This window comes from Tepidicaulis marinus (genome assembly GCF_000739695.1).
GTDB lineage: Bacteria > Pseudomonadota > Alphaproteobacteria > Parvibaculales > Parvibaculaceae > Tepidicaulis > Tepidicaulis marinus.
The window spans coordinates 1-57,489 of sequence record NZ_BBIO01000016.1 but is presented as its reverse complement, the minus strand read 5'-3'; the positions used below and the strand labels follow the sequence as shown (position 1 = coordinate 57,489).

Genomic DNA, 57,489 nt, shown 5'->3' with positions numbered 1-57,489 from the left:
GACGGCGTCTTTGAAGACGTGCGCGATTATTTCCGCATCGAGGATGTGCGCGGGCGGCGCTATTGGGTGTTCCGCGCCGGGCTCTATCAGGACCGTGCCCAGAATCATGCTTTGCCGGGCGGCGCGCCCTCCTGGTTCCTGCATGGCTTTTTTGCGTGAGGCTTCATGACTTACGCGGAACTTCAGGTTTTAAGCAATTTCAGTTTCCTGGAAGGGGGCAGCCACGCAGAAGAGCTCGCCGCGCGCGCCGCCGAGCTTGGCCTTTCCGCCATCGGCCTTGCCGACCGCAACACGCTCTCGGGTGTGGTGCGCGCCCATGTGGCGGCGAAAGCGCGCGGCCTCAAGCTGCTGGTCGGCGCGCGGCTCGATCTTGAAGATGGGCCGAGCCTGATTTTCTACCCGAAAGACCGTGCCGCTTACGGCCGCCTTTCCCGGCTTTTAACACTCGGCAAGGGGCGGGCGGAAAAAGGCGCCTGCCATCTTTATCTGGAAGACGTTTACGCCCATGCCGAAGGGCAGGTGATCATCATCCTGCCGCCGCCGGTCTGGGACGATGCCTTCGAGGCGCAGCTTGAAGAAATGGCGGCGCAGCTGTGCGCGCTTCAAGGGGAGCCGGCCTTTCTTGCGCTTTCCTATCTTTACCGGGGCAATGATAAGGCGCGCCTTGCCGCCCTTTCGGCGCTTGGCGCGCGCTGCGGCTTGCGTCTCCTTGCCACGAATGATGTGCTTTATCATGTGCCGGAGCGCCGCCCGCTTGCCGATGTGCTGGCTGCCATCCGGCTCGGCTCAACGGTTGCCAAGGCCGGCTTCCGCCTCGAGGGTAATGCCGAGCGGCATTTGAAAAGCCCTGCCGAAATGGCCCGGCTTTTTAAAGGCTATGAGGAAGCTCTGGCTGCGGCGCAGGAAATTGCCGACCGCTGCACCTTCTCACTCGATGAGCTGCGCTATGAATACCCGGAAGAGCCGGTGCCGGAGGGCAAAGACGCGCAAAGCCATTTGGAGAATCTTGTCGAGGCGGGCGCCCAGCGCATTTACGAAGGCGCGGTGCCGGAGAACGTGTGCGCCGTCCTCAAGCGCGAGCTTGCTCTCATCGCCAAGCGCGACTATGCGCCTTACTTTCTGACCGTGCATGACATTGTCAGCTTTGCGCGTAGTCAGGGCATTTTGTGCCAGGGGCGCGGCTCGGCGGCGAATTCCGCCGTCTGTTACTGTCTCGGCATCACCGCCATCGACCCGGTGGATATGGACCTGCTTTTCGACCGCTTCATCAGCGAAGCGCGCACCGAGCCGCCCGATATCGATGTCGATTTCGAACACGAGCGGCGCGAGGAAGTCATTCAATATATCTACCGGCGCTATGGGCGCATGCGCGCGGGCATTGCCGCGACGGTGATTTCCTACCGCTCCCGCTCCGCCGTGCGCGAGGTAGGCAAAGCCATGGGGCTCAGCGAAGACGTGACGGGCGCGCTGGCCGGCACGGTCTGGGGCTCTTATGGCGGGCAGAGCTTCAAGCCCGAGCGGGTGGCCGAAGCCGGGCTCGATCCAAACGATCCCTATCTGCGCCGCACGCTTGAGCTTGCCCATGAATTGCAGGGCTTTCCCCGCCATCTTTCCCAGCATGTGGGCGGTTTCGTGCTCACGCGCGGCCCGTTATGCGAGAGCGTGCCCATCGGCAATGCGGCGATGGAGGAGCGCACGTTTGTCGAATGGGATAAGGACGATCTCGATGCGCTCGGCATTTTGAAAGTGGATGTGCTGGGGCTCGGTATGCTCACCTGCATCCGCAAATGTTTCGATCTCATCGAAGAGCATTATGGCGAGCGCTGGACGCTGGCGAGCGTTCCGACGGAAGAGCCGGCGGTTTACGACATGATCTGCAAGGCAGATACGGTCGGCGTTTTCCAGATCGAAAGCCGCGCGCAAATGAGCATGTTGCCGCGCCTCAAGCCCCGCACGTTTTACGACCTCGTCATCGAGGTCGCGATCGTGCGGCCCGGCCCCATTCAGGGCAACATGGTCCATCCCTATCTTCGGCGGCGCAGCGGCAAGGAAGAAGTCAAGATAGAAGGCCCGGCTCCCGAGCATGGCGATCCGGAGGAATTGCGCCGGGTGCTCAACAAGACGCTCGGCGTGCCGCTTTTCCAGGAACAGGCGATGAAGATCGCCATTGTGGCGGCGAAGTTTACCTCCGATGAGGCGAATGAGCTGCGCCATGCCATGGCGACGTTCCGCCGGCGCGGCACGATCGGCACCTTGCGGGAGAAATTCATCAGCCGGATGATCGAGCGCGGCTATCCGCCCGATTTTGCGGAGCGCTGTTTCAAGCAAATCGAGGGGTTCGGCGATTACGGCTTTCCGGAAAGCCATGCGGCGAGCTTTGCCAAGCTTGTTTATGTTTCCTCCTGGCTGAAACATTTTTATCCGGAGGTTTTTGCCTGCGGGCTGTTGAATGCGCAGCCCATGGGGTTCTATGCGCCTGCGCAAATCGTCTCTTGCGCGCGTGATCACGGGGTGGAGGTGCGCCCGGTCGATATCAATCACAGCGATTGGGACAATAGGCTCGAGCCTTTGGAAGGCATGCGCCATGCGCTGCGCCTTGGCATGCGGCAGGTAAGCGGGCTCAGCGAGGAACATGCCAGAGCGCTGATTTCCGCGCGCCGGGAAGGCTTTGCGGATCTGCGCGATTTACGCGCTCTTTCCGATGTGCCTGTTGCGGCGCTGGAGAAACTTGCGGCGGCGGATGCCTTCCGTTCCATGGGGCTCGACCGGCGCCAAGCGCTTTGGGAAGTGCGGGCGCTGAAAACCGAAAAGCCGCTGCCGCTTTTCGCCCATGCCAAGACGCGCGACGAGGGCGAGGAAAAGGCCGCCGTGCCGCTGCCGGTCATGGGATTGCCCGAGCATGTGGTGGCCGACTATCAGACCCTGCGCCTCTCGCTGAAAGCGCATCCGCTTTCTTTTTTACGGCCCATTTTGGAGGAGCGGAAAATCCATTCCTCGGTGCGGCTCGAAAAGACGGCGGACGGCAAATATGTCGAAGTGGCGGGCGTCGTTCTGGTGCGCCAGCGCCCCGGCGGCGGCAAGGCGATTTTCGTGACGCTGGAAGATGAGACCGGCATCGTCAATTGCGTGATCTGGGCGCGGGTGTTCGAGCGCTACCGGCGCATCGTTATGGGCGCGCGCATCATGAAAGTGCGCGGGCGTTTGCAAAAGCAGGAAGGCGTCACCCATGTAGTGGCCGAACAGATGGAAGACTGGACGGATCTTCTGGGCGAGCTCATGGGTCCCGACCCGGCGGAAATGCGCCCCATACCCGCCCAAAGCCGGGCGGGCGGGCATCCGCGCAATCAGCGCATCATGCCGGGTTCGCGCGATTTCCATTGACGGCGCGGATGCGCAGCACGGTGTGCGGGTCGCCGTAGTCCTGCCGGGCGATCGTTTCGAGTTTTAAAAACCGGTTATGAACGGCAAGGCAGCCTTCCCAAAGCCGGACCCAGGCCTCATAGGCTTCATGAGGTACATTCTCGCGCCCGCGCATCAGCCGCCAGCCATCGAGGTGTAAAAAGAGCGCGCCGTCTTTTTCTTCCCATGAAAGCTTATCGTCCTGCGCGCCCGCCATGCGCTCCATGAAACGGGCAAAGGCGGCGGGGCTGTCATCTTCTTCCGCCAGGCCCATCAGGCTTTGCAGCTCGCGGTAAAATTGCCGGCCGATCAACGCTGCGGCATGACCTGCAATATCGCGCGCCTCCGCCGGGCCGATCAGGGCGCAGAGCTCATTGAGCCCGGTTTTGATATATTCCATCGCATAATTGCGGTTCGCTTTGATAAGCCGGGCGGGCGGCCAGCTTGTCGCGTCGAGGCCCGGCGCCTTGCCGGGATCGAAAGGCGGGGCGGTCTCCCCCGGCGCAAATTGCAGGCGCTCATCGGGCGCAAGCTCGCGGCCGAATTCCTTGAAATATCCGGCAAGGCCGTATTGGCCCGTCATATCTTCGCTGACGCAGACAAAGCCGAGGCGCGGATTGTTCAATGAGACGCCGTTATGCCCGTACCAGCCTTCCAGGAAGCCGCGGCTCACTTCGACCGGCAAGCCGCAAAGCGCGGTGCCCTGAAACATCCAGCGGGGATGGCAAAAATGCACCCAGGCCTTGGTGTCGCTTTCGGGAATGAATTCGACCTCCACCCCGCCGACGGAGTTCGAGAGATAGTGATATTGCGCGGCGGCCACGGCATCGGGCAGATGGGTGAGGCCCAGCTTGTCGAAGCTCGATTTGAATTTTTCCAGATGCTGGCGGCGGAAGAGGCGGAAGGTCCATTTTCCCGCAACTTCCGCGCCTTTGCGCAACGTCAGATGCAGCATCAGGCCGGTGAACCAGGCATGATAGAGCGTGGCGGCGGCCTTGATCGCCGCTTCCGGCGTTTCGGGCGCGCGCTTTTCGTTCAGAATGCGGGCGAAGGGATTGACTGGCATGGCGTTTCCTTTTTTGCCAGCCTACCCATAATTGCCGCCGGGCAAAATCCCGCAGATGCTTTGCGGGCGCCTTACCAGTTTTCCTTGAAGGGCCGCAGGTCGAGTTCGTGGGTCCAGGCGCTGCGCGGCTGTTCATGTAAAGCCCAGAAAGCCTCGGCAATCGCATCGGGTTCCAGCGCGCCGTCATCGCCCAGCTTGTCGAGATAGGCCTGGAAGCGCGAGCGGGCCATCTCCCCGTTGATCACGCCGTCGATCACGACATGGCCGATATGAAGACCTTGCGGGCCGAACTCGCGCGCCATGGATTGCACCATGTTGCGCAGCGCGGCTTTGGCGGACGCGAAATGCGCGAAATTGGCTTTGCCGCGCAGTGAGCCCGAGGCGCCGGTGAAAAGAATGGAGCCATGCCCGCGCGGCAAAAGGCGGCGCACTGCCTCCTGGCCGACATGAAACCCGCCGAGGCAGCCGACGCGCCAGAACTCTTCGAAGCGTTCCGGCGTCAGCTCCATGAAGGGAATGATGGCGTTATTGCCGGCATTATAAAGAACGGCCTCGAGCTCCCCGAGTTTTTCGGCGGCATCGAAAGCGCGGGCCACCTCGTCGGGGCGCGTCACATCGGCAATGGCCGTTGCCGCCTTGCCGCCGCCTTCGGTAATGCTTTCGGCGGCCTTGTCCAGTTTTTCTTGGGTGCGCCCGGCAAGGAGCACGTTCATGCCTTCCTTTGCGAATTTGCGCGCGAGCGCCGCGCCCAGCCCTTGCACCGCGCCGACGCCGAAAATAATGGCCACTTTCCCGCTCATGCCGTCCTCCCGTTTTGTTCTATCTGGCGTATCCGCCATATCCGGCGGAAATCTTCAGATTGGTTTTCCCATTCCGCGCCGCTGCCCTCTATATAAGAAGCTCTGGCGGATTTTTTCAGTCACGCTTGTTTGATGAGGTTCCATGACACGCAGCGCCCTTGCTCTTATTCATGTCGGGTTCGAAGATGCCGGGCTCCTCGCGCCCGTTTTGGAAGAGCGCGGCATTGCGCTGTCCTATGTAGATGTGCCGATGGGCGGGCTTAAAGGGCTCGATCCTTTGGCGCCCGATCTGCTGCTTGTTCTCGGCGGGCCGATCGGTGTTTACGAGGAAGAGGATTATCCCTGGCTTGCCGAAGAAACCGGTTTCATCAAAGCGCGGCTTGCGGCGCAAAAGCCGGTGCTCGGCATCTGCCTTGGCGCGCAGCTCATGGCCAAAGCGCTCGGCGCGGATGTGCGCCCCGGCCGGAGAAAAGAAATCGGCTGGGCGCCTATCGAGCTGACGGCAGAAGGGGCTGGCTCGCCGCTTTCCCATGTGAGCGGAGAGATAACGCCCGTCCTTCACTGGCACGGCGATATTTGCGATCTGCCGGAAGGGGCGGTGCGGCTCGCCTCGACGCCGCTTTGTCCGGTGCAGGCGTTTTCAATCGGCACTCATGCGCTCGGCCTGCAATTTCATCTGGAAGCCTGCGGCGCCCCGCTCGAGCGCTGGTTCGTCGGGCATACGGGCGAGATCAATGCGACGGAAGGTGTAAGCGTTCAGGGCCTGCGCGCCGACACGGCGAAATATTCGCCCGTGCTCGAACGGCAAGGACGGCTGGCGCTTGGCGCGTTTTTCGATGGCGCGGGGCTTTGAACCCAAGTTTTGAGACTTAAGCCTTAAGGCCGGATCGCCCAGAGGTCGTATTCGTCGGCATGTTCGACACGTACTTGAACGATGTCACCGGGTTTGACGTCCGTGTCCCCGTTCAAAAAGACATTGCCGTCGATTTCCGGCGCATCCGCTTTGGAGCGGGCAATCGCGCCTTCGCCGTCCACCTCATCGACAATGACGTCGATCATGGTGCCGACCTTGCGGGCAAGGCGCTTGGCGCTGATTTCCTGCTGGGTCTGCATGAAGCGTTCCCAGCGCGCCTGTTTCACCTCTTCGGGCACCGCGCCTTCCAGTTCGTTGGCCGCGGCCCCCTCCACGGGCTCATATTTGAAGCAGCCCACCCGGTCGAGTTCGGCTTCCTTCAGCCAATCGCAGAGGAAGTCCACATCTTCTTCCGTCTCGCCCGGAAAGCCGACAATGAAGGTGGAGCGGATGGCGAGGTCGGGGCAGATCTCGCGCCATTTGGCGATCCGGTGCAGCACCTTTTCCTGATTGGCCGGCCGGCGCATGGCTTTGAGCACCTTGGGGCTTGCGTGCTGGAAAGGGATGTCGAGATAGGGAAGGATTTTCCCTTCCGCCATGAGCGGCAGAAGATCGTCCACATGCGGGTAAGGATAGACGTAATGCATCCGCACCCAGATGCCGAGCTCGCCCAGCGCGTCTGCCAGGTCGGTAATATGGGCGCGCCGTTCCTTGCCGCGCCAGCTGCTTGCCGCATAGCCGATATCGAGGCCATAGGCGCTGGTGTCCTGGGAGATCACCATCAGCTCCTTCACCCCCGCTTTGGCAAGGCGCTCGGCTTCGGTGAGCACATGGGCGGCGGGCCGGCTCATGAGATCCCCGCGCAGGCTCGGAATGATGCAGAAGGAGCAGCGGTGGTTGCAGCCTTCGGAAATCTTCAAATAGGCGTAATGGCGCGGGGTGAGCTTGATCCCCTGCTCGGGCACGAGATCGATGAAGGGTTCGGGCGCGGGCGGCACGGCTTCATGCACGGCGGCGACCACGGCTTCATATTGATGCGGGCCGGTAACGGCGAGAACGCCTGGATGCGTATCGCGGATTGAGGCTTCGTCGCCGCCCATGCAGCCCGTCACGATGACGCGGCCGTTTTCGGCCAGCGCCTCGCCGATCGCCGAAAGCGATTCCGCCTTGGCGCTATCGAGAAAGCCGCAGGTGTTGACGATCACGGCGTCGGCCCCGTCATAGGTCGGGGAGACTTCATAGCCTTCGGCGCGCAGGCGCGTGAGAATGCGTTCGGAATCCACCAGCGCTTTCGGGCAGCCGAGGCTCACAATGCCGATCTTCGGGGCGCTCGCCAGGCGGCGCGGGGCGGTGGGGGTCAAGGTCTCGCTCATGGGCGCCTATCTACGCCAAAAGCGCCGTCTGTTCCAGCGGCATAAGGCCTCACGAAAAAGCCGCCCCTCCGGTTTCCGGAAGGAGCGGCGTTTTTGGCGGTTTTCCGGCGCTTTAGGCCGGAAGGTTTAAGCGGCTTTGCGCTGCATCTGATAGCGGATCGGCAGGTGCTTCAGGCCGCTGACGAAATTCGCCTGCACCCAGGAAGGCTCGCCGGCGAGCTCCACATGGTCGAGGCGGGGCAGAAGCTCGCTGAAGAGCGCCTTGATCTCCATGCGCGCCAGATGCATGCCGAGGCACAGATGCGCGCCATGGCCGAAGGCGGCATGTTTGTTGGGCTTGCGCTCGATATCGAAGGTGAAGGGGTTCTCGAAGACGTCCTCGTCCCGGTTCGCGGAGGGATAGCACATCAAAAGAGAGTCGCCCTTTTTGATCTTCTTGCCGCGCAGCTCATAGTCCTGCGTCGCGGTGCGGAAGAAGTGTTTGACCGGCGTCACCCAGCGGATTGCTTCTTCGATGGCGCTGGGCAGGAGGCTGAGATCGGCTTTCAGCTTTGCCATCTGATCCGGGTTCTGCAAAAGCGCCAGAAGAAGGCCTGCCGTCGAAGACGAAGTCGTGTCATGGCCGGCGGTGGCCACGATGATGTAATAGCCCATGGCGTCGATATGGTTGATGGGCTCGCCATGCACCGTGGCATTGGCGATGACGCTGGCCACATCGTCGGTCGGGTTGGCGCGGCGGTCTTCGGTTATCTTCGTGAAGTAGTTGAAGAAGTCGGTGATGACATTGGTGTCGAACATGGCCTGTTTTTCGTCGCGCTGCATGTCCGGATCGGAGGAGCCGAACAGCTCCTGCGTCAGTTTCAGCATCAGCGGCTCATCCTCGCGCGGCACGCCCAGAATGTTCATGATCACGCGCAGCGGGTACCAGACGGCGACGTCGGTGACGAAATCGCATTCCCCGCCAAGCCCTTCCATCTTGTCCACGAATTCCTTGGAAAGGCTGGCAAGCGCGCCGTCCATCTTTTTCAGATTGGGCTGCATGAACCAGGATTGGGTCAACGCGCGCAGCACCCGGTGATCGGGATCGTCCATCTGCACGAGCGAGCGGATGGCGATATGGCTGCCGCCGGTAAATTCCAGCACATCCGCTTCCTGCTGGCGGGTGAGCAGGGTGGTGCGCGGGTCGTTCAGGAAAATGTCGGACTGGCGTTCGATTTCCAGAATGTCGGCATGTTTCGTCACGGCCCAGAAGGGACGGTATTCGTCGGGCTCGGTCCAGTGCACCGGGTCTTCCCGGCGCAGCTCGGCATAGATTTCATGCAGCCGGTTTTCTTTCCCGAAGGTTCTCGGGTCCACCATTTCATTGTCGAGTGCGCGGTCCGCCATTCTTGCATCCTCCCCTGGGCACGATCCGTTCGTCCGGTCTGCGCCGGTATTTGTAACTTGTCACTTGGTCAATAACATGACCGATCCGGCGCTCTTTGCCAAGGGGGTGCGGGGCGGGGGAAATCCCGCGCGTTTCGCGCCCGCCGATGCAAGATGCGACGCGGGCCAAAACTGGCAAGGGGCTTGCGATGCTCTCTCCAAACCCTGCTATGGAGGCCCGAATTGATGAGCATGCTTGACCTATTCTTCGTCGAAGACCTTTCCGAAACCGCAGAAAACCCTGCAAATCCGGGCGCTCCCAAACCCCGCAGCCAGGTCCGGCTCATCGGCCGGGAGCAGGCACGGACTGCCGTCTGGGCACATATTGCCGGGCGCTATGATGTCCGGGCGCTGCCGGCGTCCCATCTGGCCGTTCTTGCCGATCATTTGGCCGCGGCCGAGCTCATTTCCCCGGTCCTTCATGCCGCGCTTCTGCGCGGCGGCGAGCTTTGCGGGACGGGCGCCCATGAGCAGGGGGAAGACGCGCCCGTCGATTGGGTCAAGAGCTGGCAAAAGGCGCTGGAAGAAGGCGGACTGGACATGCGGGACCGCCAGGCGCTGGGCGAGGCGCTTTCCATCGTGCTGCGTCTTGAGGTTATGCGGCTGATGCAGGGCTAAGCACCGGCCTTGCGTTCCTCCGCGTGACCCTCTGGACAGGCCGAAATGCCGGATGGGTGGCGCGGGGGGCGGGTCTGTGCCAGCATCGCACCCGATTCACCGGCAAGAGCCTTCCCGCACCTCGGGCGCGCAGGCGGCGTGCAGGCTCGGCCGGTCGGCGTTGAACGGGTAAGGCGAGGATGCGATGCGGAAAGCCACTGGGGGATTGGCGGCAATTGCTTTTGGTTTGGGGTTTGCCGGGCTTGTGGCCGCGCCGATTGCGCTTGTCGCGCATTTGAAGGAAGGCCTGCCTGAAGCGGTGCGCGAGAAATCCGTCCTTTCTCATGCCCGCGCCTTGCAGCGGCGCATTGTTACGCTCGACAGCCATGTGGATATTCCCCCCGATTACACAAAAGTGCCCGAGCACGATCCCGGCCGCCTGACGGGCATGCAGGTCGATCTGCCCAAGATGCACCGGGGCGGCATGGATGCGGCTTTCTTCATTGTCTATGTGGGCCAGGGCCCGCGCACGCCGGAAGGCTATGAAGCGGCCAAAGACGCCGCGCTTTTGAAATTCACCGCCATCCGCCGCATGGCCGAAGAGCTTTATCCGGATGAAATCGAGCTGGGGGTGCGGGCGCAGGATGTGGCGCGCATTCATGCCAGCGGCAAGAAAGCTGCGCTGATCGGTATCGAGAACGGCTATGTGATCGGCAAGGACATTTCTCTTCTTGAGAAATATTACGATCTCGGCGCCCGCTACATGACGCTCGCCCATATCGGCCATAATGATATTTGCGACAGTTCCATTCCGCTTTCCCATCTTGGGGACGCGGAAATCGAGCATGGCGGGCTCAGCGCCTTCGGGCGCGAAGTGGTGGCCGAGATGAACCGGCTCGGCATGATGGTCGATGTTTCCCATATTTCCCGCGACGCGATGATGGAGGCGCTGCGCGTTTCCGCCGCGCCCGTCATTGCCTCTCATTCGGCGGTCTCGGTGCTCGGCAATCATCCGCGCAATCTTTCCGATGAGCAGATGGAAGCCTTGGCGCGCACCGGCGGGGTGATGCAGGTCGTTGCTTTTTCAGCCTATGTGAAGGTGGATGCGGCGCGCGCCGCCGAAGAGCGCGGGCTGCGCAGCCGTGTTGCGCGGGCTGCGGGGGATGCGCATTTCAGCTATATCAAGCACGGCAAGTTGCCTGCTTTCGTCAATGGCATGAAGGAAATCGGTCAGCGCTATGACCGCGCGAGCCTTGAAGAATTCGTCGATCATATCGACCATGCGGTGAAGGTCATGGGCATCGACCATGTCGGCATTTCCTCGGACTTCGGCGGCGGCGGCGGCGTGAAGGGCTGGGACAATGCGGCCGAAACCGTCAATGTCACCGCCGAGCTTATCCGCCGCGGTTATTCGGATGCGGACATCGAAAAGCTTTGGGGCGGCAATCTGCTGCGTGTTTGGGGCGAGGTGGAAGAAGTTGCCATGCGGCTTGCCGAGCGCCAGGAAGCAGGTGCCGATGCGCAGACGGGCGAGGAGGATTTCTTGCCGGAGGAGGAAAGCATCGCCCCTGCCGAACATGCGCTGGGGCCTAATGGCGGCTGAACAGGTTATTTAACCTCTGCGGCGGCGCGGTTCATCCACGAAGAAAAGCACGAGCAAGAGCGCGGCCGCCTGGCAGGCCATGGCCACGGCAAAAACGCTTTCGAAGGTGCCGCTTGAGGCGAGCACGCCGCCAAAGGCCGGACCTGCGGCCATCATCGCCCAGGTGGCCGAATTCGACACCGCGATGCGCATGGGCAAGTCCTCGCGCGCGCCGAATTCCAGCACCAGATTTTGCGAGGCGATCTGCCAGCCGCCGAAACCCGCGCCCAGCCCGCCAAAGGCAATCGAAACAAGCCAGATCCCTTCAGCGCCGATCAGGAGCAGCGTCGAGGCGACCCAGAGCCCGAGCGAGGCGATAAAGACAAGCCGGTTGCCCGTGCGGTCGGCCAGCGCGCCCCAGGCAAGGTTCGTTGCCGTTTGCGTCAGCAAAAATGCGATGGAAAGAATACCGACAATATAGCCGGACAGGCCGATGCGCTGGCCCGCATAAAGCACGTAAAACGGCACGGCGATGGTGCCGAGGGCGGAAAGCGCGCGGGCGAGAAAGAATTTCGTATAGGCCGGGTCCGCCTTCAGCATGGCGGGCAGCTCTTTCAGGCGGCTGGCGAATTTCGACTGGCTGCGCACCACCGGCGGTTCCGGCTCGCGCACGAAAAGCAGCATCAAGAGCCCGGCGCTCGTCATGGCGAAGGCAACGAGGAAGGTGGCCGAATAGCCATTGCCGAGCGCATTCGTCTCCACGAAATAAGAGCCGCCGAAATAGGCGACCGCCGAAGCCGTAATGCCGGCCAGGAAATTGCGCAGGCCCGTCAGCCGTCCGCGCCGCGCTACCGGAATGACCTTGGAGAGGAGGTAATTGAACATCACCGCCTGCATGCCGTTGAAAAAGCCGAACAGTCCGAGGAACAGCGTTGCGGCGGCGAGGGCGTAGTCGCTTGAAAGAAACAGCCCGCTCAGCGCCAGGCCGAGCACCTGAAGGCGCATCAGCGCGCCGGTGACGAAGCCCACAGGCAGCACGCGCTTGCGGTGCTCGATCAAGGTCGCGCCGAAAACCGAGGACAGCGCGGCGCCGAGATATTGCGCGGCAAGGGCGAGGCCGACGGCGATTTCGGAGCCTGAGAGCAAATAGATATAGGCGGGCACGAAGGTGGGCGCATGGACGAGGCGGAAGCCCGTTTGCCCCAAAAGCCCGTGCACGAGATGGGCGGCGTAATTGCGCGGCAGATCGCGCCAGACCTGCGCTTCATAGGCCGCTTCGGCTTCCTCGAGCGCGGCGGGACTTGCGGCGGCAGGGGGCAAGGAACTCATGGACGGGGCGACTCGCGGATTTGTTATCGGGCGGCAGTCTATGCGTCTTCGTTTGAAAATGCACCCGCCGGTTCATTTGTGTTTCAAGAGATTGGCTGGTGTTTTATGCTGCCGTTCCCTTGCGATCGCGGCCTGGAGGCACAATTTACGTCAGGAGAATGGGGTAATTACCCCATTTTTGCTGGACCGCCGGGCTGGCTCTGTGTCAGGTTTCCGGCACGCATATCGCTCTGTTCCGGTTTCCCCGGTGCCTGAAGGAAAAGCAATAGCGGGCGCTTGAAAAGCGGACAGGCCAGAGCCATCGTAACCAGCCAAATATCAGTCTGAGCTGGGCAAAGCCCAACAAGACCCAGCAGGGACGGCATCACACGGAGGACGAGATGAAGGACTGCCGCAAATTTTATATCAATGGCCAGTGGGTCGATCCCGTAACGGCGAACGATTTCGACGTCATCAACCCGGCGACCGAAGAGCCTTTCGCGAAGATCAGCCTCGGCAGCGCCGCCGATGTGGACAAGGCCGTCGCCGCCGCGAAAGAAGCCTTCAAGACCTATTCGCGCACGACCCGCGAAGAGCGCATGGCGCTGCTTCAGAAGATCATCGAGGTTTATCAGAAGCGTTATGACGATATCGTCACGACGATTTCCGAGGAAATGGGCGCGCCGCTCTGGCTCTCCAAAGCCGCGCAGGCGGCAACCGGCCTTGGCCACCTCGCCAAGACGCTGGAAATCCTCAAAGATTACGAATTCGAAGAAGACCGCGGCGCCACCCGCATCGCCAAAGAGCCGATCGGTGTGTGCGGTTTCATCACGCCGTGGAACTGGCCGGTCAACCAGATCATTTGCAAGGTCGCCCCGGCGCTGGCCGCAGGCTGCACCATGGTGCTGAAACCTTCCGAAGTCGCCCCGCTCAATGCGCATATCCTGGCCGAGATTTTCGATGAAGCCGGTGTGCCGAAAGGCGTCTTCAACCTCGTTGATGGCGACGGTATGGGTGTCGGCGTTCCGCTTTCCTCGCATCCGGATGTGGACATGGTCTCCTTCACCGGTTCCACCCGCGCGGGCATCGCGGTCGCAAAGAACGCAGCCGACACGGTCAAGCGCGTGGCGCAGGAACTGGGCGGCAAGTCGGCCAATGTCATTCTAGAAGATGCCGACCTGCAGAAAGCCGTGTCCGGCGGCGTCATGAGCATGATGACGAATTCGGGCCAGTCCTGTAACGCCCCGAGCCGTATGCTCGTGCCGGCCAGCCGCCACGACGAGGCGGTGGAAATCGCCCGTGCAACCGCCGAGCAGGTCAAGCCCGGCGATCCGACCGCCGAAGGCACGACGATCGGCCCGGTTGTCAGCGAGACCCAGTTCAACAAGATCCAGGATCTCATCCAGAAGGGCATCGACGAAGGTGCGCAGCTTGTGGCTGGCGGCGTCGGCCGTCCGGACGGGCTGAACAAGGGTTACTATGTGCGCCCGACCATCTTCGCCAATGTCACCAACGACATGACGATTGCACGCGAGGAAATCTTCGGCCCGGTTCTCACCATCCTGCCTTACAAGGATGAGGCCGAGGCGATCGAGATTGCCAATGACACGGTCTACGGCCTTTCCGGCTATGTTTCCGGTGAGCCGGAACATGCCCGTAAAGTCGCCGCGCAGCTGCGCACCGGCAATGTGCATATCAATGGCGCAGGTCCCGATTTCGGCGCGCCGTTCGGCGGCTACAAGCAGTCGGGCAATGGCCGCGAATGGGGCGATCACGGGTTCGAGGAGTTCCTCGAAGTCAAAGCCATGCTGGGTTACACGGCGGCCTAAAGCATCGCCTGAGGCATCGGGCAGAGCAAACGAAACGGCCCCCTTTTATAGGGGGCCGTTTTTGTTTGGCGGTGCTTTTTGAAGCCGGTTTAGAGCCCGACAAAAGGTTGCATGGCCCGGGCGATCCAGCCTTTGAATTTCAGCGGGCGGTCGGTCAGCGCCAGGCAGATACATTCCTCGCCTTCATCGATGATGAGGTCGTGGGTGTGGCTGTCATTGGTTTCTTCCACATCGCCCGGCCCGTAGCTGCCGAAAGCATCGTGGAAACTGCCCTTCAGCACCAGTGTCAGTTCCGTGCCCTCATGGGTGTGTTCGGGGATTTTTACCCCGGGCTGGGCGCGCAGCATCCAGAGCGTCTGGCCTTCGCCGTTTTGCCAGAGGCGCACTTTCTTCATGCCGGGGCCAAGGTAAGACCATTTCATCCGGTCGACATCGCCGCCCGCATAGTCCTGCAGCACGGCGGGCATGACGCCGCCGGTTTGGCGCGCCTGTACGCCGTGGGTTTGCTGCTTTTCAGCCGGCGGTTCCATTTGCGCCGTCTCGAGCGCGGCCAGCAGCGAGGCGCGGGCATCGGCCCGCAGCGCGGCCTTCGGGGCGCGCTCAAGAACGGCGGCACCCAGCGTTTCGGCCAGTGCCAGGTCCGCTGCCGCGCCGGGCACGAAAGAAAGGCAGGTGCGTGCGAACACGGCCTCGCCTTCGCTCAAAGTGCCGCTCGCCAATCCCACCAGCCACTCGTCGCCCAAGCGGTGCTTGGGGCCGGTTTCCAGGGTTTTGGGTGGTGCAACGTTCATCTGTGGGACTCCAACACGTCTCGCAATCTGGCAAATGCCAGTCTTATCCTCGATTTGATGGTGCCGAGAGGTACGCCCAGTTCCTCGGCGATTTCACTGTGTGTTTTACCGTCGATAAAGGCCATTTGGATCACTTCTGCTTGTGCCGCAGGCAAATCCGCCATGGCGGCGGCGACACCTTGGGCAAGCTCGCTTTGGCTGATCTCGTCTTCGGCGGTGCCCTCGCTCACCTGCTCGGCTTCCGGGCAAGTGTCGATATCGACCATGACCCGCTCGCGGCGTTTGGCGTCGATGAAACGGTTGCGGGCGATGGTGTAGATCCAGGTGCTGGCCGCCGCTTTTGCCGGGTCGTATTGCTTGGCCTTGCGCCAGACGGTCAGCATCACGTCCTGCACCAGATCGTCCGCCTCGCCGTCCGTGCAGCCTTTCTGGAGGAGGAAATATTTCAGCCTCGGGCCGAAATGGTCGAAAACCTGCAAAAAGGCGCCGCGGTCCGCCTGCGCCGCAATCCGGCTGAGGCAATCGTTGAGCGCGCCGGTATCGAGTTCGCTTGCCTGCATCTTGCTCATGCGCGAAACCTTCGGCCTGCGCCGTGGCGGCGCGGCCAGATGTCCAGAGCCTCCGGCCAAAGGCCAGATGCTTTCGGTGCCGGTCTCGAATGCAAGGTTTGCACGCATGTACCTCGTACGGGAAAGCCGTGTGGACGGATCACCCTAAAGCAAATTGTAGCGATTGCTAAATATGGCCTGGGATGCGGCTTGCCAATGCGGCAGCGGGGCGCATTGATCCGCCCGGCCCGGGGGCGCGTAAGAGGAGGTAATGAATGATGTGAGGAAATTTATGACCCGTCCCCTTGGTTCCGTTACCGGTGTGCCCTTCACCGATATGCCCCCCGCTAAAACACCCTCCCGGAAAATCGCAGTCATCGGCTCGGGCATTTCCGGCCTGTCCGCCGCCTGGCTGCTTTCCAAAGGCCATGAGGTCACGCTCTTCGAAAAGGACACCCGCCTTGGCGGACACGCCAATACGGTCGATCTGGCGCTGGGGCAAGAACATGTGCCGGTCGATACCGGTTTCATCGTCTATAATGAGCTCAACTATCCCAATCTGGTCAAACTTTTCGCGCATCTGGACGTGCCGACGAAGGCCAGCAACATGTCCTTTGCCGCGTCGCTGGAAAACGGCGCCTTCGAATATTCCGGCTCGGGCATCAAAGGGCTCTTCGCCGACCGGCGCAATATGCTGCGCCCGCGCATGTGGCGGATGATCCGGGATATCATGAAGCTTTACCGGGCAGGGCCGCGCCTTTCCGGCGATCTGTCCCTTGCCGAACAGCCGCTGGGCGCCTTCCTTGAAGCCCATGGGTATTCGCGTTCCTTTCAGCGCGATCATCTTTTGCCCATGTGCGCGGCGATCTGGTCCTTGCCGGTCGAGCAGGTGGAACAATATCCCGCCCTTGCCTTTTTGCGCTTCTTTGAAAATCACGGCTTGATGCGGGTCAAGGACCGGCCTCTTTGGCGCACGGTTGCGGGCGGCTCGCGCAGCTACGTCACCGCATTGGCCGGTGACATGCAGGCCGATATCCGGCTCGGTGCGCGGATCGCGCAGGTTCGGCGCGCGGCGGACGGCGTCCTGATTCATATGGAAGAGGGGAGCACGGAACGCTTCGATGAGGTGGTTTTTGCCTGTCATAGCGATCAGGCGCTCGCTCTTCTTGGCGATGCAAGCGGCCAGGAGCGCGCCATACTCGGCGCCTTTCCCTATCAGAAGAATATCGCCTATCTTCATAGCGATACACGCTTCATGCCGGCCAACCGGAAAGTCTGGTCGAGCTGGAACTATATTGGGGGGGAGGGCGAGGCCGTTTGCGTGACTTATTGGATGAACCAATTGCAATCGCTGCCCACCGCCACGCCGGTTCTCGTGACGCTCAATCCGGGCACCGCGCCGCGCGCGGAGCAAGTGTATGGGCGTTTCGAATATGATCACCCGGTTTTCAACCGTCATGCGCTGCGCAATCAGCGCATGCTCTGGCAGCTTCAAGGGGTGCGCAACACCTGGTTCTGCGGGGCTTATTTCGGCGCAGGCTTTCATGAAGACGGGCTGCAGGCGGGCCTTGCGGTGGCCGAGCAGCTTGGCGGCGTGAGGCGGCCGTGGCATCTCGACAATCCCTCAAGCCGGCTCTTGCTGCCGCCTGAAGCTTTGGTACCGCTCCGGCAGGCGGAGGCGGCATGAGCGAGGCATTTTCCAGCGCGCTTTACGATGCCGCGGTCATGCACCGCCGTTTCGTGCCGCGCGCGCATGGATTTTCCTACAAGGTCTTTTACGGGCTTTTCGATCTCGATGAATTGCCCCGCCTCGATAAGGCGCTGCGTTTCTTTTCGCTGGGAAAACGCAATCTTTTCTCCTTCTATCCGCAAGATCACGGGAACGGGCGGGACACGGATCTGCGCGGCTGGGCGGAAAGCGTGCTGCGCGGCTGCGGGCAGAGCGAGGCGCCGGCGCGCATTCTCCTTCTCGCGCATCCGCGCATGTTGGGCTTTGCCTTCAACCCGCTCAGTATTTTTTATTGTTTCGATGGCGCAGGCCGGCTGACCGCATTGCTTTATCAGGTCACGAACACGTTCGGCGAACGCCATGTCTATCCCTGCCTGGTGGAAGAAGGGGGGACGCCGCAGGCCGTTACCCATGAGACGGGCAAGCTTCTATACGTTTCCCCGTTCAATCCGGCGCGCGGCCATTACCGGCTGAAACTTTCCCAGCCGGGGGAGAAGCTGTTTGTCCATATCCGGTATCATCTGGACGGCGCGCTCACCTTGGTGGCCGGGTTGCAGGGGCGGCAAGCGGCGCTTAGCGATGCGGCGCTTCTCAAACGTTTCCTGCGTTTTCCTTTCATGACGTTCAAGGTCGTGGCCGGTATTCACTTCGAGGCGCTGCGCCTATGGCTGAAAAAAGTACCGCTCTGGACGCGTCCCAGCGCGCCGCGCGCCTTTCCCTCTCAGGGGCTTTCATCCGTGACGGTCCATTCCGACACACAGCGCTAAGTCTTTATTTACCATTTCCTTTGCAATCCGCGACAAAGGTTCAGTCTGTAAGAAAATTTTAGAGAGTGACAGCGAGGCTGGATAGGACAGTCTGTCATTGGTCTCGATGACAGGCACCCATTGGCTGAGTGCGCATCTGTGTCGAAGCTCGAAAATCTTATGAATGTTGGCCGGATGAGGCCGGTGAGGGCTGTGCTCTCCCGCTTCCAGGCCCGTTCTGCATATCGCAGGTTTTCCGCTGGCCCTGCGTTACTCGAGGCGTTGCTGGGGGCGCTACCGGGTGCGTTACTGGGGATCAGGCACGGGGCCGCGCAATGACGGGGGCAGGTCACACGCGCCGTGACGGGCGCCTATTTTCCTTGCGCTGGAAGATCCTGGCGCCGCTGGCGGTTCTGGGCATATGCGCGGTAACGGCACTGCTGGTTGCCGCAGCTTTCATGCTCTCGGCGCATGGCCGGAGCGAGCTGCGGCGCGAGGCCGAGACGATCGCCGATTCGATCGCCAATGCGGCTGAGTCCATTGAAGACGGCGGGCAGTTTGCGCGCTTCGTGACCGCTTTCGGCAGCCGGCAGAACGTCAATACGATTGCCGTCCTCGATGCAGCGAGCGGTAAAATCGTCGCGGCGACGCGGCTGAGCTGGGTCGGGCAATCGATACAGGACGTTGCCGCGCCCGTGCTCTTCAAGCGTATTGCCGAGGTGCAGGCCGCCGGGAAACGCCATGACGGATTGTGGCAGGAAGACAGCGCCGCGACCTATGTTTCCTACCGTCCGATGCTGCATTTCGGTTCGACCGGAGATGAGACGATGTCGGACGGGGTTATCGTCATCCGCTTGTCGGCGGACGGTATTCTCGGCGATATGCGCCAATCCGGCTGGCGGTTCGCGGGAGCGGCCATCCTGGTGCTTGTCGGCCTTCTCGGTGTGCTGGCATTTCTGATTTACGAACTCGTGCTGATGCCGCTTGCGCATCTGGAACGCTTTGCCCAATTCCGGGACAAAAGCGCGGCGAGCTTCAAGCGGCTGCTCGGCAAGCGAGACGAATTCGGCGCGCTTGCCCATGTCATGGCGCAATCTTTCGGCGAGGCGGAAGAAAGCTCGCACCGGCTTGCCGAACTTGCCATGAACGATGAGCTGACCGGGCTCGGCAACCGCACGCATTTCCGCACGCGCTTGCGCGATACGATCGGCGCGTCGGGAACGGGCGATACGCGCCTTGCGCTGGTGCTGGTCGATGTCGACAGTTTCAAATCCATCAACGACACGTACGGCCATGATGTGGGCGATGCACTTTTGTGCAGCGTGGCGGACATCTTACGCGCCCATGCGCGCGAGGGCGAAGTGCTGGCGAGGCTTGGCGGGGACGAATTTGCGCTGCTTTTGAAAGAAGAGGGCAGCGCGGATGATGTGCTCGCCCGCGTGCAAGGCCTTCTCGATGCCTTGAGCCGGCCGATGTCCCTTGGCGGGAACATTGTGCATGGCGGCAGCAGTGCCGGTATCACGCTTTTCCCGCAGGACGGACGCGATGCGGAAGTTCTGATGAAAAACGCGGACCTGGCGCTCAATATGGCCAAGTCCGAGGGTCACAACAGCCTGCAGTTCTTCCGCCACGAGCTGAAATTGCGCGCGCTCGAGCGCAGCAGCATCGAGCGCGATTTGCAGCGGGCCATCGAGCAGCACGAGTTCGAGCTGCATTTCCAGCCCAAGATCGATCTGGCCAAGGGGACCGTTGCCGGCAGCGAGGCGCTCTTGCGCTGGCGCCATCCCGAACGCGGTTTCGTGCCGCCCTGGGCCTTCATTCCCGTGGCCGAGCATTCCGGTTTCGTCTGCGAGCTCACACACTGGGTGATCAATGAAGCCTGCCGGCAGATCAAGGCTTGGCGCGAGGCGGGCTTGCCGCCCATTTCCGTTGCCGTCAACGTCTCGGCGGCGGATCTTGTCAACGGAGATCTCTCCGACTTCGTTGCCAATACGCTGGTCACTCACGGCGTTTCGCCGCGTCAGCTCGAAATCGAAGTGACCGAAAGCATGGTCATGCATGATGTGGAAACCGTCATCGCGACGCTGCGCCGTCTGCGCAGCATGGGCATTGCGATCAGCATCGACGATTTCGGCACAGGCTATTCCTCGCTCGCCTATCTCAAGCGCTTCCCGGTCAAGTGCCTGAAGATCGACCGCTCTTTCGTGGACGATCTCGACCGGACGAGCGACGGGCAGGCCATACCCAAATTGATCGTAGATCTTGCCCGGAGCCTTGGCGTGAAAGTGGTCGCGGAAGGCGTCGAGACCGTCCGCCAGGCGGAACGCCTGATCGATATGGGCTGCGATGAAGCGCAGGGCTATTATTTCGGCCGCCCCATGCCGGCGGAAGATTTCAGCGCCTATGTGATGCAGGCGCCGGAAAATTTGAAAAAGCTGATGCCGGCCCGTTCCGATGCCGCCGAACGCCTGCGTAAGATCCTTCAGGAAGGTGTGGCCTAAGGGTCAGGCCTGCGCCCAATCGCCGAGCACACGGACCGTACCGTCCAGGCGGGTCAGATGCACGCCGATATGCCGCCCGCCCGCGCGCTGAACGACGCGGACGATCTGCTCCTCGCTCATCAGTGAGAAAGCCGTGGAGAGTCCGTCCGCCCAGGTGGCGTCCGGCGCTTTGACGCTGAGCGAGGCATAGCGCGCGGCGCTTTGCCCGGTCGCCGGATCGAGCAGGTGGTGGCGTTTGCCGTGCCTGTCGAAAGAGGCGCTGTAAGGGGCGGAGGTGGCGAGCGCGCGGGTGCGAAGGGGCGTGCTATCGGCGATGCGGTAGGGGGCTGCCGGATCGGCAAGGCCAATCTGCCAGTCGCGGCCATCATCTTTCGGGCCGGTGGGGCGGAATTCGCCCAGATTGACGAGCACATGGCGCGCGCCTTCTTGGGCAAGCCGCTCAGCTACTTTATCGGTGATATAGCCTTGGGCGATGCCGTTCAGCGTCAGCTTCATGGCCCCAGGCAGCGCGATGCCGGCGCCTTTTATCTTCACACGCGCAAAGCCGGTGTGCCGTGCTGCCTCGGCGAGACGTTCGGCAGCGGGGTCTTCGTCGGCGCCCGCGCCGTAATGGCGGGCAAGCACATCCCAATAGGTCTGGACGGAGGGGTCGAAGGCGCCGCCGGTTACCTCGTGGATATGGCGGGCCTTATCCAGCAGCTCAACCAGTTCAGGCGGGGCGCTTTCCAGCTTGCCCTTGCGGTTCAACCGCTGAAGGGCGGAGCTTTCCTTGTAGAGGCTGAAGATTTCCTCGAGCCGGGCGATCTCGCTAAGCGCCAGCGCCTGCAGCCGCGCGGCTTCTGCGGCGCCCATGCCCACGAATGTCATGGCGGCATCCGCGCCCATCACCGGCCCTTCCCAGCGCAAAGGGGCGGCTCTGGCCGTGCCGATGCTCAGGCCCGCGAGCGGACCGGCCGCTGCGCCCGCAATGATGAGGGAGAGCACGCGCCGCCGGGAAAGGGCTGAATTCCGGGAGTTTTCCATTTTGTGCAGGGCTGAAAGACGCCTTCCTAGGGCAAATTATGTGCTGCCTGACTACCACATCGCGAAAAGGAATGCGAAGCATTTTCAAGAATCTAATTGCATTTGAGAGTCGATCTTATTATCAGGTGCGCCTATCGCTGCATCACCAAAGTGATCCGGCCCTGTCTTTCGGCAGGGCCGGGGCCTTTGCGGCGAGGAGAACAGGAATGACTGCCGGGCCGGGGATGGGCCGGGCACAAGGCATCGAGGGCTAATCAATGAACGTTATGAAGAGCTACCTCGCCGGGGCGACCACCCTTGCGGGGATTATGGCAGTTTCGCCGGCATTCGCGCAGGATATGCCGAGCCGCGAAGAGCTGTGGAAAATGATCCAGCAGCAGCAGGCGCAGATCGAAGCGCTGCAGCAGAAGATCGACGTGACCGAGAAGAAGGTCCAGGAAACGGACAAGAAAGTGGAAGCGACGGGCAGCGAAGTCGAGCGCATCGCCTCTTCCGGCGGCGGTTCGGGCGGCGATGGCTGGTGGCAGAAGACCAGCGTCGGCGGCTACGGCGAAGTGCATTACAATGGCGGCGACACGGATGAAGTGGATATTCACCGTTTCGTGCTGTTCATCAATCATGAATTCAACGACAAGGTCCGCTTCTTCTCCGAGCTTGAAGTTGAGCATGGCGTGGCCGGTGAAGGCCAGAACGGTGAAGTGGAAGTCGAGCAGGCTTTCGTTGAAATCGACGTGGCCGAGCATCATTCGGTGACGGCGGGTCTGCAGCTCGTGCCGGTCGGCATTCTCAACATCACCCATGAGCCGCCGACTTTCTACGGCGTCGAGCGTAACAATGTGGAAGTCAACATCATCCCTACGACCTGGTGGGAAGCGGGTATCGGCGCGCATGGCGAGCTGGGCTCGGGCTTTGCCTACAGCGCCTTCGTTCACTCCGGTCTGCGCGTGCCGACCACGGGCGCCAACGCCTTCCGCATCCGCAATGGCCGCCAGAAGGTTTCCGAAGCCAAGGCGAAGGACGGCGCGGTGACGACGCAGCTGACATATTCGGGCATTCCGGGCGTGCAGTTCGGCGTCACAGGTCAGTATCAGTCGGACCTGACGCAGGGCGAGGGCGAAAAGACCTCCGCCACGCTTTTTGAGGCGCATGTCGATTCGAGTTTCGCTTTCGGTCCGGGCTCCATCGGCTTCCGGGCGCTGGCCGCGCGCTGGGACCTCGACAGCAATGCCGCAGAGGCCATCGGCCGGGACGAGCAGTATGGCTGGTATATCGAGCCTTCCTACCGCTTCCCGGTCTGGTACGGCGATCTCGGCTTCTTTGCCCGCTACAGCGAATGGGACAATTCGGCAGGCGGCGGCGCCGATTCCGAATTCAGCCAGACGCAGATCGGCGCCAATTACTGGCCGGTCGAAGATGTCGTCTTCAAACTGGACTATCAGTTCGACGATGCCCCTGCGGGCGGCACGGAAGACGACCGCCTGAACGTGGGCGTCGGCTTCCAGTTCTAAGGCGGCTGCACACGGTGATTGGGGAGGCGGGGCGATCCCGCCTCCCTTTTGCGTTAGGGCGGGTCCGTAGAGTTTGTCTTTCCCTTGCGGAGCAGCTAGGAAACGGTGATGAGCGTGATGCACCTTTTTTTCAGAATGGCTTTCCTGCGCCTTTGGGCGGCAGCCATGCTGTGCGCCGCTTTTTCCGGGGGGGCATGGGCAGAAGATGTGTTTCTGGAGCCCGATGCCTTTCTGGCGGAGGTTTTCGGCGGGGCGGAGGCCGTGCCGGAGCCGGATAAGCTCTGGCTGACCGATGAGGTGCGCGCCGGTGCCAAAGCCATTCTCGACCGTGAGATGCAGGGCCTGAGGCTGAGTTACTGGCAGGATGGGCCGCGCACGGTCTGGATATTGGAAGAGATCGGCAAGACCCGCCCCATCACCACGGGCATTGCGGTGAAGGACGGCGCGATCGAGCGGGTGCAGATATTGATTTACCGCGAAAGCCATGGCTGGGAAGTGCGCTATCCCTTTTTCACCGATCAGTTCAAAGGGCTGCGTCTCGATGACGAGGCAGAGCTGACGGGCCGGGTGGACGGTATTTCCGGGGCAACGCTTTCGGTCCGCGCGATCCGCAAATTGGCGCGCCTTGCCCTTTGGCTTGATGCGCAGGTGCAGGCGGAGGGCTCGGGTGGATAAAATTTCCTGGCGCCGCGCGCTTTACGTTTGGCACCGGCGGATCGGCATCACGACGGCCTTCTTCGTGCTCTTTCTTTCCGTAACGGGACTGCTGCTGCATCACGGCGAGCGGCTGGGTTTCGATAAGGCGCAAATTTCCGCATCCTGGCTGCTTTCCTGGTACGGCATCGAGGCGCCGCAGCCGGGACCGGGGTTCAAGGCTGGCGGGCTCTGGCTTGCCGGGCTTGGAGAAGATGCGGTGGCGGCGGGCACGCATCTTCATGTGAATGCGGGCGGCTCTTTGAAAGGGGCGGTGGAACTTGGCGGCGATATCGTTGCGGTGACGGAGAGCCGCGCGTTGCTTTTGACGGGAGACGGGCAATTGCTGGAAAGCCTTGCCCTGCCGGCACCGCCCGGTAAAGAGATTTTGAAGGCAGGGCAAGCGGCTGCGCGCCTTGCGGTTGAAACGCCGGACGGGGCCTATGCTACGTCGCTGGCGCTGCCCCGCTGGCAGCCTCTCGAAGGAGAGGTGCGCTGGGCCGAGCCGCAATCTTTGCCGGGGGATGTTGCAGAGCGCTTTGCCGGACTTTACCGGGGCGAAGGCTTGCCCCTTTCCCGCATCCTGCTCGACATGCATACGGGCCGCTTCTTTGCCGATGCCGGTCCCTTCGTCATGGACCTCGCGGCGATCGGCCTGATCGCTCTTTCTTTGACCGGCATTGTGCTCTGGTGGCGGCTGCGCCACTTCTGATCCGCCTTGGCGCCGCCAGCATTTAGCGCTTGCAGCGGGCGGGCCGGTCTGGTTCCATTCCTTATCAAAAATAGACCGGGGTCTAGAAAAAGATCCTGCTTGAGGGAGGAAGAGCATGCGTGCGGCAATTTTCCGGGACGGCGGCCTCGTCGTCGACACGATGGATGTGCCCGAGCCCGGCGATGGGCAGGTATTGGTGAAAACGCTGGCCTGCGGGATTTGCGGCTCGGACCTGCACGCGCTGCATCACGCCCAGCATATGGTGGATGTGGCCGAGCGGACGGGCTCGAAAAGTTTCAAGATGGACCTGAAGCGGGACATCGTCTTCGGCCACGAGTTCTGCGCCGAAATTCTCGATCACGGGCCGGGCACGCAAAAGACGCTGAAGGCGGGCACGCGGGTTTGCTCCATGCCGCTGGCGCTGAACGCTACGGGTATCGAACCTGTCGGTTATTCGAACAATCTGCCGGGCGGCTATGCGGAAAACATGGTGCTCAATGAGATGCTGCTGCTCGAAGTGCCGAACGGGCTGCCGACGGAGCAGGCGGCGCTGACCGAGCCCATGGCGGTGGGCTGGCATGCGGTGCAGAAGGCCAATCTGACGAAGGAAGACGTGCCGCTCGTCATCGGCTGCGGGCCGGTCGGCCTTGCCGTCATCGCCGGTTTGAAGATCGCCGGGGCGGGCCCCATCATCGCGGCGGATTTCTCGCCCAAGCGGCGCAAATTCGCGGAAATGATGGGCGCCGATATCGTGCTCGATCCCGCCGAGACCTCGCCTTACAAGCGCTGGACGGAAGAGGCGGCGCCGGAGGGGTACGATCCCGACAGCATGATGACGCTGCTCGGCCTTGGCCCGCAATTGCGCCCTGGCGTGATTTTCGAATGCGTGGGCGTGCCCGGTATCATTCAGCAAATGCTGGAAGGCGCGCCCAAAGCCGCGCGCATCATCGTTGTGGGCGTGTGCATGGAGAAAGATCACATCGAGCCGATCTTCGCCATCAACAAGGAACTCAATCTGCAATTCGTGCTGGGCTATACGCCGGATGAGTTTGCGCAAAGCCTGCATCATCTGGCCGAAGGCAAGATCGAGGGGGAGGCGCTGGTGACGGGCAAAGTCGGTGTCGAGGGCGTCGAGCAGGCCTTCAAGGATCTGGCGAGCCCGGATGTGCATGCGAAAATTCTGGTCGAGCCCTGGCGCTAATCTGGACTGGCGGCGGCAAATAAAGAAGGCGCGGGGATAACCGCCGCGCCTTCTTCGCCCCGCCCTTTAAAGGGCCCCGCCCCTTAAGGCTTTGCTAGATATTTAGCCGGCCCGGATCTGGGCAACGAAGCTTTGGACTTCACTTTCCAGCACTTCGATCTGGTTGTGCAAATCGTTCACCGAGGCGCCGACTTCTTGCGCGGCCGCGCCGGTTTCCTCGGCCGAGCGGCGCACATCCGCCATGGTCTGGGAAACGGCCTGCGTGCTTTGCGAGGCGCTTTGCGTCGAGCGGGTGATTTCCTGCGTCGCATGCGCCTGCTGTTCCACGGCGGCGGAGACGGAGGAACTGACTTCGTTCATGACGCTGATGCGCTCGCGGATCGTGGAAATCGACTGCACCGTCTCGTCGGTCGCCGACTGGATCGATTTGATCTGGCCGGTGATTTCCTCGGTGGCTTTCGCCGTCTGCGTGGCAAGGTCTTTGACTTCGGCCGCCACGACGGCAAAGCCTTTGCCGGCCTCGCCCGCGCGGGCCGCCTCGATCGTGGCATTGAGGGCGAGCAGGTTCGTCTGTTCGGCAATGTCGTTGATGAGGCCGATGATCTCGCCGATCTTGTTGGCGGTATTGGCAAGCGCCTGAACACGCCCGTCCGTGTCGTCCACTTCTTTGGCGGCGGCGGACGCGATGGAGGCGGTTTCGGCCACACGCTGCGAAATCTCACGGATCGAGCTCGACATTTCTTCCGCCGAGGCGGCGATCACTTCCACATTGTGCGAGGCTTCGGCGGCGTTGCCCGTTACCGTTTCGACTTGCGAGCGGGCTTCGGCCGTGCGCGCGCTCATGCGTTCACCCGCGCCGCGCATTTTCTGCGCGTGCTCGGCCACGAGAGAGACGACACCGCCGACTTTCTTCTCGAACATTTCGGCAAGGGAGCTGCGCTCGTCATGACGCGCGCGCGAGGCGCGTTCATCGGCTTCGGCGCGTTCCTTCGCCATTTTTTCGGTTTCTTCCAGCGCGTCGTGGGCTTTGGCAAGCGCGCCGTCCGCTTCTTCGAAGGCGGCGACAAGCTGGTGGCAATAATAGATCAGCGCCGCCGATTCCAGCACCACGACGCCGGCATGAATGACGAGGCGGACATAAGCCGCATCCCCCGGCCAAAGCGCGGCGGGCAGAAAGAGATTGAGCATCAGGTGATGCACGGCGACGGTGGCAGCGGCAGCCAGAATGGCGCGCCAGTCGACCAGGGGCACCAGAATGGCAAGCCCGGCCATGAAATAAAGATGCATGTCGAGCTGATAGGGATGCCCCATCAACTGATAGACGCAAAGACTGATCATCGCCATGAAGGAGACGGCAGCGGTCTGGCGCGTGACCGTACTGTCCGGCTGCGTGCGCCAGAGAAAAGTCGTTGCGCCGGCCAGCGCCGCTGCCGCGGCTGCCGAGGCGATGAACGGCGTGCCGTTCACCGCGCCCAAAAGCGCGATGAAGGGCACATGCGCCCAAAGAAACGGCACGAATAATTTCAAGGCATTTTGGCGAAGGCGCGCGGTATTCGTCATAGGACAGCTCCGGGGGTTGCGAGCAGCGCAGAAGGCTGCGTTGGTGCGGCCGACCGTGAAGAAGAAAAACAAGTGCCCGAATTGCGGGCGGAAAATGCGAACCAAAGCGGTGCCTGGGCAAGGCGCTGGCTCACGTCACCGGGCTCTGCAAAACGGGCAATGACAATATTGCTCATCCGGCCCGGGGCGAGCACGCCGCCGCCGGCCTCGGTAACGAAAGCGGCAGCTTCGGCAAAGCCGGTGCCTGGCGCGAAGAAAAGACCGAAAGTGTCCGCGTCACGCGCCGGGGCAGCGTGGAGCACGGACAGCAATCCGGCAGAAGCTGCGATCAGCAGCGCGGGCAGCCAGGCCATGTTTTCCCTCGTCCGGTGCGCCATCGCGTCCATCCTGGACCCTTTGGTGAAATTACAAGTTTTCCGGGTATCCGGTTGATCACTAACTTATGAGGGAAACGATTAAAATTTCCTGAGAACGGGCTGCGGCGCTTTGGCCAAAAGAAAACCCGGCACAAGGCCGGGCTTTCAAAAGGGGGCAGGCGGAGAATAAGGGGATATTTTATCCTGTCTTGATCTGGGTAAGGAAGTTCTGCACCTCGTCCTCCAGGAAAACAACCTCCTTGTCGAGGCTGAGCACCGCCGAGCCCACGGCTTTGGCGGCCTCGCCCGTGGTTTCTGCGGATTGGCGCACCTGCTGCATCGTGCCCGAGACATGCTGGGTGCTGGCTGCCGCGCTTTTGGTGCCGCGGGTGATCTCTTCGGTAGCGAGGCTTTGCTCTTCCACGGCGGCGGAAACGGAGACGGAGATTTCGTTGATGACGCCGATCCGCTCGCGGATATTGGCGATGGACTGCACCGTGTCGTCGGTCGCCCCTTGAATGGACTTGATCTGGGCGGTGATTTCCTCCGTTGCCTTGGCGGTTTGGGTTGCCAGATCCTTGACCTCGGAGGCGACGACGGCAAAGCCGCGCCCGGCATCGCCCGCCCGCGCCGCCTCGATCGTGGCGTTGAGGGCGAGCAGGTTCGTTTGCTCGGCGATGTCGTTAATGAGGTCGATGATCTCGCCGATCTTGTTGGCGGTGTGGGAGAGGGTTTGCACCCGGCTGTCCGTCATATCGACTTCCTTGGCGGCAGCGGTGGCAAGCGTGGCGGTTTCGGCCACGCGCTCGGCGCTTTCGCGGATGGCGCTGGCCATCTGCTCGGCGGAGCCTGCAATCGTTTCGACATTGCCGGAGGCTTCGCCGGCGGCATCCGTCGCGCTTTCCACCTGCTCGAGCGAGGCTGCCGCATTCTCGTCCATGTTCCGGGCAACATCGCGCATGGCGGCGACGTGCTGGGAAACGGTTTTCACGACTTGCCCGACTTTTTTCTCGAACGCTTCGGCAAGAGCCCGGTTGGCGTTTTCCTTGGCCTGCCTGTTGCGCTCCTCGGCGGCGCGCCGTTCTTCATTCGCCTGGCGCTGAGCGTCGCTGAGCTCGGCACGGGCTCTGTCGAGCGCGCCTTCGGCCTCACGGAAGGCGGCAACGAGCTGCTCGCAGCAATAGTAAAGAACGGCCGTTTCCAGCACCACGACGCCTGCGTGAATGGCAAGGCGGATATAAGCCGTGTCCCCGGGCCAAAGAGCAAAAGGCAGGGCGGCGTTCAAAATGATGTGGTGAGCGAGAACGGTAGCAGCGGCGGCCAGCATGGCGCGCCCGTCCAGCAGCATGACCAGCATGGCAAGGCCGACCATGAAATAAAGATGCACGTCCGGCTGATAGCTGTGCCCGGCAAGTTCGTAGATATAAAGACAGATCATCATCATGAAGGTGATGGCGCCGCTCTGCCGGGTGAGCGTGCTTTCCGGCATCAGCCGCCAAAGCGCGGTGGTGAGCCCCGTCAGAACGACCGCCAATGCTGTAGCGCCCATATAGTCCCGGTCGTTGATCGTACCCAAGATCGGAATGACGGGGATGTGCAGCCAGAGATAAGCGACAAGCCAGGTCATGGCCCGGCGTTGCATGTTGACGGTATTCATCTAAAGGCTCCTTTGGGCAAAGGCAGGCAAGGAAGGCACGGCGCGTTCGCTCGGGGTGAAACAGGTGCCGGTTCCGCGCGGGGTGAAGGAAAACCACAAGGGGGCGCTGTCCGGCAGCATGCCGCGGCCGGGCGCCAGGCGGGCAATGACGATGTTACCGGAAACGCCGGGGCTGAGAACGTCGCCGCCCGCCTGCGTGACGTGATAAGCGGCTTCCGCGAAGCTCGTGCCCGGCGCGAAGACAAGGCCGACCGTGTCTTCGCCCGGTTGCGGCTGGATATGCAAAAGCCCGAGCGCGCCGATGGCGGCGGCGATCAGGGCAGCAGGCATGAGCAAACTCAGTTTGTCTTTCATGGCAGGTTCCATCCTGGGCCCGGCAGGGGAATTGATGCCGGAAGTTCAGGGTGAAACTTATAATTCCGGGTATTAACGGGCGTTGATGGGCCTCTCACAAGGGTGTGAGGGATTGCGCGGCGAAAACCGGATGGCGGCTGCGCCATTGGCCGTTGTTATCTAATTGGCGCTGTCTAACCGGCGCTCTCTAACCGGCGGGGCAGGCAATGCCCGACAAGTGTCCCTTGCGTCCGCGCACCTGGCGCTCTTCTTGAAAGCGGCGGCAGCGGCGCCCTTCCTCGTCGGTGAAGTCTTCGGTGACCCAGAGCGCGCCGCGCGCTTTTTCCCCCGGCGCCTGCCAGGTGACGCGCGTGCCGATGGGCGCGTCCATCAGCTCGCGCATGGCATTGCGGTAGGGCGTTTTCATGGAACCTTGAATGGCGGGACCCTGCGAGCCGCTCAGCGAATAGCCGACCAGCGCGCCGGCAATCACCGCCGCTTTCGTGCCGCCGCCCGAGCCGATCGTCGAGCCGAGAAGAATACCAGCCGCAGGTCCGACGATGCCCGTCCCGCCATCATCGATGCCGCTATCGATGAGCGGCTTCGTTTCGGGCCGCGTGACATCGGGGGCAGGCGCCGGATTTCCCGCGCAGGCGGCGAGCAAAAGCGGCAGGCAGGCTGCGGCGGCGAATGTGCGGAATGGTTTGCGCATGATCGATCCCCGGTTCGGCGCGCGCTTTAAAGGTAAGGCGAAAAGAGCCGCGCGATATTGTCTCTTACCTTGAGCGCGACGGAGCGCTCTTGCAAGGCGCTTATGGTGAGCGGGCGGGCCTTGGCAATGCGGGTGTCGATCTGCCGGTCGACGTCTTCGGCCAGGCTGCGCCCGAAGGCTTCCAGATTGAATTCGAAATTGAGGCGGAGCGAGCGCGCATCCCAGTTCGCCGACCCGAGAAAACTCCAGATACCGTCGATCGTGGTGAGCTTGGTGTGGTCGAAAGGGCCTTGCGTCTCGTAGATGCGGCAGCCGGTTTCGAGCAATTCCTCGAATTGCGGCATCATCGCCCACTTCATATAGAAGAGATTGTTGTTCGCGGGCAGCACGATATCGACTTTCACCCCGCGCATGGCCGCGACGGACAAGGTGGCGCGCAAGGTGGAATCGGGCAGGAAATACGGCGTGACGATGCGGATGCTTTCCTGTGCCTGGGCAATGGCGCCGAGCAGCATCCAGCGCAAGGGATTGCGCGCAAGATCGGGTCCGGAGGGCAGGCCGCGCACGATGAGATCGCCTTTACGCTCGAGCGGCGGGAACCAGAGCGGGCCGGTCAGGATCTCGCCGGTCACGAAATGCCATTCATGGGCAAAAGTGCGCATGAGCTGGCTCACCACCGGCCCTTCCACCTTGAAATGACGGTCGAGAATGGGATGGGCGGGATTGGCTGCGGTCAGATTGCCTTCGGCGATATTCATCGAGCCGGTAAAGCCGTCTGTCCCGTCGACCACCAGGATCTTCTGGTGATTGCGCATGTTCAGATAGGGCATCTGCCAGGGCAGGAAGGAGTGCAGGAAGCGCTCGCAGGGAATGCCTGCCTCGCGCAGATAGTAAACCGCCGAGGGGAAGGAATAATGCGAGCCGACCCCGTCGATGAGGACGCGGACTTTGACGCCGCGCGCTTTGGCCGCCCGCAGCGCTTCGATGAAGTCTTTGCCTGCTCTGTCATGATTGAAAATATAGGTGGAAAGGGCGATGGAGTGCCGCGCGCGGGCGATCGCCTCCAGCATGGCGGGATAGGCTTCATCGCCATTGATGAGCAAGGTGAGGTGATTGCCGGGGCTATAGGGCATTTGCGAGACGGCGCGGCCCAGCTCCATCAGCCGTTCAAGCTGGCGCACGCCGTGATCGGTGCCGGCCATAAGGGAAAGCTCGGCCCCCGTCGGCCCGCTCAGCTCGCCCGTGACATGGCCGCCGGCGCGTAAGGTTTCGGCGCGGCGCTGGATGCGGTTGATGCCGAAAAGAAAATAGATCACCCAGCCCAGAAGCGGCACGAGCAGGATGAGGCCGATCCAGCCCGTGGCGGCCCGCGCATCGCGCTTGGTGAGAAGCGCATGGCCTGCCGCCCCGAGCTGCGCGCTGAGGCTCACAAGACCGATCAGGAGAGGCCAGAGTTCCGTTGTCAGGCCGGCCTCCCTTGTTTTGCGGCGGCAGTCAAGATGCCCGGATCAGAAGCGTACGGAAGCGCCCACATGCAGCGCGCGGTCCTCGCCGGGGAAATAGCGCTCATTGCCGAAGCCGAAATCGGCCCGCTCCGCATAGCGCTTGTCCGCCAGATTGGTAACGCGGGCATAAAGCGAAAGATCCTCGCGCACATCCGCCTCGATACGCAGGTTGAAAATGTCGTGGCCGGCATAGCGCACCGAATTGGCCGGGTTGGTGTAGTAGTCGCCCACATGCACCCATTCCAGTTCCGAGCGCGCGCGCCCTTGCCAGAAGACATAGCCGAGCCGCGCATTCGCCAAGGTGCGCGGGGCGCTGTCCACATCCGTGCCCTCCCGAATATTGTTGCTGAGCGGGCTGGTTGCAACGGTCCGGTTGAAATCATATTCGTGCACGGCATAGCTTGCCGAGGCGCCGAAGTCGAACCCTGCGATGAGCGGGGTAAAGACATCGAGCTCGACACCGTAATGTTTCGTGCGCCCGTCGGTGACGTTGAAGCCGTCCGAATCGCGGAAGAAGAAATTCTTCTTCTTCATGTAATAGGCGGCCGCTTCATATTCGAGTGTGCCCCAGGTGCCGCGCGCCCCGACTTCCAGACTGTCCAGCTTTTCCGATTCCACTTCGCCTGCCACCTGGTTGGCCTGCAAACGGTAAAGGTCGGTCGTTTGCGGTGCGCGTGCGGCGCGCTTCCAATTGACGAAGCCGGTGATCTCTTCGGAAAACGTATGCGCGATGCCGAGCTTCGGGGTGACGTTGGTGAATGTGTCGCGCCGGTCGGCGGCGCGGCGGAAGCGGCCCGTCACGCCCGTTGCCGTGCGGTTGTCATATTCGTAGATCGTGTGTTCGAGGCGCACGCCGGCGGTGAGTTCCGTTCTCTCGCCCAGTGCCCAGATCGTATGCACATATGGCGCAAGCACCGTTGCATCGACCGTATAGTCGTAATGGGTGCCTTGCACGAAGGAGAAGACGGTCGGTCCTTCCTGATCTTCGCGCAGGTACCCTTCGGTATATTCCGCATCGCCGCCCAGAATGATCGTGTGACCGCCTTCCGTTTCGTGGATGAGCGAGCTTTGCACGCCCGTGCTCCAATGGCCGGTTTCCTCGATCGCCCCGCCCGGCAGGAAATGCAGCGCAAAGCGCAGGCGGTTTTCGCGGGCATAAGGGGTGATGTTGACGGACCAGTTCTCGTTCAGCTCGCGCGTCCAGTGCAGCGCGGCGCGCACGGCCCAGGCATCGCGGAAGGCCTCCGGGCTCGTATTGCCCTTGCGCACCGCAACGTCGCGGAAGGCGGTGGGGCCTTCCGCAAAGCTGGCCGTTTCCTGATTGAGGTTGTGGCTTGAAAGCGTGAAGAAGATGTCGTCCGCGCCCTTGGAATAATCATAGCGCAGCTGCGCCTTTTGCTGGCCGAAGCCGGAAGCGGCGCGGAAACCGTCATCCTCGGCAAAGGTCAGGCTGCCGAGAAGGCCGTGGCTCGCCTCTCCGTCCTGCCAGCTCGTGCTTGCCGTGTTGGTGGTGTGAAAGAGCCCGTGCGGCCCGACCCAGACATCCGAGACGCCGGAGAAACCGGCTTCAGGTTCCGGCGAAAGCACATTGATCAGCCCATGCACGGCGTTGGAGCCATAGCGCGCGCTGCCCGGCCCGCGAATGATTTCGATCCCGCCCGCCGTTTCGGTGATGCTTTCGAAAAGCGCGTTCACATTGGCAAAACCTGCCGCGCGGGTGGGCACGCCGTCTTCAAGGTAAAGGAACGAGCCTGCGCCCGCCCCGCCGCTCAGCACGGGCGAGCGGATGGAGACGAGACTTTCCTGGCCGTTATTGCGGTGGATATAAACGCCGGGGGCGCGGTTCAAAAGCTCGCTGTAATGATCGGCCTTGACGAAATCGATTTCCCGTTCGGGGATCTTGGCGACATTGCCCGGATGGGTAAGGCGGGCGGTGCCGGTGCTTGTGCTGGTGACGACGACTTCCCCCTTTAAAGAGGCCGGGTCTTCGGCTGCCGCCGGGCCGCTGACTGCAAGAAAAAATGCGGGCAGGATCAAGACCTGCGAAAATGCGAAGGGACGCCCCCATACTCCGTAACGCATACGTAAAACTCTCCTCCCACTGAAGCACCGGCTCATGTTCTCCGGCCGTGCATTCAGGCGGCACTTCCCGCCTTTCTTTTGCCCGGATCATAGGGAAAACAGGGGCAGGGTGCGAGCCTTGGCGCGCTATGCGTGTTCACATGGCCGTTGCCGCCGCGTCAATTGGCACTACCATCAGGCAAATTGAGGCAGAATGGCCTATACTTGCCCGAGGAAGCGCGGGCAGGGTTATTTGCCCGTCACAGAACAATGTTGAAATCGGGCTCTAAGATGAGGCGGTCGGTTTGATGATGGATGGCAGGCGTTGGGCTTTTGGCGGCGGCGCGCTTTTGGCGTTGGCAGCGCTTGTCCTGGCCGTCCAGTTCTGGCCCTCCGGCCCGGCGGCTGAGGGCGCGGCTGGGGGAAACGGACCTGCCCGCGCCAGCCGCGCGGCCCCCGTCATCGTGGAAAAAGTGACATTCCGGCCCGAGCGCACGCGTCTTGAAGCGGTGGGCACGTCGCGGGCTCTTAAATCCGTCACGATCCATCCAGCGGTTTCGGGTGAGGTAACGGCGGTGGAATTCACGCCGGGCGAGAAGGTGGAGGCGGGCGATCTTCTGGTCGGGCTTGAAAAGCGTGAAGAAGAGCTTGCTGCCGAGCTTGCCAAAGTACGCCTTGAAGACGCAAAGCGCCTGGTTGCCCGCTACGGGCGCACGCGCGGCAGCGGCGCCGTCTCCGCCACCACGATCGATGCGGCGCGCACCGCGCTCGATGAAGCTAAGATCGCGCTCGGCCGGGCGCAAGTGGCGCTCGATTTCCGCTCCATCAAAGCGCCCTTCGGCGGCTATGTCGGGATTACCGATGTCGATGTGGGCGATAGGATCGGCCCCGACACCGCGATCACGACGCTGGACGACCGCTCTTCTTTGCTCGTCAGCTTCGATGTGCCGGAAGTTTTCATCAGCCGGTTGGACGTCGGCACGCCCATCATGGTCTCCACCTGGGCGCAGAGCGGGCCGAAGGAAGAGGGCCGCGTGGTGGATGTGGGCAGCCGCATCGATCCGCAAAGCCGCACTTTCGTGACCCGCGCCCGCGTCGATAATGAAGCCGACCGGCTGCGCCCCGGCATGAGCTTTCGCGTTGTTATCGATCTGGAAGGGCCGCTTTATGCCGTGGTGCCGGAGGTTTCGGTGCAATGGGGCGGGGACGGATCTTATCTTTGGGCGGTGCGCGGCGGCAAGGCCGAGCGGGTTTCGGTCACCATCGTGCAGCGCCAGGAAGGCCATGTGCTGGTCGACGGCGCGCTTGAAAAAGGCGATCTCGTCGTCAAGGAAGGCCTGCAGCGGATGCGCGAGGGGCTGGATGTCAGTTACCGGGAAGGCGATGTGATCGCGGAAGACGAAGCGGCGGATGCGGACGGCGCGGAGCGGCGCTTATGAGCGGGGAGGACGACCTTCCCGCGCTCAGTATCCGCCGGCCCTTGCTGGTGTTTGTCGCCAATCTGCTCATTGCCATTGCCGGCTTTGCGGCAATCTTTGCGGTGGAAGTGCGCGAGCTTCCCGATGTCGACCGGCCCATCGTTTCGGTGCGCGCGCAATATCCAGGCGCCTCGCCCGAAACCATGGATGCGGAAGTCACCAGTGTCATCGAGGGCGCGGTGGCGCGGGTGACGGGGGTAAAATCCCTCGAATCTTCCAGTGAAGAAAATAACGGGCGCATCCGCGTCGAGTTTTCCCCGAGCTTCGATCTGGATACCGCCGCCTCCGATGTGCGCGAGGCGGTGAGCCGGATCGAGCGCGAACTGCCCGAGGATGTGGAGCAGCTCACCGTCGTCAAGGCGGATGAAAACGCTGATCCGATTATCCGCATCGCCGCCGTTTCCGATGTGCTGGTGCGCGAGGAGCTGACGCGGCTCGTTGAAAACGACATCGTGCCCGCGCTCATTGCCGTGGAAGGGGTGGCGGATGTGCGCCTTTTCGGCGACCGCGAGCGCCTCTTGCGTGTGGTTGTCGATCCGATGCGGCTGACAAGCTACGGGCTTTCGGTCGCCGATATAGCGGACACGCTTGAAACCGTGCCTTTCGATGTGCCGACCGGCTCCTTCCGCTCGGACGATCAGGAGCTGATCGTGCGGGCCGATGCCTCCGTCATCGCCGCCCAGCAGGTGGAAAACATCATCATTCGCGGCACGACACGGATAGGTGATGTCGCGCAGGTTTTTTTCGGGCCCGAAGATGCCACCTCTTATGTGCGCTTCCGCGATCAAACGGTGATCGGGCTCGGTATCATCCGCCAGGCGCAGTCCAATACGATCCAGATTTCCGACGGGGTAGAGCGGGCGCTTGAAAAACTCAATGCCCGCTTCGATACGCTCGAGCTTGTCAAAACTTCCGATGATGCCACCTTCATTCGCGGCTCGGTGCGCGAGGTGCTGACGAGCCTCGCGCTCACCATCATGATCGTGGTTGCAACGATCTGGGTGTTCATCGGCTCGTTACGCGCGACGCTCGTGCCGGCGGCGGCCATTCCCATCTCGCTCATCGGCACGGTGGCGGCGATTTGGCTGCTCGGCTTTTCCATCAATATTCTCACCCTGCTCGCGCTCGTGCTCGCAACGGGCATGATCGTCGACGATGCGATCGTGGTGCTGGAGAACATTCAGCGCCGCAGAGCCCAGGGCCTTGCCGCGCGGGCCGCCGCCGTGCTCGGTACGCGGCAGGTTTTCTTTGCGGTGGTGGCGACGACGGCGGTGCTTGTCTCGGTTTTTCTGCCGATTTCCTTTTTGCCGAGCACAGCCGGGCGGCTTTTCCGCGAGTTCGGTTTCGTGCTGGCCATTGCGGTGATGATTTCTTCTTTCGTGGCCCTTTCGCTCGTTCCTTCTTTGAGCGCGCGCATCCCTGACGAGACGCCGGGCGATCATAAGGTGCGGCATTTCTTTTCCCGCTGGGGCAGCTTTTTTGCGGGCCGCTACGAAAGCTCACTCGCGCTGGCGCTTGCCCATCCCTGGCGCGCTTTCGGCATTGCGCTTCTGGCGGCGGGGCTGTCCGGGGCGCTTTACGGCGCGCTCGATCAGGAACTGCTGCCGGATGAAGACCGGGGGATTTTTTATGTCTTCGCCACAGGGCCGGACGGGGTGGGGCTCAATTATACCGAGCGCCAGGCCGCGCAGATCGAGGCCATTCTTCAGCCCTATGTGGAAAGCGGCGAGATTGCTTCGCTCTTTACGATCGTCGGCATTTACGATTTCAACCGCGCCTTTGTGGTGGCGCGGCTTGCCCCCTGGGACGAGCGGGAGCGGCGCCAGCAGGAAATCGTCTCGGAAATCCGCGGGCCGCTTTCTGAAATTCCTGGCGCGCGCGCTTTCGTGCAAACACCGAACAGCCTTAATCTGCGCGATGATGGCGGCGGATTGGAAGTGGCGCTGATCGGCAATGATTATCTGGAAATCTATGAGGCGGCGAAGAAACTGTCCCTCGCCATCGAAGAGCGCCATCCGGGGCTTACCGATCCTGATATTTCCTATCAGCCGACGCAGCCGCAGCTCTCGCTTATCGTCGACAGGCGCCGGGCGTCCGATCTCGGCATTCCGCTGAGCGATCTTGCCGCGACCTTGCGGGTGATGGTGGATGGAGATGAGATCGCCGATCTGAATGTGGGAGACGAAGCGATCCCGATCTTCTTGGAATCGGCGAGCGGCACGATCAACGATCCCTCGGACCTTGCCAATCTTTATGTCGGCACGGCGTCGGGCGGGCTGGTGCCGATTTCAAGCGTGGTGAGCCTGAAAGAAGAAGGTGTGGCCGCCGAGCTCGACCGGCATATGCAAAGCCGGGCGGTGGAAATCGATGCCGAACTTGCCGAAGGTACGACGCTGTCAGAAGCGGTGACCCAGCTTGAGGTGCTGGCCGATGAGGTGTTGCCGCCCGGCATATCCATGATCCTGCTGGGTGAGGCGGCGACGCTGGAGGAAACCTCGCAAGAAGTCTTGCTCACCTATGTCATTGCTTTCGTGGTGGTCTTTCTTGTGCTGATCGCTCAATTCGAAAGCCTGACCAGTGCCGTGGTGGTTATGGTCACGGTGCCGTTCGGCATCGCGGCGGCCATCCTCGCGCTCTTTCTCACCGGGACCTCGCTCAATGTCTATTCGCAGATCGGGCTTGTCATGCTGATCGGGCTTATGGCGAAGAACGGGATTTTGCTGGTGGAGTTTGCGGATCAGCTCCGCGACAGGGGCTATGAAGTAAAAGAAGCGATTGCCACAAGCGCGCGGGTGCGGTTGCGCCCCGTCGCCATGACCATGATCTCGACCGTGCTGGGCGGTTTGCCGTTGATCTTAAGCGACGGGGCGGGCGCGGAATCGCGCTGGGCCATCGGCTGGGTGATTTTCGGCGGGCTGGGTCTTGCCGGCATCTTCACGCTTTATCTGACGCCGGTCGTTTATCTGGGCGTTGCGCCTTTCTCTAAGGCACGGGCGGCGGAGGCCAGCCGGCTCGATGAGGAACTGCGCCATGCCGAGCGCATTCCTGATGACACGGACGGCACCCCGGCATGAGTGAGCTTGCAAAGAAAAGCGCCTTGCTGCGCGGGCTTGCCGGTGCAGGATTTCTGCTTCTGGCGGGCTGTATGGTGGGGCCGGACTATGTGCCGCCCGAGCCGGATGCGGGCGCAGATTTCGGTGCGACGCTGCCCGGCGAGGCAGGCGCGCGGGCCGAGGAGACGTTGTGGTGGCGGGGCTTTAATGACGACCGGCTCTCCGGCCTCATCGCTAAAGCGCTCGGCGAAAATTATGAAATTGCCGCGGCCCGTGAGCGTTTGCTTCAGGCGCGCGCGCTTGTCGAAGCGGAAGCCGGTGCAGGCGGCCCGCAGCTTGACGGCGCGCTTACCGGCGATGTCGCGAGCCGCACGGGCGGCGGCGGACAAAACGGGCAGACGGAAGGAGAAGTAAGTGCGGGCGCGCTTTTCTCCTGGGTGCCGGATCTTTTCGGCGGGCAGCGGCGGGCCGTTGAAGCGGCGGAAGCGGAAAGCCTGGCCCGCGCGCTTTTGGAGGCAGACATTGCCCGGCTCACGGCGGCGGATGTGGCGCGGCGCTATACCGAAGCGCGGCGGGATTATGCGCGTCTCGGTCTCGTCAATCAGTCGCTCGAATTGCAGCGGGAGACCTTGCGCCTTGTGGAAACGCGCTTCGAAGCCGGGTTGACGGCCCGGCTCGATGTGAAACGGGCCGAGGCCGATCTTGCCGCAACGCGTGCGCAAGCCCCGCAGCTTGAACGTTCCGCCAAAGCCGCTCTGCATGCGCTTGCGGTATTGACGGGCGAGCGGGCCGGGGATTTCGCAAAGGCCGGTATCGGCGAGGGGTCTATTCCGGCTTTCGAGGGCGGGCCTGCCGCGGGCTTGCCGCGGGACATGGTGCGCCGGCGCGCCGACCTTCGCGCGGCGGAAGCCGAGCTTGCGCGCGCCACGGCATTGATCGGGGTGGAAGAGGCCGATCTTTATCCCCTGCTTTCGCTGCCGGGGCGGCTCAGTTTCAATCTGGAAGACCTGGGAAGCGGGAATGTTGCCGAACTGGTGGTGGCGACGCTGTCGGCAACGCTCGACATTCCGCTTTTCGATGCCGGCACGCGGCGCGCGGAAATCAGCGCGGCGGAAGCCGAAGCACGCGAAGCCTTGCTGCTATACCGGCAAGCGGTGCTGGAAGCGCTGAGCGAAGTGGAAACGGCGCTTGTCTCCGTCGTCTCGGCGCGGGCGCGGCAGGATTATCTTGGCGAAGCGGTGGCGGCGAGCGAGGTGGCCTTTCAGCAGGCCGAAAACCTCTACTCTCAGGGCCTTGCAAGTTTTACCGAAGTGCTCGATGCGCAGCGCTCGCTCCTTTCCAACCGGCAGGAACTTGCGATTGCAAAAAGCGACTTGGCGCTCGCCTTTATCGACCTCTACGCGGCAGCAGGGGCTCCTACGGGGCCCCGCGAATAAATTCGTGATTTCCCAATTGTTAATATGGCCTCGCCATGATGTGATCATGTCCGGGAGAGAAATGCAGGTATGGGCAATGCGCGGCGATGTCGACAGATCGCAGGCCAGTCTCGATTTCGAGGCCATGTGGCGGGCCATTCCGAAAAGCGGTTTGGTGCCGTTCCTGCGCGATTTCGTGCCGGAGAAAGTGCCGGCCTTCCTCTCTGAAATGGTGATCATCGAGGTCAATCCCGAACGCCCGCCCTATCTGCGTGTCCGCCTGGCGGGTACGGCGCTGAACGAGCGCGCCCGGTTTGAAATGACGGGGACGGATTATGCGTCCTATCTTCCCGCCGAATACCGTCAGGGCGCCATCGACAGCGCCGATCTGATGGTGAATTTTCCTTGCGGTCTCTGGCAGCTCATGCCCGTTCATTACGACACGGGCGTCTCCCGGCTTCTGGAGATTACGTGCTTTCCGCTTCTGGGCGGGGCGGGGCGCAAGCCCATGCTGATGACTTTCGGCCAAGACCTCGGGTTTCTGGGCGGAGACATGGCGCAGCCGCCTGAAGGCAAGCTGACCGTCGATACGAGCATGGACTATGCCTATATCGACATTGGCGCTGGCGTGCCGCCCAAAGAGGCTCCCGGTCTGACGGGCGAGATCTCCGGTCACTAAAAATATCGGCGCGGACGAAGCGTCCCAGCGGCCCGGTATGTATTTTTTCCCTGAAATCCGCGGAAAACACCCCAATTCCAGCAGGGAATATTTTGAGAATGATTCTCATTGCAATTGAGAATGACTCTTGTTATGAAGATGGCGGCGGACGGAAAATCCGCCGGACCGGGAGCTAATCGGGCAGACGTGTGATGCAAGAGGAAAAACGGCCGGTCTTACGGTTGAAGCCGTCCACTGTGCCGGATGGGGCGCCAAATGGGGTTCCGGAAGGCAGAGCCAGGCAGACCGGAGGAAACGCCCAGGCGTTTTCCGGCGGCCAGGTGCTCAAGACGAGCGATCTTTTCGGCGGGGGCCGGGAAGTGACGATCGATCACCATGGTGATTTCTATCGGCTGCGCGAAACGAGTAAAGGGCGGCTGATACTGACGAAGTAGACGAAGCAAAATGTGGCGGGAGATTTCTCACTGCCCAGACCTATTCATTTAGGCGTCCAAGCCAGCCAAAGCCTGCATCCCAGCACCCAAGGTTAGGTAGCCAGCCAGGACGTCCACTCGCGTTTTTAGAGGGGACTGACATGGCCATTTTTGGGGCTATCGACCGACCGGCATATTGCCGCAAAACTTATACATCCATTCTCGCGCTCGCCGTTGCGGCGCCTGCGCTCAGTGCTGTGGCGGCAGCCGAAGAAGCGGACAAGCGCATCGCGCCGATTTCCGTGACGGCGACGCGCAGCCCGATCGAAGCGTTCGAATTTCCCGGCATGGTAACGGTGATCGACCGCGATGAGATCGAACGCCGCCAGGCCTCCACCCCGGCGGATATTCTGGGCCATGTGCCCGGCGTCGAGTTCACCTCCGGCCCGCGCCGCACCGGCATGACGCCCTCCGTGCGCGGCTTTTCCGGCTCCGATGTCGTTATCCTGATCGACGGCGTGCGCCAGAATTTCGGGTCCGCCCATGACGGCCGCTTCTTCCTCGATCCCAGTGTTGTGGAACAGGCCGAAGTGCTGCGCGGCGGCGCCTCTTCCCTTTACGGCAGCGGCGGCACGGGCGGGGTGATCGAATTCCGCACGCTCGATGCGCGCAAACATTTGCAGGCGGGCGAGAGCGCGCAGCTTGAAGCCAAGACCGGCTATCACACGGCGAACCGTGAATGGCATGTCACGACCAATGCTTTTGCGACGCCCATTGAAGGGCTGGGCGTCGTCGGCTCCCTGACGCGGCGGTCCTCCGGGTCGATCCGTCTTGGCAATGGCGGCGAGCTTGGCGCTTCCGACGACGATCTTCTCTCCGGTCTTGCCAAGCTCAATTACGATCTGGGCGGCGGGCACGAACTTTCGGCGACCTATCTCGGTTTCACCAATGATGCGCAGGAACCGAATAACGGCCAATCCGGTACGGCGAACGATATCGTGGATAAGGAAATAAAGTCCGATACCTACCGCCTCGGCTACAATTTCAAGGACCCGTCCAATTCGCTGATCGATCTCGATGCGGTGGTCTATTTCCAGGAATTTGCCGCCGACGAGCTGCGCCTCGATAATAATGGCGCAGGGCCTGCGGGCGAGCTTTTGAAGCGCGATGTGGAAACCTTCGGCTTCCGCCTCGACAACCGTTCGCGCTTTGACTTCGGTGAGGCGCTGGGCCTGACGCTGACCTATGGCGCGGAAGGCTACAGGGACGAGCAGGACGGGGCTTCCGCGTCCGGCAACCGGGACGGGGTGCCGGATGCCGATGCCGAATTCTACGGCATCTATGCCCAGGCCGAACTTGCCTGGAACAATCCTTTCGGCGTTCTGCCGGGCGACCTCTTGGTCATTCCGGGCGTGCGCTACGACGATTACAAAGCCTCGAGCGCGCTTGCGGCAACGGATACGGAAGACGATTCCTTTTCCCCGAAAGTCGGTGTGAGCTATCTGCCCAACGATTGGCTGGTGCTCTTTGCCAATTATGCCGAAGCGTTCCGCGCGCCGGATATCAACGAGCTTTATCTCTCCGGTGTGCACTTCACCATTCCGGCAGGCACGTTCGGTCCCGGCTCGCAGCAGGCAACGAACCGTTTCATCGCCAACCCGGATCTCAAACCCCAGACGACCGAGACATTCGAATTCGGCGCGGGCGTGACCTTCGACGATGTGGCGATGGAGGGCGACCGCTTCCAGGTCAAAGCCTCCCATTACCGCACGGACGGGGAAAACTTCATCGACCTTGAGGTCACGCAGCCGGCTTTCTTCACCGAATGCAACCCGTTCATTCCGGGCAATTGCGATGGCACGACGCGCAACTTCAATGTAGCGGACGCCGAGCTCGACGGGACGGAAGTGGAAGCAAGCTACGACAATGAGCGCGTGCGCTTCGTGCTCGGCTATTCGCAAGTCGATGGCGAGAACACGCAGACGGGCGCCAAGCTCGGCGTGCTGACCCCGGACCAGCTGCATCTCGACAGCATGTTGAAACTGCCGGAATTCGACGGCCTTGCCGGCTGGCGCATCGAGGCGGCGGATGAGTTCGACAAGGTCAATACTGCCAATGAGCGCCGCGACGGCTATGTCGTGCACGACATCTACGCCGCCTGGGCACCAACGTCTGGCGCCTTGCAAGGGGTGCGGCTCGATCTCGGCATCGACAACATTTTCGATAAAGCCTATGCGCGCGCCTTTACGGACGCGAACGAACCCGGCCGCGACTACAAGATCGCCGTCTCCTACGCCTTCACCTGGTGATGAAAGGACTTTCTCATGTCACAGGCTGTTTCTCCGATCGACCTTTCCGCTCCTGCCACCAGTCCCGATGCGCTCAAGCGGCGCTATGCGGCGATGCGGGCGGAAAATCCCCGGCTGCGCGTGCGCGATGCGGCGCGCGCGCTCGGGGTGAGCGAGGCGGATCTCGTTGCCGTACGTATCGGTGACGGGGTGCGGCGGCTGGGTACGCGCTGGAAAGCGCTGATCGAAGGCATGCCGGCGGTCGGCGATGTCATGATCCTGACCCGCAACGAGGCCTGTGTGCATGAGAAAGTCGGCACCTTCGGCGATATCCGCGTCTCGGAAACGGGCGGTGTGACGCTCGCCCGGGATGTGGACCTGCGTCTCTTCTTCACCAAATGGGCCCATGCCTTTGTGGTGGAAGAGGAGCTCGCCTCGGGCCTGCGCAAAAGCCTGCAGGTTTTTGCGAAAGACGGCGAGGCCATTCACAAGATCTATCTGCGCGAGGAAAGCGATGAGGCCGCTTTCGAAGCGCTGGTCGGCGAACATCTGGCCGATGATCAGGAGCCCGGCCTTTTGGCGCTTGAGCCGCGCGCCCCGAAAGCGGCGGAGCGGCCTGACAGCGAGATCGACCGCGACGCGCTCCTCACCCGCTGGGGCGCCATCAAGGATGTGCATCAGTTCTTCGGCATGCTCAAAGACTTGGGTGCCGGGCGCACGCAGGCTTTCCGCCTTGCCGAAGGGGAATACACGGTCAAGGTGCCGGTCCATGCCTTCCGCGCGGCGCTTGAAAAGGCCCGCGACAGGGCGCTGCCGATCATGATTTTCGTCGGCAATCAGGGTCTCATTCAAATTCATACCGGTCCCGTCGAGAATTTGAAGGAGATGGGGCCCTGGATGAATGTGCTCGATGAGCGCTTCAACCTGCATCTGCGCGAAGACCTCATTGCCGATGCCTGGATCGTGCGCAAGCCGACCGACGACGGCACCGTCACCTCGCTCGAAATTTTCGGCGAGGACGGCGAGGTGATCGCCATGATGTTCGGCGAGCGCAAGCCCGGCCAGCCGGAGCTGGAAGGCTGGCGCGAGATCGTGTCGGAACTTGAAAAGCTGGAGGCACACTAATGGTGCGGAGTGCCTCCTTCATGGGGCGCGCCAAGGTCCTCGGCGCGTTTGCTGTCTCGCTTTCCCTCTCGCTCGCGGCTTTTGCCGCTTCGGCGGTTCGGGCGGAGGAAAGCGGGACGGCGTCCCCGGTTTCTGAAAAGACGGCTTCCGTTGAAGCGCCCGCGCGGGTCTTGAGCGCAGGCGGCGCCGTCACCGAAATCGTCTATGCGCTGGGCGCAGGCGAGCGGCTGATCGCGGCGGATGCTACGAGCCTTTATCCGGAAGAGGCCAAGGACCTGCCGAAGGTCGGTTATTTCCGCCAGCTTGCCGCCGAGCCCATTGTGGCGATGGATCCGGACCTTCTGCTGGTCGTGGAAGATGCGGGGCCTGAAGACGTGCTGCGCCAGCTCAAAGCCGCGGGGATGAATATCGTCACCGTGCCGGATGAGACGAGCCCGGCGGGCGTTTTGCAAAAAATTGGCGCGGTGGGCGCGGCGCTCGGTCTTCAAGAAGAAGCCAAGGCGCTGGAAGCGAAAATCGCGCGGCGCTTCGATGCGCTTGAAACGCTGATCGCCGATGCGAAAGAAGCCCCGCGCGTGGTCATTCTGCTCTCGGCCGGGCGCGGGGCGCCGCTTGCCGGCGGGGCGGAAAGTTCCGCCGATGCGATGATCAAGCTGGCAGGCGGCACCAACGCCTTTTCCGAGTTTGAAAACTGGAAGCCTGTCTCGGCGGAATCGCTGATCGCGGCGGCACCCGACGTCATTGTCGTGCCCTCTCATGTGGCCGAGGCCATGGGCGGCAAGGACAAGGTGCTGGAAATTGCAGGAGTTGCGGAAACGCCTGCCGGGCGCGAGCGCCGTTTCGTGATGATGGATTCGCTGCTGCTGCTCGGCTTCGGGCCGCGCACACCGGAAGCGGCGCAGAAACTCGCCCGCGTGCTGCACCCGGAACTTGCGGCAAAAGCCGCGCAATTGAATAGCGCAGAGCATTGAGGCCCATGTCGCTTGTCGCTGCGATACAGAACAGGCGCAAGGCCGGCGGGGCGGCAAAGCTATCTCCCCGCAGCCTGATCCTTGCCGGCTTTGCGCTTTTCTTTGCCGCCGTCTTCTTTGCCGGGGCGGGGCTCGGCGCACTTTCCATTCCCGTTTCCCATCAGCTCTCAATCATTCTGGACGCGCTTGGGCTCGGCGGGTTTGCGCAAGTCAGCCGGGCAGAGGAAACCGTGCTGCTTCATGTGCGTCTGCCGCGCGTTGTGCTGGGCGCCATGGCCGGGGCGTGCCTTGCAGGCGCAGGCGCAGCGCTGCAAGGACTTTTCCGCAACCCGCTTGCCGACCCGGCGCTGATCGGCGTTTCAAGCGGAGCAGCGCTCGCCGTGGTGGCGACGATTCTAGGCGGCAGCTTCTTGGCTCCCTTTCTCGATCCCGGGTTCTTCTATTACCTGCGCCCGGCTGCGGCTTTCATCGGCGGGCTTCTGGCCGTCGGGCTTGTCTACCGGATCGCGGCGCGCGGCGGCGTGGTGGATGTCGCAACCATGCTCCTTGCCGGTGTCGCGGTAAACGCGGTGGCGGGCGCCGGGATCGGCTATGCGGTTTTCGCCTCTTCCGATCAGGAATTGCGGGACATCAATTTCTGGATGCTGGGCTCGCTTGCCGCGGCAAGCTGGCAGCAGGTCGGCTGGATCGCGCTTTTCGCGCTTCCCCCGCTTGCCGTGCTTCTCAGCCTCGCCCATGCGCTCAACGCGTTTTTACTCGGGGAGCGCGAAGCGGATTTTCTGGGGTTCAACGCGGATCATGTGAAGCGGCTTATTCTTTTCACGGCCGCGCTGATGACGGGCGTCATCGTCGCTTTTACCGGCGTCATCGGTTTTGTCGGGCTTGTCGTGCCGCATCTCGTGCGCCTTGCCTTCGGGCCCGATCACCGGCTGGTGCTGCCTGCGTCTTTTCTTCTCGGCGCCAGCCTTCTGGTGGGCGCGGATATCGCCGCGCGCCTTGCGGTGCTGCCGGCGGAGCTTCCCATCGGTGTCGTAACCAGTCTTGTCGGGGGGCCGTTCTTTTTCTGGCTTTTGATGCGGCAGCGCAAGGAGGCGGGCCATGCTTGAAGTAAAAGATATTTGCGTATCGCTCGGGCGGCGCCCGGTGCTGAGCGATCTTTCCCTCCGCCTTGCGCCGGGAGAAGTCGTGGCGGTGATCGGGCCGAACGGGGCGGGCAAATCGACGCTCCTTTCCGTCATGGCGGGGGCGCGCCAGGCGGACAGCGGCACCGCGCTGCTCGACGGGGCGCCGCTTGCCAGCGTTGCCTCCGGCGACCTTGCCCGCAAACGCGCCGTCCTTTCCCAGTCTCATGCGCTTTCTTTCGATTTTGCCGTGCGCGACGTGGTGGAGCTTGGCCGTGCGCCTTACAGGGGAAGGCCCGAGGCGCGCCATGACGGCGCGGCGATCGATGCCTCCCTAGCCTTTACCGGCGCGGCGCATCTCGCCGAGCGGCGCTACACCACGCTATCGGGCGGGGAAAAGCAGCGCGTGCAGTTTGCCCGTGTGCTTGCCCAGATCTGGCGCACGGCGCCCTGTTTTTGCGACGGGCGCTATCTGCTGCTCGATGAGCCGACCAACAATCTCGATCTTGCCCATCAGCACGGCACGCTGACGCTCGCCCGCGAGCTTGCCTCGCAAGGGGCGGGGGTGCTGGCGGTGCTGCATGATCCCAATCTTGCCTCGCTTTACGCGGACCGTGTGGTGCTGCTGGAGCGCGGGCGCATTCAGGCGGATGGCTCGCCGCATGATGTCTTCCGCGCCGATCTGATCGAGGCCGTTTACGGCATGCCCGTTTCCGTTCTCCCCCATCCCTCGCGCGGCTGCCCGCAAATCATGCCTGCCTGATACGCCTGATTGAGAAGGAATTTCCTCATGAGCGATCCTCTTTCTTCAACATCTCCTGAAAGCGCGCCGCTTGAAACGGCGCAGGCCGCGGCAAGCCCGGAAGCGGCTTCCAGTCTTCTCGATATGGCCGGGGCCGGCGGCCCGGTGCTTTATTTGCTTGCCGCGCTTTCCGTTGCAGCGCTTGGCGTCATGCTGGCGAAACTCGTGCAGATGCGCGGCGTTGCCCCTTCGCGCAAATCCATCCAGCAGGTCTTCCGAGCCGTTGAGGCGGGTGAGATCGATGAGGGAGTGAAGGCAGCGGGCAAGATCAAAGACCCGCTCGGCCCTATTATGAAATCGGTGCTCGAGGAGGCCGGTTCCCTGCCCTTCGCGCTTTTGCGCGAAAAAGCACAGCTCAAAGCGGAAGCGGCCTTGGAAGTGCTGCGCTCGCATCTGCGTTTTCTGGAAGTCATTGCCATGCTTGCCCCGCTGCTCGGGCTTCTCGGCACCGTGCTTGGCATGATCGATGCCTTTCATGCGCTTGCCTCTGCCGGCGGGCGAGCCGATCCTTCCCAGCTTTCCGGCGGCATCTGGGAAGCGCTGTTGACGACAGCGGCCGGGCTTGGCGTTGCCATCCCGGTAACGGCGGCGGTCAACTGGTTCGACCGGCGCGGCGAGCGGCTTGCCCATGTCATGGAGCAGAGCCTGACCCATCTTTTCCTGCAACTCGAACTGAAAGAGCAGGCCCGTCATGACGGCGAGCGCGGCTTCCTCAAGGCTGCAGATTAAAAGGCCGGGGCGGGCCCGGGCGCGGATCGGCCTCACATCGCTCATCGATGTGATCTTTATTCTGCTGATCTTCTTCATGCTCGCCACGCGGTTCGAGGTCTGGCAAGCGCTGGATGTGAGCGCGGGCAAGGCCGGCGCTGCGCCTAGCGAGACGCGGCCTCTCCATGTCAAAATCCATCCCGGCGGCGCATTCGAGATCGATGGCGCCCGGCTGGACGGCGATGCTTTTTCCGCGCGGCTGAAAAGCGAGGATGAAGACGGGTTGTCACCGGTCTTTCTGGAGCCTGCGGGCGGCGCGCGCCTTGCCGATCTCATGTATGGGGCTGAGATCGTGCGCGGCGCGGGCGGGCAGACACTTTCCTTTGTCGATCCCCAGGGGCAGGAAAACGGAGGCGTGAAATGAAGCTGCGCCGTCCTCCAAGATTTCAGGAAAACGAGCCGGCTCTGCCGCTCATCAATATCGTTTTTTTGCTGCTGATCTTTTTCATGATTGCCGGGGTTCTCGCCGAAAGCCCGCCTTTTCCCGTTTCCCCGCCCGGCTTTGAAGAAAAGGGCGCGGAAGGGGAAACGAAAAACCTTCGCCTCTATGTCAGCGCTGAAGGCGCCTTTGCGCTCGGCAGTGAAGAATTGCCGCGTGCGGCCGTGCTGGAGCGCCTTGAGGCGACAGAAGCCGCGCCCGCACTGCTCGACATTGTGGCCGATAAAGAGGCGGATGCCGCCGTGCTTGTCACCTTGATGCGGGAGCTGCGCGAGGCAGGCCAGCATGAGCTTAGGCTCATCGTGCAGGAGGGCGCCGGATGAGGGAGATTCGCTGGCGGCTTTTGGGGCCCATGTGCCTCGCGGCGCTTTTTGTACATGGCGCAGCGCTTGGGTTTTTCCTGCAAGAGACGCCGCCCGGGGCTGCCGCGGCGGGCTCCGGCGGGCTTGCCGTTTCCGTGATTGCCGGCGCGCCCGCGCCCAAAAAGATCGAGACTGCACCCGAGGTGCAAGAGGTGCGCGAAGCTCTGCCCGAACCGGAGCCCGTGCTGGAAGCGAATGCGCTGCCCGTCGCGCCGGTGCAAAAGCCGGAGCGCAAGCGCGAGCCGGAAAAGACCGCGCAAAAGCCGGAAAAGAAACTGAAGAAACCCGAACCGCGAAAAGAAGCGGTGCAAAAACCGGTGCAAAAGAAGCCCAAGGAAGAAGTGGCCGAACCGAACGAGGCCGAGCAGCAGGTTGCCTCCCTTGGCGATGGCGCGGGTGAGGCGCAAAGCCGTAAGGGAGGCGCCGCTCATGCGCTGACCGGCGGGCAAAGCGGCGGCGGCGCGCCGGGCGCGGCGGATTATTTCGCGCTGCTACGCGCCCATCTTGAACGGCACAAGTCCTATCCGCGCCGCGCGCGGCTGATGCGTGAGGAAGGCACCGTCGCGCTTTCCCTGACGATCGATGGAGAAGGCCGCGTGCTGCGCCATGGGATCCTCCGCAGTTCCGGGTCTTCCCGGCTCGATGGGGCGGTGAAAGAGATGGTGGCCGATGCCGGGCGCCTGCCGCGTCCTTATGCGGAGCTCGGCCCCTTTCCGCTCAGCATCGAGGTGCCGGTTACCTTCGACCTGCGCTGAGCCTTTGCATGTTCCTTGCGCGCCCGCGGTGTTATAAGCGGAGGCACAGGAAGGCAAAGGAGTTGGAATGGCGGTTCTGGTCACGGGCGCGGCGGGATTTATCGGTATGCATGTCGCCGAGGCGCTGCTTCGGCGCGGGGAAGAGGTGGTCGGGCTCGACAATCTCAACGATTACTACGATGTCTCGCTGAAAGACGATCGCCTCTCGCTTCTGCGCAATCATCCTGGCTTTTCCTTCGTGCGCGCCGATCTCGGCGAGGAGGGCGCGCTGGAGGCAGGCCTTGCCGGGCGTGTTATCGACCGGGTGGTGCATCTCGCCGCTCAGGCGGGCGTGCGCTATTCCATTCAGAACCCGCGTTCTTATGCCGCCTCCAATCTGACCGGGCATCTCGAGGTGCTGGAATATTGCCGCCACACTGCGGGTCTTAAACATCTCGTTTATGCGTCTTCCAGCTCGGTCTATGGCGGCAACAAGAAAGTGCCTTTTTCCGAAGATGACAGGGTGGACGCGCCGGTCTCGCTTTATGCGGCAACAAAAAAAGCCGATGAGCTGATGAGCCATACTTACGCGCATCTTTACGGATTGCCGCAGACGGGGCTGCGTTTCTTCACCGTCTATGGACCCTGGGGGCGGCCCGATATGGCTTACTTCTCCTTCACGAAAAACATTATGGAAGGAAAGCCGATCCGCGTTTTCAATCACGGCAAGATGCGGCGCGACTTTACTTATATCGACGACATTGTGGCGGGCGTTCTGGCGGCGCTCGACAATCCGCCGGAAGCCGGGGCGGAAAGCCCGCCCCACCGGGTTTTCAATCTCGGCAATAACAAGCCCGTTGCGCTGATGGATTTCATCACCACGCTTGAAGGGCTGATCGGCAAGAAGAGCGAATGGATTTACGAGCCGATGCAGGACGGGGATGTGGTGGAAACCTATGCGGATATCGAGCGCGCGAAAGCCGCGCTCGGCTATGCGCCCGTCACGAATATCGAAGAAGGGCTTTCCCGCTTCGTTTCTTGGTATACCGACTATTCCTCTCGTGAATGACCGGCTCTATTTAACCCTTTTGGCGATTTGTCCTTGTTCCGGCCTTGGGCGGGGCGCTATGCCATAGGAAAGCGCTGATGGGGCGCAACATAGAAGCGGAGAGGCGGCATGAGCGAGAGCGAGGAAACGGTAGCGAACCCTGAGGAACAAAAAAGCGCAGGCATGCCGCTCTTTTATGAAAATCCGGTGCCGATTTCTTTCGAGCGCCATGGCAAGAAGCATCTGGCGCGCCGGGTCGATGCGCGCTTTGCGGCCAAGAGCAATGCCATCCCGATCAATCTTTCCGAGTTCGCGCAGATTTCGCGCCATTACCCCATCGCCTTTGTCGCAGCGGCGGTGCCTTTTCCGGTTGCCGTGGTCGGCATGCGCAATGGCGAGAATCTCTTCGTCGACAAAAAGGCGAATGGGCAAAGAACGTCTATGTGCCGGCCTATGTGCGCCGTTATCCCTTTATCCTTTCCACGACGCCCGGCAGCGATGTGCTGACGCTTTGCGTGGATGAGGCTGATGGGGTGCTGAGCGACAAGGACGGGCTGAACTTCTTCGAGGAAGACGGCACGCCGAGCGATCATGCCAAAGCGGCGCTCGATTTTTGCCGGGCCTATCACGGCGCGGTGGGACCGACGCAGGATTTCGTCAAAGCGCTTTCCGAGAAGGGGCTCTTGATCGAGCGTCAGGCCAATGTCGCCAAGAAGGACGGCCAGAACTTCAACCTGACCGGCTTTCATGTGGTGGATGCGGAAAAGGCTCAGCGCCTGAGCAAGGACGAGCTTGGCGAATGGTGGGGCAAGGGCTGGCTGCAGGCCATCACCGCCCATCAGATTTCCATGCTCAATTGGGGCGATCTGGCCGAGCGGGTGTAAGCGCCCTGCTTACCGGAAACGTTGGCGGGCCGCCGCTTGCGCGGCATAGCGGGCCGGGCGCGTCGGAACGAGACGCACCGGCTCAGGCTTTTTGTGCAGCCACCAGTTTTGCTGGTTCAGCGAGTAGATGGGCCGGTAATTCGGCGCATCGTCAAGGTCGGCCACCGTCTTTTTCTGATTGTCGAGCAGTTTGATCTTGCCGTTCAGCCGGACGAGCAGCACGGCGTGGTGCGTTTTGATGGCTTCATCGTAAAGCACCATGATGCGCATATCCGCCGGGGAAAAACCGAGCTCGACCAATCCGAAATATTTGATGATCGCGTAATCCTCGCAGTCGCCGCCATTGGCCAGAAACTCAGCAGGCGTCTGCCAATGATCGCTCATGCCCCAATTCGATATATCGTCCACATAAGCAATGCCGTTCGCCCAGCTGTTCACCCGGTCCAGCTTTTCGGCGGGTGAGAGACCCAGCGCGCTGTCGATGACGCGGGCCCAATCGTCCGGGGCGCAGGCGCCTTTCGCGCGGCAATCGGCTGCCTGTTCCGGCGGTGTTTGCGGTGCGGGCGCTTCTTTCGTCTGTACCGTTTGCTCGGGCCGCTCTACCGGCAGCAGGAAGTTGAAGACGGGCATGGCGCTCGCGGCCTGCGTTTCTTGCCCGCGCTCGGGGCGGATAAGCGGCACGAGCATCCCTTCGGGCAAGGTCAGCCGCGCGGCTTCTTCTTCTGCTTGTTCGGCAGGGGCCTTGGCCACGGCGCTGCGCTTGGCGGGCGGGCGCAGGGTCGGCGTGCGGTGCCTCTCCGGCTGGCGGGCCGAGGGAGCGGGCAGGGTGAAGGTCAGACGGGCCGCGCTTGCGGCGGGCTGTAGCGCAGCCGTGTCGCCTGCTTTGCCCGTGTCCACTTTATATGCCTGAGAGACGGTATTTTCCTCGCGGCGGAGCGCGGCGAGTTCGGAGACGGGTTTCGTTTCCGAAAGCACCCGCTGCCAGCGCGGAAAGACCTGAAAATCGCCCTGGCCGGGCGCCCCGTCGGGAAAACCGCTTTCAGCTAACGCAGGGGCTGCCTGAACTGCACCTGCCAGGAGAATCGCTCCGGCGCAAAGCGCTGTTATGACGCGCGCGATAGACATGGGACCAACCGCACCAAACTCGTTTTACCGTGCGGTGAGTGTCCCAATTGCCGTTTAAATCGGCGTTCAGCGGGGCGGTTGGATTTGATTCAAGTTTTAGCGCTTTGCCCGGAAAGCGGCATCGCGCGTGCCTACTCTCCTAAGCCATTCTATCTATTGAAATTTGACTGTCTCAGCGCGGGAAAGCGGCTCTGCAGAGTCAAGTTAGAGTCATGGGGCGCATTAACTTTAATATAAAATTATCATTTCTTTAAACCGCTGAATCAAAAGCAAGAATCGGCTCTTCTGTCCGAGTCAAACGGCAACTAACACATTTGTATGATTGCTTTTCACATTGCAACTTTGTAGCTTACGTTAACGAAAAGTTTACTAAATTTTGAACAGGCGGCTGCGGTTTTCCGCAGTTTTGGGGGCAAACATGAAGTCGTACGGGGGGCAAGCTGCGTCTCGCAGCTACTATTGCAGCTCTATTTTATGCAGGTGTGACCAGCGCGGCGATGGCGCAAACGCCGGCAACGGCCGATCCGAGCCGGATCGATGACCGTCTGCGTCCGCGCCCGGATGCGCCGGGTCTCGGCACGCCGCTCGATGTGCCGGCGACGCCCGACCAAAAAGCGCCCGAAGGGGCCGAGCTTCAGAAATTCCAGATTTCCGGCGTCATTTTCGAGGGCAATCAGACCCTGCCCGAAGGCCGCTTGCAGGAACTGGCGAGCGATTATGTCAACCGCGACATTACGCTGGCCGATGTTTATGAGCTGGCCGGGCGGGCAACCGCCGCCTACCGCGATGCCGGTTATATTCTGACCCGCGCCATTGTTCCGGCCCAGCGCATTGGCGATGGCCAGCTGCGCATCCAGGTCGTGGAAGGCTTCATCGAAAATGTGGAAATCGAAGGCGATGCGGGCGGCGCCATGCCGTTCCTGCAAAGCCATGCCAGGCGCATCGCCGCGGCCAAGCCGCTGACGGCGGATGTGCTGGAGCGCGAGTTGCTGCTGGCAAGCGACATGGCCGGCTTTACGGTTCGCTCGGTTCTCACCCCGTCCAAAACCACACCGGGCGCCGCCGATCTGACGCTGGTCGTCGAGCGGGAAGCCTTTGAAGGCTATGCAGGCATCGATAATTTCGGCAGCCGCTATCTCGGCCGCGAGGAAATCGTCGGCGCGGTTTTCGCGAACGATCTTTTCGGCACGGCGGGCCGTGTGGGCTTTACCGGTGTGGTGACGCCGGACGGTGATCCGGAGCTTGCTTACGGCGCGCTGAGCATTCAGCAGCCGCTCACCTCGACGGGCCTGACGCTTTTTGCCTCCTACTCTTACTCCGAGACCCGTCCGGGCCTCGAGCTTGAGACGATCGACACGGAAGGCGAAGCCAAGACCGCCCGCGTCGAGCTTTCTTATCCCTTCATCCGCTCGCGCGATCTTAACGTCATCGGTACGCTGGGCTTCTTCTCCAACGATGTGCGCTCCGAGAACAACGCGGTCAATCCGGTGTTCGACGACAAGGTGCGCAACGTCAATGCGAAGGTCTTTGCCAACCTGCTCGATAGCTGGGGCGGCTTCAACACGGGCGAGAACCTTCACGCAAGGCATCACCGCGCTGGGCGGCTCGGAAAGCGGAGACGCGAACCTTTCCCGCGTCAATGCCGACAGCGACTATCAGCGCCTCAATTTCGAAGTGACGCGCTGGCAGCCCATCGGCGGCGAATTCGGCCTGCTTCTGGGGGCCGCCGGTCAAACCTCTTTCAACGAGGATCTTCTGGCCTCCGAGGAACAAGGTTTCGGCAGCACCTACTATGGCCGCGCCTTCGATCCGTCCGAAATCACCGGCGAGAAGGGCCTTGCCGGCAAGGCGGAGCTGCAATGGTACACGCCTCATCAGGCCGACTTCATGCAGAACACGCAGCTTTACGGCTTCTATGAAGCGGCAGCCGTGGAACAGGTCACGGTGCTGCCCGGCTCGCCGCGGCGCGAGACGATCGAATCCGCAGGCGTCGGCGTGCGCACCGCGCTCTTCGATCAGGTCAATCTCGACCTTTATGTCGCCAAACCTTTCGAGAAGACCGTGCAGGCCGAGCGCGACCGCGACGCCCGCGTGTTCTTCCAGATCAGCTCGAGCTTTTGAAATTGAGATGAGGCGGGGCCCATCCCGGAAAAGCGGCCCCGCGCAAGACAAATTGAACAGCCAAGACCCGTGCGTTTGACGGGGCAATCAAGGAGGGGGGCCGGCGACGGTCCGACAGGTGTCAAAATGAGCATTCAGCGCAATATCCAGAAGTCATTTCTGATGGGTTCGACGGCCCTGACCCGTCCGGCGGCAACGCTGGGCGCGATGGCGGCCATGGTGCTGGGCAGCGGCAGCGCCTTCGCCATCGATGCGAACACGCTGCCGAGCGGCGGCACGGTGACGGGCGGCGCGGCGACAATCTCGCAAAACGGCACGCGGCTCGATGTGAACCAGTCCACCAACCGTACGGTGCTGGACTGGCGCAGCTTCGACATCGGCGAGAATGCTCATGTGAACTTCAATCAGCCGAATTCCGGCTCGATTGCGGTCAACCGCATCAACCAGTCGACGAACCCGACGCAAATCAACGGCCAGCTCACCGCGAACGGCCATGTCTGGGTGCTGAACCCGAACGGCGTCATGTTCGGGGCGAGCGCGCGGGTGGATGTGTCCGGTCTCGTGGCTTCCACGGCGAATATCAATGTCGACCGTTTCATGGCGGGCGATACGCGCCTTGATCTTCTGGGCGCGGGCGGCGGCTCCGTCGTCAATGAAGGCCAGATCACGGTGCGCGAGGGCGGGCTTGCCGCTTTCGTTGCCCCGCATGTGCGCAACAACGGCACGATCCGCGCCAAGGTCGGCAAGGTGGCCATGGCGGCCGGTGAAACCTTCACGCTCGACCTCGCAGGCGACCGGCTCATCGAAATCGGCCTCGGCGCCGAGGGTGCGAAGGCCGAACAGCTCGGCCAGGTGGTGGCCGAAGGCGGCGTGATCGAAATTTCCGCCAAAGCCGCGACTGAAGTCGTCGATTCCATCGTCAATGTGGACGGCATCACCAGCGCGGCCTCGGCGACGGTTGCCGGCGGTGAAATCATCCTGGGCGGCGGTGAAGTGACTGTCGCCGGCACGCTCGATGCTTCGGGCGCCACGGGCGGCGGCTCCATCTCCATCGACGGGGAAAACATCACGACCGAAAGCACTGCGGTGCTGAAGGCGGATGCTACGGATAATGGCGATGGCGGCTCCATCATCGCCTATGCCGAGGGCCACGGCGAATATGCCGGCTCCTTCTCTGCCAAAGGCGGCGCCAATGGCGGCGACGGCGGTTTTGTCGAGACGTCGGGCGAGACGGTTTCTCTTGATGCAGGCCTGCGCGTTGCAACCAGCGCAGCGAATGGCGATGCGGGTACCTGGCTCATCGACCCAGTCGATCTGGTTGTTGGTGCTGGTGAAGCGGCGGCTATTGTTACGAACTTGAATTCGGGTAACGTCGACGTAGAGGCTGAAAATTCCATCACGGTCAATTCGGCGATCGATTCTTCGGCGCAGTCCAACTCTAACCAGCTCGCGCTGAAGGATGAGAATACCGATAACGACCTCATCATCAATCTGAACGCAGCCATCACGCTCGGTGCCAATCAGACCCTGACCGGTGAAGGTACGGTGGTGAATGTATCCAACGCCGCAACGATCCAAAGCGGTGTGGATGTCGCTTCCGCAGCCGGTGCACAGGTGAACGTCGCGGACGGCACCTATGTCGAGAATGTCCGCATCAGCAAATCCAATCTGACGCTTGTTTCCGAGAATGGCCGGGATGCAACGACCATTCAGGGCATCTCGGGCGTTGGCGCGCTCGGGGCCGTCCAAATTGATTCCGGTGCGAACAACTTCACGTTCGGTGGAACCGGTAACGGTTTCACCGTTATCGGTATCGATAATGGCGCCGCTGGTATTGAGAATGCCGCCGTGTATTTCCAAGGCGCTAATAGCGGCTCGACTGTGCAGGGCAACCGGATTACCGCAAATGGCGATGCGGGCCTGATGAGTGAGTATAATGCCGCCGTTGTCGGCTTGACGGTGGACGGTAACATTTTCGACGGACAGGCCTTCACGGGCCCCAATCCGGCCGGTGACGGGTTTAGCCAGCAGTTTACGCTTGCCAATGTACCCCGCCAGCTAGTCGTGATCAGCGGCGGCTCCGGTGTGACCAACACGCAGAATATCACTTTCACCAATAACCAGGTGACGGGGACTGCGGGCGGCCTCAATGGCAGCGGCGATGAGCAGGGCAATACGCTTGTGACGATCGACGCGGTCGGTGCGACCATCACCGGTAACACGTTTGCCGGTACGACGTCGCGTTACGGCAACCAGCTGCGCGCGCGTGGCAGCAACACGGTCATTACCGGTAACACGTTCGACAACGCCAATCTGACGGCCAGTACTTCGCCGCTTTATGTGCGCGATACGATCTTCTCCGGCAACGCAGCCAATATCGACACGTTCGCCGAGCTGATGGCGGCCAATACTTGGCAGAATGGCGCGGCATGGACCGATAATGCGGTCGGCGGTTACTACGCGGTCGTCAAGAGCGTGCAAGGCGCCATCGACATGGCTCTATCGGGCGGTGTCGTGAATTTGTTCGACGGCACCTATACCCAGACGGATACACTCGATGTTTCCAAGAGCGTAACGCTCTCGGGTGAGAGTGAAGCCGGGACGATTATCGATTCCTCCTGGATCGGTAACAAATACGCCATTCAGGTCGAAGGGGATAACGTCAACCTGAACACTTTCACGCTGATCGGTACATCGACAGTGGGTAGCGCCGGTTATGGTATCAAGGTTCAACCGGATACAGGCACGGTCAGTGACCGGGTGCTCGGGCTTTCGATCTCCGATGTGACGGTTCA

The 57,489-nt window shown here is 62.0% G+C and carries 47 protein-coding genes and 1 pseudogene (1 of these 48 only partly in view); 32 read left to right on the top strand and 16 right to left on the bottom strand.

The annotated features are described in order from the left end of the window. Together M2A_RS13645 and M2A_RS13640 are read left to right on the top strand one after the other, a co-directional pair. Positions 1-159 carry the end of a Y-family DNA polymerase gene (locus tag M2A_RS13645; RefSeq protein ID WP_045448652.1) on the top strand. 1,332 nt of this gene lie to the left of the window's left edge, so only the last 159 of its 1,491 coding nucleotides appear in the window; its start codon lies off the left edge, out of view; the stop codon is at positions 157-159. A gap of 6 nt (positions 160-165) precedes the next feature. Further along, entirely contained in the window at positions 166-3,381 is a 3,216-nt protein-coding gene (locus M2A_RS13640; RefSeq protein ID WP_045448576.1) for an error-prone DNA polymerase, read from the top strand. Here the strand turns inward: M2A_RS13640 and M2A_RS13635 are convergent. Further along, positions 3,353-4,465 carry a hypothetical protein gene (locus M2A_RS13635; RefSeq protein WP_045448574.1) on the bottom strand — a complete coding sequence of 371 codons (1,113 nt, stop codon included), beginning with the start codon at positions 4,463-4,465 and terminating at the stop codon, positions 3,353-3,355. The genes M2A_RS13640 and M2A_RS13635 overlap by 29 nt on opposite strands. A 71-nt stretch (positions 4,466-4,536) precedes the next feature. Beyond that, positions 4,537-5,265 (bottom strand): SDR family NAD(P)-dependent oxidoreductase, encoded by a 729-nt coding sequence (locus M2A_RS13630; RefSeq protein WP_045448573.1) that lies wholly within the window; start codon positions 5,263-5,265, stop codon positions 4,537-4,539. A 142-nt stretch (positions 5,266-5,407) separates the two neighbouring features. On the opposite strand from M2A_RS13630, the gene M2A_RS13625 reads away from it, so the two are divergent. Continuing rightward, on the top strand, positions 5,408-6,118 hold the full coding sequence (locus tag M2A_RS13625) for a glutamine amidotransferase (RefSeq protein ID WP_045448571.1): 711 nt from the start codon (positions 5,408-5,410) through the stop codon (positions 6,116-6,118). A 23-nt stretch (positions 6,119-6,141) separates the two neighbouring features. Here the strand turns inward: M2A_RS13625 and rimO are convergent, their stop codons facing one another. Together rimO and M2A_RS13615 are read right to left on the bottom strand one after the other, a co-directional pair. Beyond that, positions 6,142-7,491 (bottom strand): 30S ribosomal protein S12 methylthiotransferase RimO, encoded by a 1,350-nt coding sequence (rimO, locus tag M2A_RS13620; protein ID WP_121880344.1) that lies wholly within the window; start codon positions 7,489-7,491, stop codon positions 6,142-6,144. 126 nt (positions 7,492-7,617) lie between these two features. Continuing rightward, positions 7,618-8,877 (bottom strand): cytochrome P450, encoded by a 1,260-nt coding sequence (locus M2A_RS13615; RefSeq protein ID WP_045448570.1) that lies wholly within the window; start codon positions 8,875-8,877, stop codon positions 7,618-7,620. A gap of 225 nt (positions 8,878-9,102) precedes the next feature. Between M2A_RS13615 and M2A_RS13610 the strand changes: the two genes are divergently transcribed. Then, the gene (locus tag M2A_RS13610) at positions 9,103-9,534 is read left to right on the top strand and encodes a hypothetical protein (RefSeq protein WP_045448569.1); all 432 of its coding nucleotides are present in this window, start codon (positions 9,103-9,105) and stop codon (positions 9,532-9,534) included. Between the two features lie 184 nt (positions 9,535-9,718). Next, positions 9,719-11,116, top strand: coding sequence for a dipeptidase (locus tag M2A_RS13605; protein WP_081875635.1), 1,398 nt, complete (start codon positions 9,719-9,721; stop codon positions 11,114-11,116). A gap of 9 nt (positions 11,117-11,125) precedes the next feature. Here M2A_RS13605 and M2A_RS13600 read toward each other — a convergent pair whose 3' ends face one another. Next, complete coding sequence (locus M2A_RS13600; RefSeq protein WP_045448567.1) at positions 11,126-12,424, bottom strand: MFS transporter; 1,299 nt, start codon at positions 12,422-12,424, stop codon at positions 11,126-11,128. Between the two features lie 380 nt (positions 12,425-12,804). Between M2A_RS13600 and M2A_RS13590 the strand changes: the two genes are divergently transcribed. Next, positions 12,805-14,232 carry an aldehyde dehydrogenase family protein gene (locus M2A_RS13590; RefSeq protein ID WP_045448563.1) on the top strand — a complete coding sequence of 476 codons (1,428 nt, stop codon included), beginning with the start codon at positions 12,805-12,807 and terminating at the stop codon, positions 14,230-14,232. A gap of 89 nt (positions 14,233-14,321) precedes the next feature. Here M2A_RS13590 and M2A_RS13585 read toward each other — a convergent pair whose 3' ends face one another. Together M2A_RS13585 and M2A_RS13580 are read right to left on the bottom strand one after the other, a co-directional pair. Beyond that, the gene (locus M2A_RS13585) at positions 14,322-15,023 is read right to left on the bottom strand and encodes a ChrR family anti-sigma-E factor (protein WP_045448561.1); all 702 of its coding nucleotides are present in this window, start codon (positions 15,021-15,023) and stop codon (positions 14,322-14,324) included. Further along, the gene (locus M2A_RS13580; RefSeq protein WP_045448647.1) at positions 15,020-15,592 is read right to left on the bottom strand and encodes a sigma-70 family RNA polymerase sigma factor; all 573 of its coding nucleotides are present in this window, start codon (positions 15,590-15,592) and stop codon (positions 15,020-15,022) included. Before M2A_RS13580 ends, M2A_RS13585 begins: the two co-directional genes overlap by 4 nt. Positions 15,593-15,863: 271 nt before the next feature. On the opposite strand from M2A_RS13580, the gene M2A_RS13575 reads away from it, so the two are divergent. The 3 genes from M2A_RS13575 to M2A_RS13565 all read left to right on the top strand — a co-directional run bounded on the left by M2A_RS13575 (position 15,864) and on the right by M2A_RS13565 (position 20,547). Beyond that, positions 15,864-17,258, top strand: a complete 1,395-nt coding sequence (locus M2A_RS13575) for an NAD(P)/FAD-dependent oxidoreductase (RefSeq protein WP_369384809.1) — start codon at positions 15,864-15,866, stop codon at positions 17,256-17,258. After that, the gene (locus M2A_RS13570; protein WP_045448559.1) at positions 17,255-18,067 is read left to right on the top strand and encodes a DUF1365 domain-containing protein; all 813 of its coding nucleotides are present in this window, start codon (positions 17,255-17,257) and stop codon (positions 18,065-18,067) included. Before M2A_RS13575 ends, M2A_RS13570 begins: the two co-directional genes overlap by 4 nt. Before the next feature lie 314 nt (positions 18,068-18,381). Then, a complete protein-coding gene (locus M2A_RS13565; protein ID WP_052379495.1) occupies positions 18,382-20,547 on the top strand; it encodes a putative bifunctional diguanylate cyclase/phosphodiesterase in 2,166 nt (721 codons plus the stop codon). Between the two features lie 3 nt (positions 20,548-20,550). On the opposite strand, the gene M2A_RS13560 is transcribed toward M2A_RS13565, so the two are convergent. Beyond that, on the bottom strand, positions 20,551-21,570 hold the full coding sequence (locus tag M2A_RS13560; RefSeq protein WP_045448558.1) for an FAD:protein FMN transferase: 1,020 nt from the start codon (positions 21,568-21,570) through the stop codon (positions 20,551-20,553). A gap of 257 nt (positions 21,571-21,827) precedes the next feature. On the opposite strand from M2A_RS13560, the gene M2A_RS13555 reads away from it, so the two are divergent. The 4 genes from M2A_RS13555 to M2A_RS13540 all read left to right on the top strand — a co-directional run bounded on the left by M2A_RS13555 (position 21,828) and on the right by M2A_RS13540 (position 25,684). Then, the gene (locus M2A_RS13555; RefSeq protein ID WP_045448557.1) at positions 21,828-23,078 is read left to right on the top strand and encodes a porin; all 1,251 of its coding nucleotides are present in this window, start codon (positions 21,828-21,830) and stop codon (positions 23,076-23,078) included. A gap of 108 nt (positions 23,079-23,186) precedes the next feature. Further along, complete coding sequence (locus tag M2A_RS13550) at positions 23,187-23,753, top strand: FMN-binding protein (RefSeq protein WP_156101770.1); 567 nt, start codon at positions 23,187-23,189, stop codon at positions 23,751-23,753. Next, positions 23,746-24,483: a PepSY-associated TM helix domain-containing protein gene (locus M2A_RS13545; protein WP_045448555.1), complete on the top strand. Its 738-nt coding sequence runs from the start codon at positions 23,746-23,748 to the stop codon at positions 24,481-24,483. The genes M2A_RS13550 and M2A_RS13545 overlap by 8 nt, the downstream gene beginning before the upstream one ends. Positions 24,484-24,598: 115 nt before the next feature. Further along, entirely contained in the window at positions 24,599-25,684 is a 1,086-nt protein-coding gene (locus M2A_RS13540) for a zinc-binding dehydrogenase (protein WP_045448553.1), read from the top strand. A 102-nt stretch (positions 25,685-25,786) separates the two neighbouring features. Here M2A_RS13540 and M2A_RS13535 read toward each other — a convergent pair whose 3' ends face one another. The 7 genes from M2A_RS13535 to M2A_RS13505 all read right to left on the bottom strand — a co-directional run bounded on the left by M2A_RS13535 (position 25,787) and on the right by M2A_RS13505 (position 33,889). Beyond that, entirely contained in the window at positions 25,787-27,244 is a 1,458-nt protein-coding gene (locus M2A_RS13535; protein WP_045448551.1) for a methyl-accepting chemotaxis protein, read from the bottom strand. Then, complete coding sequence (locus M2A_RS13530; protein ID WP_147446311.1) at positions 27,241-27,621, bottom strand: hypothetical protein; 381 nt, start codon at positions 27,619-27,621, stop codon at positions 27,241-27,243. Before M2A_RS13530 ends, M2A_RS13535 begins: the two co-directional genes overlap by 4 nt. Positions 27,622-27,799: 178 nt before the next feature. After that, positions 27,800-29,257: a methyl-accepting chemotaxis protein gene (locus M2A_RS18475; RefSeq protein ID WP_052379493.1), complete on the bottom strand. Its 1,458-nt coding sequence runs from the start codon at positions 29,255-29,257 to the stop codon at positions 27,800-27,802. Continuing rightward, the gene (locus tag M2A_RS13520; protein ID WP_045448547.1) at positions 29,258-29,611 is read right to left on the bottom strand and encodes a hypothetical protein; all 354 of its coding nucleotides are present in this window, start codon (positions 29,609-29,611) and stop codon (positions 29,258-29,260) included. It abuts the gene before it with no gap. A 187-nt stretch (positions 29,612-29,798) separates the two neighbouring features. Further along, positions 29,799-30,302, bottom strand: a complete 504-nt coding sequence (locus M2A_RS13515; RefSeq protein WP_045448545.1) for a hypothetical protein — start codon at positions 30,300-30,302, stop codon at positions 29,799-29,801. 26 nt (positions 30,303-30,328) lie between these two features. Next, complete coding sequence (locus M2A_RS13510) at positions 30,329-31,732, bottom strand: phospholipase D-like domain-containing protein (RefSeq protein ID WP_197052943.1); 1,404 nt, start codon at positions 31,730-31,732, stop codon at positions 30,329-30,331. A gap of 78 nt (positions 31,733-31,810) precedes the next feature. Then, positions 31,811-33,889: a TonB-dependent receptor gene (locus M2A_RS13505; RefSeq protein WP_045448541.1), complete on the bottom strand. Its 2,079-nt coding sequence runs from the start codon at positions 33,887-33,889 to the stop codon at positions 31,811-31,813. Between the two features lie 287 nt (positions 33,890-34,176). Between M2A_RS13505 and M2A_RS13500 the strand changes: the two genes are divergently transcribed. The 16 genes and pseudogenes from M2A_RS13500 to M2A_RS18535 all read left to right on the top strand — a co-directional run bounded on the left by M2A_RS13500 (position 34,177) and on the right by M2A_RS18535 (position 51,448). Further along, a complete protein-coding gene (locus tag M2A_RS13500) occupies positions 34,177-35,307 on the top strand; it encodes an efflux RND transporter periplasmic adaptor subunit (RefSeq protein ID WP_156101769.1) in 1,131 nt (376 codons plus the stop codon). Next, positions 35,304-38,420 (top strand): efflux RND transporter permease subunit, encoded by a 3,117-nt coding sequence (locus tag M2A_RS13495; RefSeq protein WP_045448539.1) that lies wholly within the window; start codon positions 35,304-35,306, stop codon positions 38,418-38,420. The genes M2A_RS13500 and M2A_RS13495 overlap by 4 nt, the downstream gene beginning before the upstream one ends. Continuing rightward, positions 38,417-39,835: an efflux transporter outer membrane subunit gene (locus M2A_RS13490; protein ID WP_052379491.1), complete on the top strand. Its 1,419-nt coding sequence runs from the start codon at positions 38,417-38,419 to the stop codon at positions 39,833-39,835. The genes M2A_RS13495 and M2A_RS13490 overlap by 4 nt, the downstream gene beginning before the upstream one ends. Before the next feature lie 46 nt (positions 39,836-39,881). Further along, positions 39,882-40,493: a PAS domain-containing protein gene (locus M2A_RS13485; RefSeq protein WP_121880313.1), complete on the top strand. Its 612-nt coding sequence runs from the start codon at positions 39,882-39,884 to the stop codon at positions 40,491-40,493. A gap of 320 nt (positions 40,494-40,813) precedes the next feature. Next, the gene (gene hemP / locus M2A_RS18395) at positions 40,814-40,927 is read left to right on the top strand and encodes a hemin uptake protein HemP (RefSeq protein WP_244444457.1); all 114 of its coding nucleotides are present in this window, start codon (positions 40,814-40,816) and stop codon (positions 40,925-40,927) included. 140 nt (positions 40,928-41,067) lie between these two features. Continuing rightward, on the top strand, positions 41,068-43,215 hold the full coding sequence (locus tag M2A_RS13480; protein ID WP_052379490.1) for a TonB-dependent hemoglobin/transferrin/lactoferrin family receptor: 2,148 nt from the start codon (positions 41,068-41,070) through the stop codon (positions 43,213-43,215). Between the two features lie 15 nt (positions 43,216-43,230). After that, entirely contained in the window at positions 43,231-44,319 is a 1,089-nt protein-coding gene (locus M2A_RS13475; RefSeq protein ID WP_045448535.1) for a hemin-degrading factor, read from the top strand. Beyond that, on the top strand, positions 44,319-45,290 hold the full coding sequence (locus M2A_RS13470; RefSeq protein WP_052379489.1) for a heme/hemin ABC transporter substrate-binding protein: 972 nt from the start codon (positions 44,319-44,321) through the stop codon (positions 45,288-45,290). The genes M2A_RS13475 and M2A_RS13470 overlap by 1 nt, the downstream gene beginning before the upstream one ends. A gap of 5 nt (positions 45,291-45,295) precedes the next feature. Further along, positions 45,296-46,396, top strand: coding sequence for a FecCD family ABC transporter permease (locus M2A_RS13465; protein WP_045448533.1), 1,101 nt, complete (start codon positions 45,296-45,298; stop codon positions 46,394-46,396). Beyond that, positions 46,389-47,174, top strand: coding sequence for a heme ABC transporter ATP-binding protein (locus tag M2A_RS13460; protein WP_045448531.1), 786 nt, complete (start codon positions 46,389-46,391; stop codon positions 47,172-47,174). The genes M2A_RS13465 and M2A_RS13460 overlap by 8 nt, the downstream gene beginning before the upstream one ends. A 27-nt stretch (positions 47,175-47,201) precedes the next feature. After that, positions 47,202-47,942 (top strand): MotA/TolQ/ExbB proton channel family protein, encoded by a 741-nt coding sequence (locus M2A_RS13455; RefSeq protein ID WP_045448529.1) that lies wholly within the window; start codon positions 47,202-47,204, stop codon positions 47,940-47,942. Continuing rightward, entirely contained in the window at positions 47,905-48,345 is a 441-nt protein-coding gene (locus tag M2A_RS13450; RefSeq protein ID WP_052379488.1) for an ExbD/TolR family protein, read from the top strand. The genes M2A_RS13455 and M2A_RS13450 overlap by 38 nt, the downstream gene beginning before the upstream one ends. Next, positions 48,342-48,743 (top strand): ExbD/TolR family protein, encoded by a 402-nt coding sequence (locus M2A_RS13445; RefSeq protein WP_045448528.1) that lies wholly within the window; start codon positions 48,342-48,344, stop codon positions 48,741-48,743. The genes M2A_RS13450 and M2A_RS13445 overlap by 4 nt, the downstream gene beginning before the upstream one ends. Further along, positions 48,740-49,537 (top strand): TonB family protein, encoded by a 798-nt coding sequence (locus M2A_RS13440; protein ID WP_081875632.1) that lies wholly within the window; start codon positions 48,740-48,742, stop codon positions 49,535-49,537. The genes M2A_RS13445 and M2A_RS13440 overlap by 4 nt, the downstream gene beginning before the upstream one ends. Before the next feature lie 67 nt (positions 49,538-49,604). Next, positions 49,605-50,585, top strand: coding sequence for an NAD-dependent epimerase (locus M2A_RS13435; RefSeq protein WP_045448526.1), 981 nt, complete (start codon positions 49,605-49,607; stop codon positions 50,583-50,585). Between the two features lie 108 nt (positions 50,586-50,693). After that, a pseudogene (locus M2A_RS18535) lies at positions 50,694-51,448 on the top strand (SapC family protein). A 9-nt stretch (positions 51,449-51,457) separates the two neighbouring features. Here M2A_RS18535 and M2A_RS17525 read toward each other — a convergent pair. Then, positions 51,458-52,573, bottom strand: coding sequence for a transglutaminase-like cysteine peptidase (locus M2A_RS17525; protein ID WP_052379486.1), 1,116 nt, complete (start codon positions 52,571-52,573; stop codon positions 51,458-51,460). A gap of 497 nt (positions 52,574-53,070) precedes the next feature. On the opposite strand from M2A_RS17525, the gene M2A_RS13420 reads away from it, so the two are divergent. The 3 genes from M2A_RS13420 to M2A_RS17520 form a co-directional block, all read left to right on the top strand. Continuing rightward, complete coding sequence (locus M2A_RS13420; RefSeq protein WP_045448524.1) at positions 53,071-54,492, top strand: ShlB/FhaC/HecB family hemolysin secretion/activation protein; 1,422 nt, start codon at positions 53,071-53,073, stop codon at positions 54,490-54,492. Beyond that, positions 54,461-54,694, top strand: a complete 234-nt coding sequence (locus M2A_RS13415; RefSeq protein ID WP_045448522.1) for a hypothetical protein — start codon at positions 54,461-54,463, stop codon at positions 54,692-54,694. The genes M2A_RS13420 and M2A_RS13415 overlap by 32 nt, the downstream gene beginning before the upstream one ends. Positions 54,695-54,820: 126 nt before the next feature. Beyond that, a partial coding sequence (locus tag M2A_RS17520; protein ID WP_156101768.1) for a two-partner secretion domain-containing protein occupies positions 54,821-57,489 on the top strand: 2,669 nt, incomplete at its 3' end.

Excerpts from the sequence above, each read along its gene's own strand:
- M2A_RS13440 (WP_081875632.1), top strand. The coding sequence starts at position 48,740 with ATGAGGGAGATTCGCTGGCGGCTTTTGGGGCCCATGTGCCTCGCGGCG.
- M2A_RS13570 (WP_045448559.1), top strand. The coding sequence starts at position 17,255 with ATGAGCGAGGCATTTTCCAGCGCGCTTTACGATGCCGCGGTCATGCAC.
- M2A_RS13585 (WP_045448561.1), bottom strand. The coding sequence starts at position 15,023 with ATGAACGTTGCACCACCCAAAACCCTGGAAACCGGCCCCAAGCACCGC.
- M2A_RS13435 (WP_045448526.1), top strand. The coding sequence starts at position 49,605 with ATGGCGGTTCTGGTCACGGGCGCGGCGGGATTTATCGGTATGCATGTC.
- M2A_RS13450 (WP_052379488.1), top strand. The coding sequence starts at position 47,905 with ATGACGGCGAGCGCGGCTTCCTCAAGGCTGCAGATTAAAAGGCCGGGG.
- M2A_RS18475 (WP_052379493.1), bottom strand. The coding sequence starts at position 29,257 with ATGAATACCGTCAACATGCAACGCCGGGCCATGACCTGGCTTGTCGCT.
- M2A_RS13615 (WP_045448570.1), bottom strand. The coding sequence starts at position 8,877 with ATGGCGGACCGCGCACTCGACAATGAAATGGTGGACCCGAGAACCTTC.
- M2A_RS13455 (WP_045448529.1), top strand. The coding sequence starts at position 47,202 with ATGAGCGATCCTCTTTCTTCAACATCTCCTGAAAGCGCGCCGCTTGAA.
- M2A_RS13475 (WP_045448535.1), top strand. The coding sequence starts at position 43,231 with ATGTCACAGGCTGTTTCTCCGATCGACCTTTCCGCTCCTGCCACCAGT.
- M2A_RS13515 (WP_045448545.1), bottom strand. The coding sequence starts at position 30,302 with ATGCGCAAACCATTCCGCACATTCGCCGCCGCAGCCTGCCTGCCGCTT.
- M2A_RS13460 (WP_045448531.1), top strand. The coding sequence starts at position 46,389 with ATGCTTGAAGTAAAAGATATTTGCGTATCGCTCGGGCGGCGCCCGGTG.
- M2A_RS13500 (WP_156101769.1), top strand. The coding sequence starts at position 34,177 with ATGATGGATGGCAGGCGTTGGGCTTTTGGCGGCGGCGCGCTTTTGGCG.
- M2A_RS13490 (WP_052379491.1), top strand. The coding sequence starts at position 38,417 with ATGAGTGAGCTTGCAAAGAAAAGCGCCTTGCTGCGCGGGCTTGCCGGT.
- M2A_RS13640 (WP_045448576.1), top strand. The coding sequence starts at position 166 with ATGACTTACGCGGAACTTCAGGTTTTAAGCAATTTCAGTTTCCTGGAA.
- M2A_RS13565 (WP_052379495.1), top strand. The coding sequence starts at position 18,382 with ATGACGGGGGCAGGTCACACGCGCCGTGACGGGCGCCTATTTTCCTTG.
- M2A_RS13415 (WP_045448522.1), top strand. The coding sequence starts at position 54,461 with ATGCAGAACACGCAGCTTTACGGCTTCTATGAAGCGGCAGCCGTGGAA.
- M2A_RS13605 (WP_081875635.1), top strand. The coding sequence starts at position 9,719 with ATGCGGAAAGCCACTGGGGGATTGGCGGCAATTGCTTTTGGTTTGGGG.
- M2A_RS13465 (WP_045448533.1), top strand. The coding sequence starts at position 45,296 with ATGTCGCTTGTCGCTGCGATACAGAACAGGCGCAAGGCCGGCGGGGCG.
- M2A_RS13610 (WP_045448569.1), top strand. The coding sequence starts at position 9,103 with ATGAGCATGCTTGACCTATTCTTCGTCGAAGACCTTTCCGAAACCGCA.
- M2A_RS13520 (WP_045448547.1), bottom strand. The coding sequence starts at position 29,611 with ATGAAAGACAAACTGAGTTTGCTCATGCCTGCTGCCCTGATCGCCGCC.
- M2A_RS13480 (WP_052379490.1), top strand. The coding sequence starts at position 41,068 with ATGGCCATTTTTGGGGCTATCGACCGACCGGCATATTGCCGCAAAACT.
- M2A_RS13540 (WP_045448553.1), top strand. The coding sequence starts at position 24,599 with ATGCGTGCGGCAATTTTCCGGGACGGCGGCCTCGTCGTCGACACGATG.
- M2A_RS13560 (WP_045448558.1), bottom strand. The coding sequence starts at position 21,570 with ATGGAAAACTCCCGGAATTCAGCCCTTTCCCGGCGGCGCGTGCTCTCC.
- M2A_RS13630 (WP_045448573.1), bottom strand. The coding sequence starts at position 5,265 with ATGAGCGGGAAAGTGGCCATTATTTTCGGCGTCGGCGCGGTGCAAGGG.
- M2A_RS13635 (WP_045448574.1), bottom strand. The coding sequence starts at position 4,465 with ATGCCAGTCAATCCCTTCGCCCGCATTCTGAACGAAAAGCGCGCGCCC.
- M2A_RS13530 (WP_147446311.1), bottom strand. The coding sequence starts at position 27,621 with ATGGCGCACCGGACGAGGGAAAACATGGCCTGGCTGCCCGCGCTGCTG.
- M2A_RS13600 (WP_045448567.1), bottom strand. The coding sequence starts at position 12,424 with ATGAGTTCCTTGCCCCCTGCCGCCGCAAGTCCCGCCGCGCTCGAGGAA.
- M2A_RS13575 (WP_369384809.1), top strand. The coding sequence starts at position 15,864 with ATGACCCGTCCCCTTGGTTCCGTTACCGGTGTGCCCTTCACCGATATG.
- M2A_RS13535 (WP_045448551.1), bottom strand. The coding sequence starts at position 27,244 with ATGACGAATACCGCGCGCCTTCGCCAAAATGCCTTGAAATTATTCGTG.
- M2A_RS13485 (WP_121880313.1), top strand. The coding sequence starts at position 39,882 with ATGTCCGGGAGAGAAATGCAGGTATGGGCAATGCGCGGCGATGTCGAC.
- rimO (WP_121880344.1), bottom strand. The coding sequence starts at position 7,491 with ATGAGCGAGACCTTGACCCCCACCGCCCCGCGCCGCCTGGCGAGCGCC.
- M2A_RS13445 (WP_045448528.1), top strand. The coding sequence starts at position 48,342 with ATGAAGCTGCGCCGTCCTCCAAGATTTCAGGAAAACGAGCCGGCTCTG.
- M2A_RS13470 (WP_052379489.1), top strand. The coding sequence starts at position 44,319 with ATGGTGCGGAGTGCCTCCTTCATGGGGCGCGCCAAGGTCCTCGGCGCG.
- M2A_RS13495 (WP_045448539.1), top strand. The coding sequence starts at position 35,304 with ATGAGCGGGGAGGACGACCTTCCCGCGCTCAGTATCCGCCGGCCCTTG.
- M2A_RS13505 (WP_045448541.1), bottom strand. The coding sequence starts at position 33,889 with ATGCGTTACGGAGTATGGGGGCGTCCCTTCGCATTTTCGCAGGTCTTG.
- M2A_RS13555 (WP_045448557.1), top strand. The coding sequence starts at position 21,828 with ATGAACGTTATGAAGAGCTACCTCGCCGGGGCGACCACCCTTGCGGGG.
- M2A_RS13550 (WP_156101770.1), top strand. The coding sequence starts at position 23,187 with ATGAGCGTGATGCACCTTTTTTTCAGAATGGCTTTCCTGCGCCTTTGG.
- M2A_RS13580 (WP_045448647.1), bottom strand. The coding sequence starts at position 15,592 with ATGAGCAAGATGCAGGCAAGCGAACTCGATACCGGCGCGCTCAACGAT.
- M2A_RS17525 (WP_052379486.1), bottom strand. The coding sequence starts at position 52,573 with ATGTCTATCGCGCGCGTCATAACAGCGCTTTGCGCCGGAGCGATTCTC.
- M2A_RS13625 (WP_045448571.1), top strand. The coding sequence starts at position 5,408 with ATGACACGCAGCGCCCTTGCTCTTATTCATGTCGGGTTCGAAGATGCC.
- M2A_RS13590 (WP_045448563.1), top strand. The coding sequence starts at position 12,805 with ATGAAGGACTGCCGCAAATTTTATATCAATGGCCAGTGGGTCGATCCC.
- M2A_RS13420 (WP_045448524.1), top strand. The coding sequence starts at position 53,071 with ATGGCGCAAACGCCGGCAACGGCCGATCCGAGCCGGATCGATGACCGT.